Origin of the sequence: Sphingobium sp. YR768 (assembly GCF_900111125.1) — a bacterium.
Classification (GTDB): Bacteria; Pseudomonadota; Alphaproteobacteria; order Sphingomonadales; family Sphingomonadaceae; genus Sphingobium.
This window is the reverse complement of record NZ_FOGE01000027.1, coordinates 1-57,671: the sequence shown is the minus strand read 5'-3', so window position 1 is coordinate 57,671 and position 57,671 is coordinate 1. Positions and strand designations below refer to the sequence as shown.

The 57,671-nt window shown below is 60.7% G+C and carries 47 protein-coding genes and 1 pseudogene (1 of these 48 running past the window's edge); 27 read left to right on the top strand and 21 right to left on the bottom strand.

Features of this window, described 5'->3' with window-relative positions:
- Nucleotides 1–208, bottom strand: partial view of a FecR family protein gene (locus tag BMX92_RS21510; protein WP_177185193.1) — the 5' portion only. It extends 422 nt beyond the left edge of the window; the window shows 208 of its 630 coding nt (coding positions 1–208); its start codon is at nucleotides 206–208; its stop codon lies off the left edge, out of view.
- A gap of 594 nt (nucleotides 209–802) precedes the next feature.
- Between BMX92_RS21510 and BMX92_RS27495 the strand changes: the two genes are divergently transcribed.
- From BMX92_RS27495 to BMX92_RS27485, 8 genes are all read left to right on the top strand, one after another.
- Nucleotides 803–979 carry a hypothetical protein gene (locus BMX92_RS27495; RefSeq protein ID WP_177185192.1) on the top strand — a complete coding sequence of 59 codons (177 nt, stop codon included), beginning with the start codon at nucleotides 803–805 and terminating at the stop codon, nucleotides 977–979.
- Between the two features lie 118 nt (nucleotides 980–1,097).
- Complete coding sequence (locus BMX92_RS21500) at nucleotides 1,098–1,313, top strand: hypothetical protein (RefSeq protein WP_093020363.1); 216 nt, start codon at nucleotides 1,098–1,100, stop codon at nucleotides 1,311–1,313.
- An 11-nt stretch (nucleotides 1,314–1,324) separates the two neighbouring features.
- Nucleotides 1,325–1,522 carry a hypothetical protein gene (locus tag BMX92_RS21495; protein ID WP_093020361.1) on the top strand — a complete coding sequence of 66 codons (198 nt, stop codon included), beginning with the start codon at nucleotides 1,325–1,327 and terminating at the stop codon, nucleotides 1,520–1,522.
- Between the two features lie 176 nt (nucleotides 1,523–1,698).
- On the top strand, nucleotides 1,699–2,508 hold the full coding sequence (locus BMX92_RS21490) for an extracellular catalytic domain type 1 short-chain-length polyhydroxyalkanoate depolymerase (RefSeq protein WP_256213540.1): 810 nt from the start codon (nucleotides 1,699–1,701) through the stop codon (nucleotides 2,506–2,508).
- Between the two features lie 356 nt (nucleotides 2,509–2,864).
- Complete coding sequence (locus BMX92_RS21485) at nucleotides 2,865–3,959, top strand: glycosyltransferase family 4 protein (protein ID WP_093020357.1); 1,095 nt, start codon at nucleotides 2,865–2,867, stop codon at nucleotides 3,957–3,959.
- An 8-nt stretch (nucleotides 3,960–3,967) separates the two neighbouring features.
- Nucleotides 3,968–6,184, top strand: coding sequence for an amylo-alpha-1,6-glucosidase (locus BMX92_RS21480; RefSeq protein ID WP_093020354.1), 2,217 nt, complete (start codon nucleotides 3,968–3,970; stop codon nucleotides 6,182–6,184).
- A 336-nt stretch (nucleotides 6,185–6,520) separates the two neighbouring features.
- Nucleotides 6,521–6,895, top strand: coding sequence for a hypothetical protein (locus tag BMX92_RS27490; protein ID WP_177185191.1), 375 nt, complete (start codon nucleotides 6,521–6,523; stop codon nucleotides 6,893–6,895).
- On the top strand, nucleotides 6,895–7,218 hold the full coding sequence (locus BMX92_RS27485) for a hypothetical protein (RefSeq protein ID WP_177185190.1): 324 nt from the start codon (nucleotides 6,895–6,897) through the stop codon (nucleotides 7,216–7,218). The genes BMX92_RS27490 and BMX92_RS27485 overlap by 1 nt, the downstream gene beginning before the upstream one ends.
- A 102-nt stretch (nucleotides 7,219–7,320) precedes the next feature.
- Here BMX92_RS27485 and BMX92_RS27480 read toward each other — a convergent pair whose 3' ends face one another.
- Nucleotides 7,321–7,476, bottom strand: a complete 156-nt coding sequence (locus BMX92_RS27480; protein WP_177185189.1) for a hypothetical protein — start codon at nucleotides 7,474–7,476, stop codon at nucleotides 7,321–7,323.
- Here BMX92_RS27480 and BMX92_RS21465 point away from each other — a divergent pair.
- A complete protein-coding gene (locus tag BMX92_RS21465; protein WP_143066841.1) occupies nucleotides 7,475–7,831 on the top strand; it encodes a hypothetical protein in 357 nt (118 codons plus the stop codon). The two genes, BMX92_RS27480 and BMX92_RS21465, sit on opposite strands and share 2 nt — an antisense overlap.
- On the opposite strand, the gene BMX92_RS28450 is transcribed toward BMX92_RS21465, so the two are convergent.
- The 7 genes from BMX92_RS28450 to BMX92_RS21440 form a co-directional block, all read right to left on the bottom strand.
- Nucleotides 7,824–8,024: a hypothetical protein gene (locus BMX92_RS28450; protein ID WP_371262498.1), complete on the bottom strand. Its 201-nt coding sequence runs from the start codon at nucleotides 8,022–8,024 to the stop codon at nucleotides 7,824–7,826. The two genes, BMX92_RS21465 and BMX92_RS28450, sit on opposite strands and share 8 nt — an antisense overlap.
- A 315-nt stretch (nucleotides 8,025–8,339) precedes the next feature.
- The gene (locus tag BMX92_RS21460; RefSeq protein WP_143066840.1) at nucleotides 8,340–9,290 is read right to left on the bottom strand and encodes a hypothetical protein; all 951 of its coding nucleotides are present in this window, start codon (nucleotides 9,288–9,290) and stop codon (nucleotides 8,340–8,342) included.
- 7 nt (nucleotides 9,291–9,297) lie between these two features.
- Nucleotides 9,298–10,347: a DegT/DnrJ/EryC1/StrS family aminotransferase gene (locus BMX92_RS21455; protein ID WP_305728191.1), complete on the bottom strand. Its 1,050-nt coding sequence runs from the start codon at nucleotides 10,345–10,347 to the stop codon at nucleotides 9,298–9,300.
- A gap of 270 nt (nucleotides 10,348–10,617) precedes the next feature.
- A complete protein-coding gene (locus tag BMX92_RS21450; RefSeq protein ID WP_177185187.1) occupies nucleotides 10,618–11,367 on the bottom strand; it encodes a CpsD/CapB family tyrosine-protein kinase in 750 nt (249 codons plus the stop codon).
- Nucleotides 11,367–12,857: a GumC family protein gene (locus tag BMX92_RS21445; RefSeq protein ID WP_177185186.1), complete on the bottom strand. Its 1,491-nt coding sequence runs from the start codon at nucleotides 12,855–12,857 to the stop codon at nucleotides 11,367–11,369. Before BMX92_RS21445 ends, BMX92_RS21450 begins: the two co-directional genes overlap by 1 nt.
- Nucleotides 12,854–14,062 carry a hypothetical protein gene (locus BMX92_RS27475; RefSeq protein WP_177185185.1) on the bottom strand — a complete coding sequence of 403 codons (1,209 nt, stop codon included), beginning with the start codon at nucleotides 14,060–14,062 and terminating at the stop codon, nucleotides 12,854–12,856. Before BMX92_RS27475 ends, BMX92_RS21445 begins: the two co-directional genes overlap by 4 nt.
- Nucleotides 14,043–14,648, bottom strand: a complete 606-nt coding sequence (locus BMX92_RS21440; protein WP_093020381.1) for a polysaccharide biosynthesis/export family protein — start codon at nucleotides 14,646–14,648, stop codon at nucleotides 14,043–14,045. The genes BMX92_RS27475 and BMX92_RS21440 overlap by 20 nt, the downstream gene beginning before the upstream one ends.
- Nucleotides 14,649–14,943: 295 nt before the next feature.
- On the opposite strand from BMX92_RS21440, the gene BMX92_RS21435 reads away from it, so the two are divergent.
- Nucleotides 14,944–15,777, top strand: coding sequence for a WecB/TagA/CpsF family glycosyltransferase (locus BMX92_RS21435; protein WP_093020379.1), 834 nt, complete (start codon nucleotides 14,944–14,946; stop codon nucleotides 15,775–15,777).
- Between the two features lie 58 nt (nucleotides 15,778–15,835).
- Nucleotides 15,836–16,963 (top strand): hypothetical protein, encoded by a 1,128-nt coding sequence (locus BMX92_RS21430; RefSeq protein ID WP_143066839.1) that lies wholly within the window; start codon nucleotides 15,836–15,838, stop codon nucleotides 16,961–16,963.
- On the opposite strand, the gene BMX92_RS21425 is transcribed toward BMX92_RS21430, so the two are convergent.
- A complete protein-coding gene (locus BMX92_RS21425; RefSeq protein ID WP_093020341.1) occupies nucleotides 16,886–18,964 on the bottom strand; it encodes a hypothetical protein in 2,079 nt (692 codons plus the stop codon). The genes BMX92_RS21430 and BMX92_RS21425 overlap by 78 nt on opposite strands.
- Before the next feature lie 243 nt (nucleotides 18,965–19,207).
- On the opposite strand from BMX92_RS21425, the gene BMX92_RS21420 reads away from it, so the two are divergent.
- Nucleotides 19,208–20,545 (top strand): glycosyltransferase family 4 protein, encoded by a 1,338-nt coding sequence (locus BMX92_RS21420; protein ID WP_093020339.1) that lies wholly within the window; start codon nucleotides 19,208–19,210, stop codon nucleotides 20,543–20,545.
- 3 nt (nucleotides 20,546–20,548) lie between these two features.
- Complete coding sequence (locus tag BMX92_RS21415; RefSeq protein WP_143066838.1) at nucleotides 20,549–22,075, top strand: O-antigen ligase family protein; 1,527 nt, start codon at nucleotides 20,549–20,551, stop codon at nucleotides 22,073–22,075.
- Here BMX92_RS21415 and BMX92_RS21410 read toward each other — a convergent pair.
- From BMX92_RS21410 to BMX92_RS21395, 4 genes are read right to left on the bottom strand one after another with little or no spacing between them, the layout of a single operon-like run.
- Nucleotides 22,056–23,363, bottom strand: a complete 1,308-nt coding sequence (locus BMX92_RS21410) for an oligosaccharide flippase family protein (RefSeq protein WP_093020335.1) — start codon at nucleotides 23,361–23,363, stop codon at nucleotides 22,056–22,058. The genes BMX92_RS21415 and BMX92_RS21410 overlap by 20 nt on opposite strands.
- A 23-nt stretch (nucleotides 23,364–23,386) precedes the next feature.
- Nucleotides 23,387–24,505: an acyltransferase family protein gene (locus BMX92_RS21405; RefSeq protein WP_093020333.1), complete on the bottom strand. Its 1,119-nt coding sequence runs from the start codon at nucleotides 24,503–24,505 to the stop codon at nucleotides 23,387–23,389.
- A gap of 3 nt (nucleotides 24,506–24,508) precedes the next feature.
- Entirely contained in the window at nucleotides 24,509–25,645 is a 1,137-nt protein-coding gene (locus BMX92_RS21400; RefSeq protein ID WP_177185183.1) for a glycosyltransferase, read from the bottom strand.
- 1 nt (nucleotide 25,646) lies between these two features.
- Nucleotides 25,647–26,978, bottom strand: a complete 1,332-nt coding sequence (locus BMX92_RS21395; protein ID WP_093020377.1) for a glycosyltransferase family 4 protein — start codon at nucleotides 26,976–26,978, stop codon at nucleotides 25,647–25,649.
- A gap of 283 nt (nucleotides 26,979–27,261) precedes the next feature.
- On the opposite strand from BMX92_RS21395, the gene BMX92_RS21390 reads away from it, so the two are divergent.
- The 8 genes from BMX92_RS21390 to BMX92_RS21355 all read left to right on the top strand — a co-directional run bounded on the left by BMX92_RS21390 (nucleotide 27,262) and on the right by BMX92_RS21355 (nucleotide 44,005).
- Nucleotides 27,262–28,530: a glycosyltransferase gene (locus tag BMX92_RS21390; protein WP_177185182.1), complete on the top strand. Its 1,269-nt coding sequence runs from the start codon at nucleotides 27,262–27,264 to the stop codon at nucleotides 28,528–28,530.
- Between the two features lie 3 nt (nucleotides 28,531–28,533).
- Nucleotides 28,534–29,706 (top strand): glycosyltransferase family 2 protein, encoded by a 1,173-nt coding sequence (locus BMX92_RS21385; RefSeq protein ID WP_093020327.1) that lies wholly within the window; start codon nucleotides 28,534–28,536, stop codon nucleotides 29,704–29,706.
- Nucleotides 29,707–29,719: 13 nt separating this feature from the next.
- Complete coding sequence (locus tag BMX92_RS21380; protein WP_093020375.1) at nucleotides 29,720–30,631, top strand: glycosyltransferase family 2 protein; 912 nt, start codon at nucleotides 29,720–29,722, stop codon at nucleotides 30,629–30,631.
- A 132-nt stretch (nucleotides 30,632–30,763) separates the two neighbouring features.
- Nucleotides 30,764–31,069, top strand: coding sequence for a hypothetical protein (locus tag BMX92_RS21375; RefSeq protein WP_143066837.1), 306 nt, complete (start codon nucleotides 30,764–30,766; stop codon nucleotides 31,067–31,069).
- Nucleotides 31,066–35,766 (top strand): MupA/Atu3671 family FMN-dependent luciferase-like monooxygenase, encoded by a 4,701-nt coding sequence (locus BMX92_RS21370; protein ID WP_093020323.1) that lies wholly within the window; start codon nucleotides 31,066–31,068, stop codon nucleotides 35,764–35,766. Before BMX92_RS21375 ends, BMX92_RS21370 begins: the two co-directional genes overlap by 4 nt.
- Nucleotides 35,767–35,778: 12 nt before the next feature.
- On the top strand, nucleotides 35,779–42,276 hold the full coding sequence (locus BMX92_RS21365; RefSeq protein ID WP_093020321.1) for a type I polyketide synthase: 6,498 nt from the start codon (nucleotides 35,779–35,781) through the stop codon (nucleotides 42,274–42,276).
- A 41-nt stretch (nucleotides 42,277–42,317) separates the two neighbouring features.
- Complete coding sequence (locus BMX92_RS21360) at nucleotides 42,318–43,271, top strand: glycosyltransferase family 2 protein (RefSeq protein ID WP_177185181.1); 954 nt, start codon at nucleotides 42,318–42,320, stop codon at nucleotides 43,269–43,271.
- A gap of 26 nt (nucleotides 43,272–43,297) precedes the next feature.
- Nucleotides 43,298–44,005 carry a 4'-phosphopantetheinyl transferase family protein gene (locus BMX92_RS21355; protein ID WP_177185180.1) on the top strand — a complete coding sequence of 236 codons (708 nt, stop codon included), beginning with the start codon at nucleotides 43,298–43,300 and terminating at the stop codon, nucleotides 44,003–44,005.
- On the opposite strand, the gene BMX92_RS21350 is transcribed toward BMX92_RS21355, so the two are convergent.
- Both BMX92_RS21350 and BMX92_RS21345 read right to left on the bottom strand, forming a co-directional pair.
- Nucleotides 43,999–45,486, bottom strand: coding sequence for an undecaprenyl-phosphate glucose phosphotransferase (locus BMX92_RS21350; RefSeq protein WP_093020317.1), 1,488 nt, complete (start codon nucleotides 45,484–45,486; stop codon nucleotides 43,999–44,001). The two genes, BMX92_RS21355 and BMX92_RS21350, sit on opposite strands and share 7 nt — an antisense overlap.
- Nucleotides 45,487–45,501: 15 nt before the next feature.
- Nucleotides 45,502–45,747 (bottom strand): response regulator transcription factor, encoded by a 246-nt coding sequence (locus BMX92_RS21345; RefSeq protein WP_056690170.1) that lies wholly within the window; start codon nucleotides 45,745–45,747, stop codon nucleotides 45,502–45,504.
- 284 nt (nucleotides 45,748–46,031) lie between these two features.
- Between BMX92_RS21345 and BMX92_RS21340 the strand changes: the two genes are divergently transcribed.
- Complete coding sequence (locus tag BMX92_RS21340) at nucleotides 46,032–46,250, top strand: response regulator transcription factor (RefSeq protein WP_093020371.1); 219 nt, start codon at nucleotides 46,032–46,034, stop codon at nucleotides 46,248–46,250.
- A gap of 73 nt (nucleotides 46,251–46,323) precedes the next feature.
- Here the strand turns inward: BMX92_RS21340 and BMX92_RS21335 are convergent, their stop codons facing one another.
- Nucleotides 46,324–46,704: a response regulator gene (locus BMX92_RS21335; protein WP_218145818.1), complete on the bottom strand. Its 381-nt coding sequence runs from the start codon at nucleotides 46,702–46,704 to the stop codon at nucleotides 46,324–46,326.
- A 220-nt stretch (nucleotides 46,705–46,924) separates the two neighbouring features.
- Between BMX92_RS21335 and BMX92_RS21330 the strand changes: the two genes are divergently transcribed.
- The gene (locus BMX92_RS21330) at nucleotides 46,925–47,644 is read left to right on the top strand and encodes a Crp/Fnr family transcriptional regulator (protein ID WP_093020315.1); all 720 of its coding nucleotides are present in this window, start codon (nucleotides 46,925–46,927) and stop codon (nucleotides 47,642–47,644) included.
- 111 nt (nucleotides 47,645–47,755) lie between these two features.
- On the opposite strand, the pseudogene BMX92_RS21325 reads toward BMX92_RS21330, so the two are convergent.
- From BMX92_RS21325 to secA, 3 genes and pseudogenes are all read right to left on the bottom strand, one after another.
- Nucleotides 47,756–48,855 (bottom strand): annotated as a pseudogene (locus BMX92_RS21325) (IS3 family transposase).
- A 136-nt stretch (nucleotides 48,856–48,991) separates the two neighbouring features.
- On the bottom strand, nucleotides 48,992–49,348 hold the full coding sequence (locus BMX92_RS21320; RefSeq protein ID WP_093020369.1) for a PilZ domain-containing protein: 357 nt from the start codon (nucleotides 49,346–49,348) through the stop codon (nucleotides 48,992–48,994).
- A 123-nt stretch (nucleotides 49,349–49,471) separates the two neighbouring features.
- Nucleotides 49,472–52,207, bottom strand: a complete 2,736-nt coding sequence (secA, locus tag BMX92_RS21315) for a preprotein translocase subunit SecA (RefSeq protein WP_093020313.1) — start codon at nucleotides 52,205–52,207, stop codon at nucleotides 49,472–49,474.
- Between the two features lie 279 nt (nucleotides 52,208–52,486).
- On the opposite strand from secA, the gene BMX92_RS21310 reads away from it, so the two are divergent.
- Together BMX92_RS21310 and pth are read left to right on the top strand one after the other, a co-directional pair.
- Entirely contained in the window at nucleotides 52,487–53,095 is a 609-nt protein-coding gene (locus tag BMX92_RS21310) for a 50S ribosomal protein L25/general stress protein Ctc (RefSeq protein ID WP_093020311.1), read from the top strand.
- A 184-nt stretch (nucleotides 53,096–53,279) separates the two neighbouring features.
- Entirely contained in the window at nucleotides 53,280–53,849 is a 570-nt protein-coding gene (pth, locus tag BMX92_RS21305) for an aminoacyl-tRNA hydrolase (protein WP_093020309.1), read from the top strand.
- Between the two features lie 4 nt (nucleotides 53,850–53,853).
- Here the strand turns inward: pth and BMX92_RS21300 are convergent, their stop codons facing one another.
- Nucleotides 53,854–54,852, bottom strand: coding sequence for a hypothetical protein (locus BMX92_RS21300; protein WP_093020307.1), 999 nt, complete (start codon nucleotides 54,850–54,852; stop codon nucleotides 53,854–53,856).
- 268 nt (nucleotides 54,853–55,120) lie between these two features.
- Here BMX92_RS21300 and BMX92_RS21295 point away from each other — a divergent pair, with 268 nt between their 5' ends.
- The gene (locus tag BMX92_RS21295; RefSeq protein ID WP_093020305.1) at nucleotides 55,121–56,749 is read left to right on the top strand and encodes an alpha-D-glucose phosphate-specific phosphoglucomutase; all 1,629 of its coding nucleotides are present in this window, start codon (nucleotides 55,121–55,123) and stop codon (nucleotides 56,747–56,749) included.
- 125 nt (nucleotides 56,750–56,874) lie between these two features.
- Complete coding sequence (locus BMX92_RS21290; protein WP_093020303.1) at nucleotides 56,875–57,558, top strand: DUF2490 domain-containing protein; 684 nt, start codon at nucleotides 56,875–56,877, stop codon at nucleotides 57,556–57,558.
- The last annotated feature ends 113 nt before the right edge of the window (nucleotides 57,559–57,671 follow it).

Below are 57,671 nucleotides of genomic sequence, written 5' to 3'. Positions count from 1 at the left end.
CGGCGCCTGCCGTCACGGTAAAGGGGCGCCTTTTGTTATGAGCCACGGTGAACAGGGCCTCTCCGCCTTGCAGCACCAGCTTTCGCGCCTTGCTGCTGTAATCGACGCTCACGGCCGTTTCCACGTTGAGATTACAGGAATTTTCGATCGCGCTCTGATCGGCTCGATGAATCGCCTCGGGCTCCACCGAGCCGTCGAGCAGAGCCACACTGTGAGATCGTCCGGTCCCTCGCGGAACCTCATGAACTCGGTGGTGGCGGCGCCGTCTGCTCCAGTCGCCGCCTTGCCCGTATCCGAGACGCAGACAGACAGATACTGTCCTTCCGGCAAGCCGCGTCGCTGCTCGCACGCGGATCGAGCCATTTAGTAGCGATCTCGATGGTGATCCAGCCGCCGCGAGAAGGCCAGCAGGCGGTGCGTCAACGCTGCCGCCCGGCGGGACGCCCCTTGCGCGACTTTCATATATTTCTCCAGCTCCGCCAAGAGAAATGCGCCTTTCGACGCGATCGCTCAATCGCGACCTCGACGCGCTCCGCAATGACGGCGTTCGGATCAAAGGCAACGGCAGAAATCAGCCGATGGCAACTGATATTCAACCCAGACCAGCCTTTAACTGTGGCCTATTACGTCATCCTCGTCGCAGGAACCGACTCATTTCAATGGAGCTTTCGAACTTATAATTACACGGGCGGGTTTAATTTCGACAACAGCCACCCCATATCAAGATGATCGATGGCCTGACAACCGTAGGCGCCATCTACTGATGAGACATGTGCTCCCGCTTACAATGCAGGGCATAGTCATGGATCTCAACCAGCTTATTTTCCTTCATCAGGCATCTTTGATGCGTTCAGACGCTGCGCGAGGCGGCAAGGATTTCGACAAACATCGGACAGAGGCGAACCATTGCGCTGCCCGCATCCACGCGCTTCGCAACATGGTGGGCGCGACCGGTCGGATGACGTTTGCCGTCGCTTGAGACCTGCTAATATTCGCAATCAGCACAGGAGGCGACTATCGCGAAACCGACCATAGACGACCCGCAAGCGGCACATGCGGCATATCCGAAACGGAAACAATTCACCTCCAGCTAAAAATTGTCAAAGCTGCCCGCCGACCAGGCGCAGCGGCAGGGACGCATCACCCTCAGCGCCTGGGATGCGCTCGGACGAGAAGCCGCGCTGCAATTTCTCAACAGTCATGACGATGCGCTGGACGGCAGGCCACTCGACGTCGCGACGGCATCCGCGGATGGCTTTGAGGCGATCCAACTCGCCATCACCGCGCGGACGCCCATGACGCCTTCTGCATAAGGAAAAATACTATGGCCAAGGGCCAGAAGAAGTCCAATCCTGAACTCAGGAAGCCCAAGGCTGAAAAGCCGAAAAAGCAGAATGCATCCAACCCCACGCAAAAGCCCGGCGCCGTCAATATCGTGACGCTGAAGAGCCAGGGCTCACCAGCCCTCGGACGGCCCATCGCCTGTCGCTGCCAAATGCCTGCCTTGCGGGGCAGGACATAGAAAAGGACCTGCAATGCTCATCCGCGCCGGCTATAATATCGCATTCACGACCGAGCGCCCTACCCCGATGCTCGCCGCGTTGAGCATCCATCCAACGCGCAACCGCGACCTGCGGACGGCACAGCGGAGTCCATCCAGCAAGGCCGAAAATCCCGGCAAGGACCAGCAGGATCGCCGTGCTGGTCGCCAGCAGGGCAAGCCGTGCATCGTCCCGCCGCGCCGGATTGCGCCACCCCACCGCCAGCCCGACCGGCATCAGGCGGCGCAACGCCGGTTTCGCCACTGGCACCGGCATGAACCGACTCGCCGACGAACTGGGCTTTCTCATTCTCTATCCGCAGCAATCAAAGGATGCGAACCTTGCCCGCTGCTGGAATTGGCACAATCCTGCGCATCAGGGGCGCGGCGGGGAGCCTGCGGTCATCGCCGCCCTCACCCGCCACGCCATCATGCTTGGCCGCGTTAATCCGGCACGGGTCTATATCGCCGGACTGTCCGCGGGGGGAGCGGCGGCGGCCATCGTCGGCGCGGCCTATACCGGCATCTTCACCGCGGTAGGTGTCCATTCCGGCATTTTACACGGCAATGTCCAGTCAATGAGCACAGCATTGTCTGCCATGCGTGGCGATGCGCGGCCTCACCTGGGCGAGAAGCTGCGGCGTCCTCTGCCTAGCATTGTCTTTCATCGAGATCGGGACCGGGTCGTTCATCCGTCCAATGCAAGTGCATTCCTTCACCATCTGGAGCAGGCGCACCCCGGTCCGCTCGTTGCTCGATCCGTAACCGCACGTTCGGATAATGGGCGGGATTTCACCCGAAGGATTTACAAATCAAAGTCCGGTAACCTGCTGTTGGAAGATTGGACCATAGATGGGAGCGGCCATGGCTGGTCCGGCGGCCAAGGCGGTTCCTATACTGGCCCGACGGGGCCAGATGCATCGCGTGCAATGATGGAGTTTTTTCTTTCGCTGTCCAAACGACCATAACCTGATCCGCCTCTTGCCGGTCGTTCAGCAGCTGACTATTGTCCTCCAGGTACGAACCGTCTGGTAATCGACGGCTTCCATCAGATGGTCTTGAAGCTAGGTTTGCCGAGCAAAAAGGCCATGATGAGAGGCGTGACCTGAAGCACTCGCTTTGAGGTTGGCCACGTTGGATGGGAATTTCTCCCGCCGATCGCCTGCTGGACTTTTACGGCTAAATGACGGGACTGAAATAGCCTGAATATTTGCGACCAATCGCTTTCGTTCATGCAACCAGCAATGATCTGAAACGCTTGTATGGATGCAGCCAGCCGCGGGTCGGGGAACGGTCGGTGTCGCCCCGTGAGAGGAATGTCTGCATGAAAATCGCGCAAATCGCCCCGCTGGCTGAAAGCGTGCCGCCCAAATTCTATGGCGGCACAGAGCGTATCGTATCCTATCTGACCGAAGAGTTGGTCCGTCAGGGCCATGACGTCACTCTGTTTGCCAGCGGAGACTCCCAGACCAACGCAGAACTGGTCCCGATCACTGATATGGCCCTTCGACTCAATCCTGGCGTGGTCGATACCATCCCCTATCATATGATGATGCTGGAACAGGTTCGCCGCCGCGCCGACGAATTCGATGCCCTGCATTTCCATATCGACCTGCTGCATCTGCCGATGGTGCAAGATTTCATCGGTCGGACCGTCACCACCCTGCACGGCCGGCTCGACCTTCCCGACCTGCCCCCTTTCTACCGCGCCTTTCCCGAACACAGCCTCGTGTCCATTTCCGATCATCAGCGATTGCCAATGCCGCCGGTGAACTGGGGCGGCACCATCTATCATGGCTTGCCCGCTGACCTGCTAACACCGCGTCTCGATACAGGTGACGGCTATCTGGCCTTCCTTGGCCGGATTTCGCCTGAAAAGCGCCCGGACCGGGCGATCCGCATCGCTGCGCGCTCGGGCAGGACGCTCAGGATCGCAGCCAAGATCGACGCCGTCGACCGTGGCTATTGGGAAAGCGAGATCGCTCCATTGGTCGATCGCTACCCGAATGTGGAGTATATCGGCGAAATCAACGAGCAGCAGAAGGCGCATTTTCTGGGACAGGCCAGCGCCCTGCTCTTCCCGATCGACTGGCCCGAACCCTTCGGCCTCGTTATGATCGAGGCGATGGCCTGCGCCACCCCGGTGATCGCCTTTCGCTGCGGATCAGTGCCCGAAGTCATCGAGCATGGCGTGTCCGGCTTCATCGTGGACAGCGAGGATGATGCGGTCGCGGCGGTCGCCTCCCTGTCACATTTCGACCGGTCCGGCGTGCGCGCCGCGTTCGACGCACGCTTCACGGCGCAACGGATGGCGAGCGACTATGTCGAGCTGTATCGCGGTCTGCCCGGGGCCCGCACGGATGCCGCAAGACTGCGGCGCCTGCGCGGTGAAGAAGCCGAATTGCAAATCGTGGCATAGGAGACAGCATGACCCTCGCCCAGCCCCAAGCCGAAGTCGCAGGCATCGCCGAGGGGCAGGCGCTGTCTCAGGCGCAGACGCAGTTCTTCATTCCCGCGACTGCTTCGCTGCACGAACGCCGTCCCCGCACCCTCAAGCATGGCGACAGCTTCGCCGTGTTCGATCATAGCGGGGACGCGATTTCGGGTCCCGGCAGCCCGGAAGGCCTTTATCATCGCGATACCCGGCATCTTTCGCATCTCTACCTGACCATCAATGGCCTGCGGCCGATGCTGCTCAGTTCCGCGCTGCGCGACGATAATGCGATGCTGACCTGCGACCTCACCAATCCCGACTTCATGGGCGAGGATGGACGGGTCGCGGTGGAGCATGATCTCATCCATCTGCGCCGCACCCGCTTCCTGTGGAAAGACGCGCTGTACGAGCGCGTCACGATCCGAAATTTCGACAGCGAGACACGCACGATCAGCATCGATTTGGCCTTCGCCGCCGATTTCGCCGACCTGTTCGAAATCCGCGGCATGACCCGCCTGCGGCGCGGCACCCTGAACGAGGCGAAGGTCGGACCGGCCGACGTCCTGCTTTCCTATCTGGGCCGGGACGATCGGGCGCGCGAAACGCATTTCCATTTCGATCCCGTGCCCACCGAACTGTCCGACAGCCATGCGCGGTTCGAGGTGACGGTGCCGCCGGGCCAACGCTGCGCCCTCTTCACGCGCATCTGTTGCGAACGGGCGGAAACCGAAGAGGCCCTGCCCAAGCACTTCCTGCGCTCCCTGCGCGAAGCGATGCAGGCCCTGCGGCAGGCACGCAAGCGCGGCGCCACGATCCGTTCCTCCAACGACCTGTTCAATGAAGTGTCGCGCCGGTCGGTCGCCGACATATCGATGCTGTCGACGACAACCGAATATGGCCCCTACCCTTATGCGGGCATTCCCTGGTTCAGCACCGTGTTCGGGCGTGATGCGATCATCACCGCGCTGGAGACACTGTGGATGGACCCGGCGATCAGTCGGGGCGTGCTGGGCTATCTGGCCGCGCATCAGGCGGTCGATTTCGATCCTGCCGCCGATGCGGAGCCGGGCAAGATCCTGCACGAGGTACGCCATGGCGAGATGGCGGAACTGGGTGAAGTCCCTTTCCGCCACTATTATGGCAGCATTGATTCCACCCCGCTGTTCGTAATGCTGGCTGGCCGCTACCTGGAACGAACGGGCGACGCGGCTTTCCTCAGGACGATCCTGCCGCATATCGAAGCCGCGCTGGCGTGGATCGATACCCATGGCGACCGGGATGGCGACGGCTTCGTCGAATATGGCCGACTGACCGATCAGGGCTTGCAGAACCAGGGCTGGAAGGACAGCCATGACTCCATCTTTCATGCCGACGGCAGCATCGCACGCGGGCCCATAGCCCTCGCCGAAGTCCAGGCCTATGTCTACGGCGCGTGGAAGGCTGCGGCAGATCTCTATTCTGCGATCGGCGATCCTGTCCGTTCCGCCGATTATCAGGATCGCGCTGTGCAGTTGCGTAACCGGTTCGATGCAGCCTTCTTCGACGAAGCGCTGGGCACCTATGTCCTTGCCCTTGATGGAGACAAGCGCCCTTGCCGGGTTCGCTCGTCCAATGCCGGTCATGTCCTCTATACCGGCCTCGCGCGCGAGGAGCGGGCCGAAGCGGTCGTCCGCACGCTGATGGCGCCCGCATCCTTCTCGGGCTGGGGCGTACGGACAATCGCCTCGACCGAAAGCCGGTACAATCCTATGAGCTATCATAATGGCTCGATCTGGCCGCATGACAATGCGCTGATCGCAGGCGGCTTTTCCCGCTACGGCTATCAGCGCGAGGCCGCACAGATTTTCGAAGGGCTGTTCGCGGCGGCGACCTATGTCGACATGATGCGCCTGCCCGAGCTGTTCTGCGGCTTTCCGCGCCGCCGCTCTCAAGGGCCGACCTTCTATCCCGTTGCCTGTAGTCCACAAGCCTGGTCGGCTGCGGCGCCGCTGGCGCTCATTCAATCCAGTCTCGGTCTGGCGTTCGATGTGACGAAGCTGCAGATTTCCTTCCACAATCCTGCGTTGCCGCACTTCATCCAAAATCTGAGTATATCCGACTTGGTCATTGGACAGACAAAGGTGGATATCGCATTCGACCGGCTGGGCGATCAGGTCGTCGTCAAACCCATGGCTCGCAATCATGAGGCAAGGATCGTAACCATCGCATAATGATGCTGGTCGTGACCGTCCTGCTGTCGAAGCAGCAGTTCCAGCAACGCGGATAATCCCAAAGCAGGGATGAGCGGCTTATGGCAGCCAATGAGGCACCGCAGGCGACCAGCGGCGTGACATCGACGTCATCCGGCGGGCGATAGCCGCCTTCAAGCGTTAAAGCCGAATAGAGGCGAAAGTACCCGCGCTTCGTGCTATCATGCGTTATCACCCGAATTGTGCCGCAGGCATTTCGTGACAGAGAGACCATCGTGCTCCCGCCTGCAACCGGGAGAGAATGATGATCTACAGACAACGACACAGGCCCCCAGTCCGATCCTGGCGGCCACAGCGATGACGGCTCGCACGACCCGCACCTCCGTGACGTTCAAGGCGCCTTTCCAGTTGCCGGGTTTCGAGGAACTGCCAGCTGGAACATATGCTGTGGATACTGACGAGGAAGCGTTCGAAGGCAATGTGCGAACTTTCTATCATCGGATCGCTACGACGCTGCGCGTTCCCACAGGCTCCGGCTTCGAAAGCCGTTCCGTTCACCCCCAGGATCTGGAGCAGGCGCTCCGGCATGACGAGATGACGTCGGTCAAGCAAGCCGCCGACAATGTCGGCGGTGGTCATGGCGATGCCCTTATCCCAAATCCCTCAACGAACCTCTGGCGTTGGGTGCCGCTATGGGTGCGCAATAGCCGCCCGGATGGAAGGTCATCATAATGACAGCGAACAGCGCAGCGATGTGCAGACAGCAGGAGGCGCTCCACAGGCAGACCGCCGCCGAGACACCGTTCGCCAACGTCCGCAAGATTGCGCTGCGGGCAGCATCAGCGTGGCAGCTTCAGGCGATGGAAGCGGCGCAGAGGGAAGCAGGCGGGGCCCCCGCGCTGAGCGCCGAAGACGCGGCAATTGCGCTTGAGTTCCTTTTGGACGACGACATCGAGGAGGCTCCCGTCGAAGACGATATCGCGGAGGAAAATAGAGCCTCACGCGTCACGGCCGCACGTCTCGCGCCGAAGGATGACGCCGGGATGCCTTCATGATCCTGCACAATCTTTTGGGGCGACATCGGCCGGACCCATCCGAACAGCGCTGGGACAACGGGCTGTTCGTTAGCGCTTGCATCTTGTGCGGCCGCATGATGGTCAAACCTGCAAGCCATGAATGGCAACTGGCTGCGGAACTGAAAAGGCGTTGACGTACAGCAATCTTGAGACGCCGGATGCAAAACCGGATGTCGCTTTTTCTATGCTCTGACGCTGCGCGACGCAGCGATCGACCTTGAGCGGAATGCCGCGCATGCGGCTGCTGGCCGACCTTGAATTCGATACGATCCAATCGACGGAGGCGCGGATCGGCAAAGCGGTGGGCGCCAAGGGAACGGGCCGTATTCGGCAATCCCCTTTCCGCCTCACCGCACAATTGCTCTCGCCCGATGAAACCGCCAATCGCGGGCGTAATCAGCTATCGCTCCGGGCCTGGGCGGCGAACAACGTCATTGATGTGAAGGGCACGCTGCCTTCCGTCGCGGATATCGAGAATGTCCCTTTGCAGACGCAGGCCAGTGGCCGCGACATGTCGGAACTGCTGGCGATCATTGGCGTGGCCATTCCGCAAACCCGATCCTATCGACTGAAGGGCCAGCTCATCAAGTGATCTGCCCCCCCCACTGAGTGGCCCAGAGACTATGATAGTCTTGACCACGATGAGCCTGCCCGGCGGCGGCGCGGCAATGATCGCCAAACTTCTCGCCATGGAAAAGATTATCTCCCAAAATCAGTGCGCTTGGCCCACCCGCGACATGATCAGCACCGATAATGAACGCTTCCGCTAGCCCGTTGGGCTGCACCTGCTGGGCGTAGGAAAGAGAAATTCCAGAATGCGAGCCATCACCAGGCAAAATTTGAAAAATGGAAATATCACGCAGTGTTCATATAATAATGCTTCTAATTCCTGACGGCACCAATACCGAAATTTGATATAATATCATTTTCTTTATCGTATACAGGCGTATTTTTTACTGAAAATATTTTATTGATGCAGGCTTTAGCCGCTTATACCGGAGAATATTATTAATTTTTTGTATCTTAATATTAATTATTTACATTGATTTAATTTATAATATTAAGCAACATTTTCCCATATCCGCTTTTATTTTACGATATCAAATCCTCGCCGGCGGGATGAGCCGGACGAGCCAAGGCAAATCTCGCCGCCAACATGCGCTTGCACGCTGACGAAGATTGAGTGTTTCAACGAGGTTAGAAATCTGCCTCCGGCTCAACCCCGACCGCTCGCAAAGAAACGGGTGACGCGGTATTCGCGCAAAATAGCTGTGAAACAATGCTTGGCGATCTGCGTGGACAGCCGGCTCGCCTCGATGGAAATGCAGCGCCGTCTCGCAGAAGAAGACGGTTCCTGCCGGGCCTTCGCAACTGACGATATCCTGACCATAGTCCGCGCCGAGTTTTTCCGTCAGCATATTGTTGTCAGCCAAGCTGTAATGATAGCCATGAGGTCCGCCTTGTGTGGGGTCGCGGCGGCGTATGAGCTGGAACGGGCCGCCACCCGCCGCCACATCGTTGCAATAGATGCCGATCTTTATGGTGCGTCGGTCTTCCCAGTCCCGATGCCAGCGACGCGGCCCCGCTTCCTGGCCGCCAGATACCGTGTAGATCAAATTGACGCCGTCATAGCCGACTGGAACGCCAAGATAGGCCTCGACGATATCCAGCAGGCGCTCATGCAATCCCCATGCGAATATCGCTGGCCGCGACGCGACCGAAGCGGGCGGGGCAATCGTCAACATAGCCCCATCGGCGGACTGCCGCCGCGCTTCCACCGAGAAGGCATCCCCGACCATCCGCGCTGCGGCCAGCATTGCGTCCGAACCGGGCAATCCCAACGCCGTCAGATTTGTCACGAAAATACCGTCCCGCCGGAGGCCTTCCACGATCTCCAGATCGATCCCCGACAGCTTGGGCGCTTTCCCCTCATGCCGGGCGAGAGACTTGGCATGACCACTTTCCAGGCGCCGATTGATTATCCGCATATTGGTGCAACGCAGCGCCATACGGGCAGGGAGATCGCGCATCCACCTGATCGCCCCGCGCATATTCACCTCAGGCACGAGCCAATATTCCAACGGCCCGGTCGACCTGCTCATCACTTAAATTGCCATGGATCGGTAGGCACAATATCTCCCGCGCAATGCGGCGCGCGACCGGAAGGCCCTGACGTGCCGACGGCAGATCCCGATAGCCGGGCATGTCGCAGATCAGGGGATGAAAATAGCGCCGGGCCATGATGCCCACAGATTGCAGTTCGCGGCACAATGTATCGCTGCTGACCGCATATTCCTCTGTCACGCGCACGGGGAAATAGGCGTGATTGAGCGTAGTCGCGCCAATGGCGTGGAACGGCATGATACCCTTCATGCCTGCCAGCGCATCATGATAACGCGCGCTGATCGCGGCCCGCCGCGCAATGATGTCGTCGATATAGCGCAGCTGCAACAGGCCAAAGGCCGCCTGGAGTTCATTCAGCTTGCCATTGATGGAGGCCCCCGCAAGCGTCATGTCGCCGACGAACCCGAAGTTGCGCAGCCGGTCGATCTTCGCCTTTGTCTTCGCGTCAGGCGATATGATCGCTCCCCCTTCTATCGTGCTGAAAACCTTGGTGGCATGGAAACTGACAGTCGACAGGTCGCCATGTCGCAGGATGCTTGCCCCATCAGCCTGCACACCAAAGGCGTGGGCAGCGTCATAGATCACCTTCAGGTCATAGATGTCGGCGACCTCGCCGATTGCTCTGACATCGCAGGGATGGCCAAAACAATGCACCGGCAGGATGGCGCTGGTCCTCTCAGTGATGGCCGCCTCTATGCCTTGCGGTGCGAGGTTGCAATCAGCCTCATCAATATCGACGAAGACCGGCGTCGCGCCGACAAGGCGCAGTGCATGCGCGGTCGCGACGAAGGAGAATGGTGTTGTTATGACTTCTCCACCGACCTTGAGCGCCTGCAAGGCTATCCATAGAGCTGTGGTTCCATTGGATATCAGGGAGAGATGCGGCACACCAAGATGCTGCTCCAAAGCACGTTCCAGTTCCTGGTGAAACGGCCCGGAGTTGGTCAGCCACCGATTGGCCCAGATGGTCTGAAGATAAGGCATATATTCAGCCAATGGCGGCATGAAAGGCTGAGTAACGGGTGTCGGCCATTGTTCCTGCACCAAAGCAAGGGGGGGAGACACAGGGGGGATCGCAGCAAGCAGTTCACGAGGAGTCATGCGTCCATCTCCACCTTGTCAGGCAAGGGTCTACGACATTGCAAAGGCGCATGCCGGTCCTGCCATCTGCTATAGAGGATCGCCATACGCCCGCAGAGACAGCGGAATGCGTGGGGGAATTCCAGACCTTCATCCCACAGGCCGTGATGGCGATCAGGGTGCGTCATAATAATCATATCCATAACGATCCCGCCTGGCGGTTATGGACTTGTTCAGCACCGCTCCGACAATCCGCGTCGGACTGAGCAACCGCAAGACCTGCTTCACATCCCTCGCCGTGGTGCGCCCTTCCTCTATCACCATCACGATACCGTCGGCATTGCGCCCGATCAGCATGATGTCGTCCAGAACAAGGGCAGGTGGCGTGTCGATAATGCAGATGGGTTGATGGGATGCCGACTGAATCGCCCGTATCGCGCCGACCATTCGCCCCGACGCAAGAAGGGTTGAGGAATCCTGCCGAGGCAGCCGAACCGGAAATAATGTCAGATCCAATCCTCTCGCTTTTTGCCCGACATCCTCCCATTCACAGTCGCCTAGCAGATAATCGTCTACGCCGACCTTCACCGTCAGCCCGAAGCGATCCGCCATGGTCGGCCGACGCAGGTCGAAATCTATCAATATCGTCGGTTGAATCAGGCAGAGCGCCGTCGCAAGATTTGTGGTGACGAACGTCTTTCCGTTGCCCGCCTGGGTCGACGTAATCGCCAAGATCCTGCCGCCATCGGCATGAAAGCCGTTCATGATCTGGGACCGCAGCAGGATGAAGCTGCGCGCGCGCTGATCCATATGTTCCAGCCCGAATATACCATTATCGAGCAGCAGCGACCGGTCGAGAATGATATCCTGTCTTCCGGCTGCGTGCGCGACCATGATCGCGGTGCCCTTGGATATAGTCGCCATCATTCCACTCCCGGTCGAAGGGGGCCGGATCGCTTAGACGGCAACCGCAAGAAGCGGCGCGCGCGCTCCAATATCGGCACTGCCATGCCGGGCGCCAATATCGGGATGATGGCAAGAGGCGGACAGTCCATCAGCCGCGCTACCGCGCCCTCGCCATGGATCGGGCCGGCGATGAACTCCCAAAGTATGACCAATATCAATCCGAAGACAAACCCGCCCAGAAGGCCGCTGAACAGCAGTTGCATTCTTTTGGGGCGAATAGGGTCGAGCGGCGCACTCGCCGCGTTCACGACCGAAAACCGCTCGCCCTTGTCCTCTGCCTGAAGGCTGGCGGCGACCTGCGCCTCCATCTGCGTGTCGCGCACATCCTGATATTGGCGTTTCAGATTGTCGTAATCGCGTTCCAGATTGTTCAGCTCGTAGGTCGCCTGAGGCGCAAGCGCCGTCACACGCTCCATCTGCGCGATGGTTCCGACCAGTTCATTCCGGCGTGCGGCCAGCATAGCGATGCGCGCGCGTGCGGCCCCCATCTCAGACGCAACTGCACCGCTGCCGGGCATTGGCCCCGCCGACCGCTGAGCGACGCGCCGCTGCCGGTCGACGGCAATTTGCGCAGCGATCACATCAGGATGCGTATCTGAATAGGTGGCGCCCAATTGTGCGACACGCTCTTCGGCCCTGCGCAACGCGTCCAATTCCGGCCGAGGCGCGGCTGCGATTTCCTCGCTCCGCGTCGCAAGCAGGCTGTTCTGCTGCACAAGACCCTGCGTTTCGGCATCCAGCCGGGATACTTCGGACCGGAGCGACGACCCCGATTGTGCACTCAACGCCACCTGATTTGGCAGAGCGCCCGCATAGCGACTTTCGACCTCCCGGCGCTTTCCTTCCAGCGCGACCATCTGATTACGTAAATCATCGACGCGCCGCCCCAGAAAGGCAGCGGTGCCCACGGCCTGCTCGGTCCGTAGCCTTTTGTCCTCGGTCATGAACATCGCGACGAGTTTCTCGGCGACGGCATGGGTGGCGGCAGGATCGAGATAGGTGAAGGACAGGTCGAATGCGATCGTGTCGGTCGCAGCGCCCGGACGCTGGTTCCCGCTGGCGCTTACCAGATCGACGGCGATGGCGCTGCGCATGACCCCGAGCAGGTCGTCGAACGACATCGAACGCTGCTCCCTTTCGTAAAGCCCCCCTTCCCGGATCAATCTGGTCAGGTTGGACCGGCTCATGATCTGCTGACGGATTTTTGCCACACGTTCATTGGCGTAATTGGCGGTACGCACCGGGGCGAAGCTGGTCGGGATCTGCGGCGAATCGATCAGCAGCGTAGCTTGCGAACGGTAGGTGGGCGTCATCACCAGCGCGATCGCCAGCGCCGCCAATATCCCGATCAGCGTCGGCACCATGATCCACCACCGCCGCCTGTACAAAATGGCGAAGAGTTCCGGCAGGCTGATCACGCTGCCATTCTGGCTGATGTCGTCGTTCACTTGCGCTGTCCGAAATAGTAGCGCAGTTGCAGGCCGATAAAGGCCGATCCGATACGCTTTCCCGTGACGAGCTGACGGCGAAGATATTGGGCGCTGCCGGTCAATGTGACATTCGGGCGCAACTTCCAGTCCAGCATCACGATGTTGCGCACCGCATCCGTCGTACTGGTGCGCATGCCTTGGGCAGGCGCGGTCACGAGCGATCCGCCGATCAGCGAGGAATGGCGATATTCGCTGACACCGCGCAGCTTGAAATGCTCGCCCAGCGCCTTGCTGAGCGATATCGACACCGTCGCGTCACGACGCAGGCCGCCAAAGCCGCTGACTTCCGAATTCAGCGTGGCGGAGAGGCAACCGGTCAACGCATGGTCGCCTTCCTCCGCCTCCCGGCACAGGTCGACCCGGCCTGCAAGCAGGGTGCGGCCTGGCCGACGCATTTTGACGTCCTCCAGCCATTCGATCTGACGCCCTGCCTGTTCCACGCCTAGTTCCGCCAGCAGGCGTGCGCGCGGCCCCAGTTGGCGATTGAGCGTGGCATAAACTGCCACACTGTTCATGCCGGCCATGCCGGTCACGGAATTCATGGTATCGCGGATGCGTAGCCCGATACTGGTGCGAGGGCCGACACGGCGAGCGTAAGCCAGGCTGAAGGTCAAGGCGTTTGCGTTGCGCAGAAGATCGCTATCCGCATAGACGGCTCGTTCAAATCTTATGTCCGGCGTGATGAGCGTATAGATATTGGGGCGCCACGCCGCATCGACGCCGCCATACCAACTGTTGCGAATGCCGCGCGGATCGCCGGCCGCATCATCGCTGGACGCAAGCAGGTCGATCGCCAGCGCCCGACTATACCCCGCCCATCCACCGACGGTGAGATATTCGCTATCGCGATAGCGCCCCTCGACACGGAAATCGCCCAGCAGATAATGGCCATATCGCCGTGTATAGTTGCGATATCTGATCGTGCCGCCAGCATCCAGGGTCGATCCACCTGGCGAGGTGATGGTGATGCCGGGCGATGCCGCCACTTCGAGCGAGGTCGCGCCTCTGCGTTCGCCTTGCAGCAACAGGGGATTGGGAGATGCCAGAACCGACATATCGACGTCCAGCCGCGGTTCGGTGCGGCCATTGGCCGGCACGACAATCATCGCCGGGATGACCATGGCAGCGGCCCATGCCTGACGATCATGGAATGAGAAGGACATCGCCCGCCTCCAGCAGAGGAAGAGGCGCGGCGAGCCGCCCCGGATCAATGCCGCGCGCGCCCTTCAGCAAGGCAGAAAGGCGCACCCGCTCTACCGTCTGCCCTTGCGCCGTATGTCTGAGGATGATGGCGTTCTTTACGTCCGCAAACTCCGCCAACCCGCCGGCCATACTAAGAGCCTGGATCACGTTGACCGCCTTGCCGGACGAAAATCCGCCCGGCGTGCGCACCTTGCCCATCACATAGAAGCGCATGCCTGTGGCCTCTCTCACCGCAACGGTGATGTCCGGCGCACCTTCCCGGTAATTGGGCGCGATATTGGCGCGGATCTGGTTGGCGATTTCCGTCACCGTGCGGTCGGCAGCCGCGATCCGTCCCGCCAAAGGGAAGGTGAAGGTACCATCGGGCAGGACGCGCACGACGCGCTGCAACCGCTCTTCCCCCCAAATCAATATGTCGAGTTCGTCACCCGGATTGATGCGATATTCAGGGTCCGCACCGCTTGGTGGAGCCGGGGGCGTTACGGGCTGTGCAATTGCAGCAAAGGGGCTGGCAAAAAGCAGTAATAGCAAGAAAAAAAGCAGCATATTGCGAAAATAAATGTCGGATCGCGCGCCAAGTATCATGACAGCCCCCAGCAGTTGAGCGCTGAGTCTAGTTTGATCGACAGGTGTCTGTCAGTCGTTCGAGGATGGTCCTATTTCTGACCACCTGAAATGCGGAATAGGCACCCGCCTTTTTACCCGTAGATAGAATATACGGGTACATAATGACCCCGTATATTAAACCGTCCAAGATGTTTCGGCGCGGATGTATAGCAATTTCAAATCTGCTCAGTGCGGATCCAATATCACCTCACGCCTGCCGAATATGGAAGATTTCATGTCCCTGACATTGTCTTTTCCCACACACCCAACCCCTGTGAACATTGGTGACGAATCCATTGTTCCACAATATTCGCAGCATCGTTCATCGGCGCAGACATTCGAATTTTTCGACTTTGCGTTCAGTCTGCGCGATCAGGCTCAATTGCTGGTCGATATCAAACGGCGACCGACAGATGCGGCTTTTGCCTATATCGTCACGCCCAATGTCGATCATGTCGTCCGCATCCAGTGCAAGCGATCCGATCTGTGGCCCATATATCGCAATGCCTGGATCACGCTATGCGACAGCCGAATATTGGGAAAGCTGGCGCGGCGTGCAGGTGTGCCGTTGCCGGTCGTGCCGGGTAGCGACCTTACCGTCGCGCTTCTGCGAGACATCGTACAGGCTGACGATCGTATCGCCATAATTGGCGGGAATCCTGCCATGGTCGACATATTGCGACAGCGCTTCGGCCTATCCCAACTGATCCATCATGATCCGCCAATGGGTTTCATTCACGATGCCGATGCGACGCAAAATGCCGTACGCTTCGCGATCGCAGCGCAGGCCCGCTATGTCTTTATCGCCCTAGGGTCCCCACAGCAGGAAATGCTCGCTTACCGCATCAGCCGGACCGGCCAGGCTGTAGGCGTCGGGCTTTGCATAGGGGCCAGCTTGCAATTCCTTACCGAGGAACAGGCTCGGGCACCCAAAATCCTGCAACGTCTTTGCCTGGAATGGCTTTTTCGACTGACGCATGACCCCAGGCGATTGTGGCGTCGCTATCTGGTGGACGGTCCCCTCATCTTCCATATCTTTCGCCAATGGCAACGCCGACGGGCGGGGTGATCCGCCGTCGAACGACATGAGGCATCGGCATGGACGCAAAGGCTTATGGATCGCGGCTGTGGCCCTGTCGCAAGTCGGTCCGACGACACCCGTCGTGACACAGATGACCGGTATCGCCGCGCCGATGACAGCATCCCGCCAGCTTTCGCACGGTCCACGCCGCCTGTTCCTGTCGGGGCATAGCCTGATGGATCATCCCTTCCCTGAATATCTCGAACGCCTTGCCGCAAGCATAGACCAACCCCTGCTATGGGACATGCAACAGCTTGCCGGTTCGTCCATAAGGGACCGCACCATGGGACAGGGTGCAGGCCGCTGGACCGGCTATGCCGCAGGAACCAACAGGAACGACCAGCCGATAGACGTGCTGTCGGAACTTCAGCGGGCAGGGTCCTATGGAAACCAGCCTTACGACACGTTGATCATCACGGAACAGCATAGCTTGCTGGACGCTGTCGTGCGGAACGACATGATACGATATTTGCGCGATTTTCATGACCGCATGATCGAACAGAATCCGCAGGCACAAACCTATGTTTTTGAAGCATGGATGACCGTTGCCGACATGGACAATCCTGCATCATGGATCGCCTATGAGCGATCGGCTGCTCCCATATGGCGCTGCGTCGCTGATCGAATAAACCATGATCTTGCGGCATCCGGCCGCCCCGACCGCCTGATGACGATCCCGGCCGGATCGGCGCTGGCCGCGCTGGTCGAACAGGCGCTATCGCCCATGTCCGTGCCCGGTTTGAAAGGGCACAACGCGCGAGCGACAATGGCCGCACTTTTCCGGGACGACGTCCACCTTACCGAGACCGGCACATATTTCATCGCGCTGCTGACGTCCGTGACAATGTATGGGACCGCCATTCATACGCCTGAGCGCCCCTTTGGCATGCGAGAGGACACGGCGCAGAGGCTGCAACAGATTGCGTGGAACTTCACGACCGACCTTGGCGGGCCATATAGACCCATGTCCAGCGATGCCTGCCTGGCCTATCTCAGCGACGATTTTGCGCCTGCTTACCTTGCTTATCAGCGCGATCTGCAATGGCGCCGCAATCCTGGCGCCAATATCTGGCTGCGATGGGTAAGGCTGCGCCTGTTATGGCCCGGCCTGTTCAGGCGCAGGGACGCCAGCAACCCGTTTTACATCGACGAGCCGGTCGTTCCGATCCTCTGATACGAGCTTTGCAAGATCGATCAGCGTCCCATCCGAAAAGCGCACATTGGATATGCCGGTGAGGCTTTGCACGCCAGTGGGACCGATCACCTGCACCATGGCCTGCGATGGGTGCGCCTTGAAGCGATAGGATGTCCGGCGCTCCGGCAGGACAAGCACATCATGCCCCCCGCCTCCGTCGATGCGACTGCCTGCTCCCCGCCCGGCAACGAAGCGATCATTGCCGCTGCCTCCGACCAGCACATCATAGCCATGTGCGGTTCCGGTGAAGGTTTCGCCCTGCGCCCCGCCAAGTGCGATCCGTGCGTCCGCATAAGCAATGGCCGGTCCGCGTTCCGGAGAGGGCGGATGCCTGCGCAGCCATGTCATCAACGCATCATAACGCGGCGAGCCAGTCTGCCGGATCGTTTCGAGCGCGGACCAGTTCCCCCATTTGGAGGGCGTGCCGATGATGCCGAAGTTCATGAAGAGACTGCCGCCCACTTGCGCAAAGGCGCTGTAGTTGGCGGTTTCCAGCGTCTTGAATTCGGGCCTGCGCTGCAATTTGGCCAGAAAATCGGTATAAGGCTGATTAGCATGCTGGGATATGGGCGTATATTCGCCGAAACCGCTTTCATAGCTGACGAGGCGAAGGCCATGGGCTCGCGCGCGTCCTGCATGATATTGATAGAGTGGCGCGTTAAAATCCGAAATCCGCTTGTTGAGGACAGCGATCGCACGAGCGTAGCCACCATCGCCATCCTTCCACCAGCTTTGGACGACGGGCACGGCGTCATCGACGTTCATCGTCCCATCATAATAGCCGGTGATGGCATATTCGTCGAAATAGTCGGCGGCACGCATCCGCCGTCCATCGCCGTCGCGCCAATGCTGGGTTTCAAGGCCGGTCGCTTCCAGCCCGCGCCAGCCGAACTGGGTGCCGAACACCATCGCCACCCTGCCCGGTCGCAGCCCGCGCTTCTCCGCCTCGCCGAACGCCCGCTTCCAGATCATGCCCACCTGCGCCGCGCGCATGCCATACCATTCCAGCCCGTCGCCATCGGGACCGAAAACGGCGCGGGCGCGAGCGCGCGCATAGCGTGCCTGCGGGAATATCCAGTTCCAGACTTCATTGGAAAGTTCGATATGGACCCTGAGGTCGGGACGCAGATGCGTGTGGACATAGGAGGCAAAGCCCCGGACATAATCGTCGCTTGCGTTGACGGGCATGGTGAACCACGGCTCGGCACCCGTACGATTGGCGAGTTCAACCATGGCCTCGACCGGCACCCCGCGACTGCCGTCGCCCCAACGCATGGACGTGAGCTTGGGCCGATCCGCCCAGTCCAGTTGCGGCGCACGCTCGATCGCGGCCTCGTCCGTCAACGGGCCACCTATGGGCGTGAACAACGCATTGCTGTTCATCCAGTCCATGAAACGCAGCGCATGGAAGGGTTTGATCCGTTCTAGAAACTCCGGATCGAATGTCAGCCCGGCCTTGTAAAGCGGCAGATAATCTTCCCTGACGACGCGTATATTGCGTATCGGGTCACGCCCGTCTCCATTGGCGTCGATACGTAAGTAAAGGCTTCCACCCCGGCCAGCGCTTACATGCAACTCCCCATCGATCCGGGATAAGACCCGCGCTCCATCAACATCGATGGCCGTGATCGCACCATGGCCTTCATAGAGGACGACATAGCGTTCGGCAGGCAGCGCAGCGGGATTGTCATGCAGGATGTTGACGAGCAGCGTGCGGTAACGGCGCATGCCGGCGTCCCCCGGCGCCAGAGGCCAACCGTCGCGGTCCTGCGCTATGGCTTCTCCCGTGTCATAGACCCCTTCGGCCTGGGGCAGCCAGACGCTCGCGGATTTCATCAGGTCCAGCACCGGCATGGCGCTGCTCCAATAGGCAAGGCCGTCCAGATTGGTGCCCATCGCCATGCCGCCCGGAGCCGGTCCCGACACGGAGCGGGAAACCGGCGTCGCCGCCGCGCGATCTTTATCCGTCGCGGCGGCCACGCCACCTTCCCCGCACCCAACCAGACACAACATCGCGAACAAAGCGGCGGGTTTCCGACACAGAACATCCATGCGCGTGATGCCTGAAATTGCCGGAGATTTCCCCACGCACTTCTCCCCTCCCAATGGACATGATCGGATGTTGCGGGCCGCGTCCATATACTGACCGGACACAGGGTTCGAGGAGGCATGCTCCTGCCGCCATTCTAGCCCCCCGCCCCCGATGCGACAGGTAGCGATATTATGGTGGTTGAATTGACCGGGAAGAAATCCGCACCGGCTGCGGAAAAGCGTCACCATGTTCTGTTGCTGGCGGAGGTCGCCAATCCCGATATGGTGAGCGTGCCTTTGATCGGGTGGTGCATTGCCGAAGCGCTGGCCCGGCAGGCGAACGTGCATCTGGTGACCCATATCCGCAATCGTCCGGCCATCATCGCCATGGACTGGCAGGAAGGCCGCGATTTTTCGACCATCAACACCGAAGCCGTGGTGCGCACGATCTTTCGCGTCGCACGATTTCTGGGCGCGAGCGACAATCGTGGCTGGACGATCTATCAGGCATTGGCGCCGATCGGATGCTATGCATTTGAGAAAGCGGTCTGGGATAAGTTTCGGCCTGCTTTGAAGGCCGGTGCCTATGACATCGTACATCGCCTGACGCCGATGAGCCCGACGACGCCCTCCTATCTTGCCGTTCGGCTCAAGCGGCTGGGCGTGCCGCTGGTGGTCGGGCCGCTCAATGGCGGGCTGCCATGGCCGGACGGCTTTGCGGATCGCCGAACGCGCGAACGGGAATGGCTGTCGCGACTGCGCGGCGCCTATAAATGGCTGCCTGGCTATAGGGCGACCCGCCGCGACGCCGCAGCGATATTGGCAGGATCGCTCCATAGTCTTTCGGAATTACCGGAGCAGGCGCGGCCGCGCAGCTTCCACCTTCCCGAAAATGGCATCGACCCCGCCCGCTTCGCCTTGCGCCGGACGAGACGCGCGCAGGCACCGCTGCGTGGCGCCTTTGTCGGGCGGCTGGTTCCGTATAAATGCGCCGACGTGCTGATCCGCGCGGCACAGGATATGTTGCGGGCGGATGCCCTGCATCTCGACATCATCGGCGATGGGCCGGAACGCGATGCCATTGCCGCGCTGGTCAGAGAACTGCACGTCGATAAAGCGGTCACGCTGCATGGCGCAGTAGAGCATCGGCAGGTGCAGACCCTGCTGGTCGATTGCGATTTTCTCGCCTGCCCCAGCATAAGGGAATTTGGCGGGGGCGTGGTGCTGGAGGCGATGGCGCTGGGCGTGGCCCCGATCGTAGCCGATTATGGCGGCCCCATAGAATTGATGGACGATCAGACCGGCATTCGCGTGCCTTTTTCAAGTGCGGAAACGCTGCAAGAGGGATTTCGCGCCGTCATATCCGCTTTGCTGGACGATCCCGCACGCCTGGACCTGCTGGGCGATGCGGCCGTCGAACGCGTCCGGACGCTATTCACCTGGGACCGCAAGGCCGAGCAGATCGTGCAGCTTTACGACTGGGTGCGCGACGGCGGATCGCGCCCTTCATTGATGCCCAGAGCCAATTGATCCGTGGCGTTAGTCGTCATCCTGATGCTGACCGCCATGGTGCTGACAGGCGCCAGACACTTGCCCGGCCGACTTGGCGCGCTGGCTGGACCGCATCAGATGACCGTTGCGCTCACCTTGCCGCTGATCGGCACCTTCGGCCTTCACTATGCGATATTCGCGGCCGGTGTCATCGGCCTGATGCTGCTGGCGCCGGGGTTTGGCCGTTCAGGGCTGGTCCTGCCCGGTCCCGGCGCCCTGGACCTGCGCTGTCGGCTGTTCCTGCTGTGCCTGCCGCTGATGCCGATAATGGTCTACACTATTGCCGTCGGCGGCCTGACCTTTGCCCAGTTCACCTATGTCCATCTGCTCAGCATGGGCCTGTTACTGGCGATGCTGATGGCGGGCGAGCGCATCTACCACCCAAGCCTGTTGCAATGGGATATTCTGCTGATACTGATGCTGATCGTACAGGCTTTCATGGACTGCCGCGGGAACGACCTGACCTATTCGGTTCGCGCCTGCAATCAGGTGATCCTGAACCTTGGCCTGCCCTATCTTGCCATCAGCCGGGCGTTCATCCGATCCAGATCACCCGATGACCTGATGCTGTCGGTCGTCCTGGGCGGCTGCATATTGGCCATGATCGTGACGTTCGAGGCACCCCGGCATTGGCTGCTGTACGACACCATGCCGCAGGCTATCGGCGCCGATCCGGAATTGAGTTCGGGCTATGCCAAGCAACGGGGCGGCTTGCTGCGCGGCCGCGCCAGTTTTCCCGAATCCACAGGGCTGTCGCTGCTGCTGGGTTTGGAGGTCGTGATACTCGTCGCGCTGCGGCGGCATATGGGTTCGCGGCTAACCTTCTTCGCAACGCTCGCGCTGCTGGCGTCTGGTGTGTTCTTCACCCTCGCGCGCATCGGCTATATCGTCATCGTCGCCGGCCTGATCGCCTGCATGGTGCAGGAACGCCGATGGGTTGGATTGTTCAAGATGCTGCTGGCGATGCCCGTATGCGCCGGCATATTGTTGCTGCTCTCACGCGTCATCCCCACGCTTGCGGCGTCGATCGGTACGGGAGAGGACGCGGCCGGCTCGGTCGATTACCGATCCGAACTTCTGTCTTCCGGGATAGCGCTGGTGCGTGAAAACTGGGCAACCGGCCTCAGCATGCCGGACTTGCTGGAACGGCTTGAGCATCTGCGCCAGGGCGAAGGGATCATAGATCTGGTCGATCAGCCGCTGACCATATTGATGCGCGGCGGCATGATCGGTGCGGCCGTCTATTATGCGATATTGCTTGCTGTCCTGGCCCGTTTGTTCGTGCGCGGCCATGCTTTGGGGCAGGAGTCGGCCATGTCGGCAACGGCATGCTTCGCCGGTTTGGTGGGATTGATGGCCAGCCTGACCACGACCAGCTATGGCCGCAACGAAACAACCTATGTGATGTTGCTGGCGGCAGGCGCGGGATTGCTCGCGCGGCGCCGAGCAAGCGTCGGAGCGGTTGCTAGTGTCCGCCCGCTTCCCGCCCTTATGGCGCCTTCAGCATGAAATATAGCACATTGCCCATCAACCCGAACGCCATGCCCGACAACAGAGCGGCAAATATGAGCGTCTCCTCCCCCATTCTCAGCAGTCCAGCGCGTCGCAATTCATACCAGCAATAGCATTGCACGGGCAGTTCGATACCGCCCACCGCAGCAACCAGCCCTATGGGGCCGAACGATAGGAAGCCCACGCTTCCTGCGCTCAGCAGCCATCCAAGCCGCACCAGATTCGCATAGAGCAGCGCCTGAACCCGGCCGACCACGATCAATATCTCGCGCGCGGCATAATTGTTCATGGCGATGGCCGGAGCGAGCGCGAGAAGCTGTAGATAGGTGGCGGCAGCCTGATAACGGGGATCATAGAGCAGATCGACGACCGCCGGTCCCATGCTGATGAAACCGCCCATCGCGACCATGTATAAAAGGGTCAGCTTGCGGCGACTGGCATAATAGATCAGCGCCAGATTGACGGGTTCATCCCGTAACGCGCGCGCGAAAGCAGGCAAAAGGATACGATTGGGATAGAGGGTCGTGAAGCCGGAAGCCGCGCCCGAAAGGTTGGACGCCAGCGAATAGAGGCCGAACAGGGACAGCGGGAACATGCGCGAGAGAGCGATCTTGTCGACATTGGACAGCACAACCTGGATCGTGTGGGCGCTCGCGATCGTGCGACCAAAATGCCAGAGATCGCGGATTTCCTGCCCGTCATAGGCGAAGCGCCGTCCAGCGCCGGGAAAAAGCAGGTAGCTGAGCAGCGATTTGAGCGCAGTCCCGACCAGTCCGGCCAGTATGATCGCCCAATAGCTGTGCAAGAGCAGCGCCAGCGCGATGCCGGCCACCGTCTGGCTTACGGCGCTGACGATGTCGAGCAGGCTGAGCATCAGCAATCTTTCCTGCCGTATCGTCGTGAAGGGCGCCAGCGAGGAACAGCCGTCGATCAGGAAGTGCAAGGCGGTAACGGCAATGGCGACCTGCAACGCGGGCTTGCCCAGCGCCTGAGCGATCGGACCGGCGCAGACGGCAAGCAGCAGGGTAAGGGCCAGCCCACGCGCCAGCCGGACCGTCCAGATGATGTCGAGCAGATGCGGGTCGTCGCCGCGGGCATGGCGGATGATATACACGCCAAAGCCGACGTCGGAGATCATGAGGAGAATGTTGAGGATCGCCCCGGTCAGCCCGGCGACGCCGAAATCGGCAGGCGACAACACTCTGGTCAATATGATGGTGCTGACGATCCGCAGCAGGTTCGATGCGATGATCGTGATGGCGACCAGACTGACCCCGCTGGACATCGCCCTGTGCCATTTTGGTCGCTCTATGACGGTCGCCACGCCTTTATCCCGCCCCTCTTGCGATCATGCGACAATGCCGCGTATCGCAGGCGACCCATCATTGGCCGTTCCACGAAAAGGAAGATCACAAGGGACACGCCCACGCAAAACGGCGGGAGAGACAGCGACATGGACAGATAATGCGCCGGATTTCCACCCCACAGCCGGTAGGCCAGCGTGATAATTGGCCGATGGGTCAGATACAGCGCAAAGGACGCCTGCCCCAACAGGATCATCCAGGGATGGCGCAAGGCGCGCGACACGCCACCTTGCCCATAAGCGAAGATCAGCACCGCCATCGCCATGATCGGCAGATAGGCCAGTTGCCAGCGCAGCGGCATTGGCAAGGGCATGAGCGAAAAGCCGATCATCGCCAATGGCACTGCGATAGCGACTGCGACCTCCGCGCCCGTGCCGGCCAGCGCGTTGCCATGCCCCGACCGCCAGGCGCGATACAGCAGCATGCCGACGATGAAGTCGATCAGGCGCACTGGCGGGAAGACATAGAAGACCCATTCCTCGGTGGCCGAATAGCCGCCCTGCCGGGCCATGATTATTGCCGCAACCGCGACAAGCAGCAGCCCGCCGGCCAGGCACAGTCCAAGCGATCGGGTCGGCATCCGGCAAAGCCACGGAAATGCCGCATAGAAGGCGAGTTCGTCGGACAGGCTCCAGGACGGACCATTGAGCGCATAGTGAACGGTCGGATCCGGCGCCCAGGCTTGCATCAGGCCCAGATTGAGAAGGATCGTACCGGGGCCGGGCACCTCCCCCGCCAGCGCCAGCCAGCCGATGAAGAGCAGCGCCATGAGCCAGTGCAACGGCGCGATGCGACAGATGCGCGACATCATGTAGGATCGCAGGGTAACCGAGCCTTGCTTCAGCCGGTCGCCATAGGCGTAGGACAGGATGAAGCCAGACAGGATGTAGAAAAAGGACACGCCGCAATAGCCCTGCCGCAGCAGCGTTTCGTACAGCCAGCCGCTCCCCTGTTCCGAACCGTCGCCCAGGAAATCGAGATGGGACAGGAGCACGGCAAAGGCCGCCACGAAGCGCAACGCCGTCAGTTGGGAAAGGGAGGAAGACCCGTCCGGCGCAGCCACGCATCACCCTGCATCCGGCGCGAGCAAGGCGAGATAACGGTCCGCCACCTGTCGCGTGCTGAACTGGTCGAGCCAGCTCCGCGCGACGGGCGCAGGCTTTTGCCGCAGCACGGCCAATATCGCCGCGCTCATCCCCTCCAGGTCGCCGACCCGGACCAGCGTGCCGCATTGTCCCCGGTTGAGCGCCTCGGCCGGCCCGGACGGACAGTCGGTCGCGATCACCGGCGTACCGACCGCCATTGCCTCTATTACGACATTGGCGAGGCTTTCGAAATCGGACGACAGGACCATCAAAGTCGCCTTGGCCACATAGGCGTGGGGATTGGGGACGAAGCCCAGCAGGGCGACATCGTCTTCCAACCCCATCTGCGCCACCAGCGCGACGAGCATGTCACGCTCCCCACCATCCCCCAGAATGACCAGCCGGGCCGGCATCTGCGCCCGCACACGGGCAAAGGCGCGGATCAGTAGAGAGAAATTCTTCTGCGGTTCCAGCCGTCCCACGGCAATGATGACGGGACATCCACCAGCGGCAAACCAGGGATGATCCACAGATTGTTGCGACTGGGCGATCATCGCATCGTTGACGATCGGATTATAGATGCAGGCGATGCTTTTCGGGTCGATCCGGATCACCTTTGCCAAATCAAGCGCCGTACCCCGCGACACAGCAACGATCCGATCGGCAAAGGGGTAGAGATAATGCGCCAGCGGGAAGAACCAGTAGCGTGATTGCCATGGCCGAGGGCCAGCCCGATCGACGGACGGAAAACAATGTTCGGTCAGCATCAGGCGAAACGGCACGCCCGCTATCCATCGCACGACGACGGCGTACAGATTGGGGAAACCGAAGCTGGTGCACATTAGCGCTGCCGGGCGATTTCCCCGCATGTAACGCCGCAGCTTGAACAGACGGGCGAGCGGGCCCTTTGCATTGAGCACATCATATCCCACGCCGGGGGGAATGAGTGTTCGGAACGGGGAATGGGGATTGTCGATGTCGACCAGGATCGAACAGCGGATGCCGCGGCGCAGAAATTCCTCGGCCAGATTGAATACCACCCGGTCGACACCGCCATTGTGCAATTGACGGGTGTAGAAAATAATGTCGACCCGACTGCCGGATGCGCTCGATTCCATCTCAGTTCGCCGCGCGCAGGAATATGGACGGGATGGGCAGAATGGCCGGCGATGGCTCCATGGGGGCCGCGACAGGAGCCGGGCTCCTCTTCTTTTTCGCGACCTCCGCCAGGATGTCGAGCATGTCGTCAGCCTTGTCGGCCCAGCCATGCCGCGCCTGTTCAAGATGGCGCCGCGCCGCCGTTCCCATCGACTGGCGCAACAGCGGAGACTGAACCATGCGGCGCATGGCGCTGGTCAGCCCCCTCACGACAGCCTCTTTGGAGGTCGGATCGACCAGCAGCGCGCAATCGGCCGAAGCATATTGCGCCACGCCACCCCAATTGATGCCGATGACCGGAAGGCCCACGGCCATCGCCTCCATCATGGCCATGCCGCCACATTCCCGCAACGATGGCGTCACATAGACATCCGTTTCGCGCAGCAAAGCCTGATAATGATCCCGGCCCAGGCGTCCGTGCAGCGTGATATGCTGGGTCAATTCCTCCCGCCTTACCTGCGCCTTTATCTCCTCCAGCAATTCGCCGTCGCCGACCAGATGCAGCATGGCGCCGCCTGATCGGGCCAATGGGGCGAAAGCCCGGACCAGAAGTCCTATCCCCTTCCAATCGACGAACCGCGCGCAGAAAATGAAGGTCACCGGCGCATCGGCAGGGCGCACCAGCGGCGGACGCACCTGCCACCGGTCCAGATCGACTGCGCTTTCCATAAGCTGGAAAACCTTGCCACGCACACCGGGCGGCAAAGCCTCACGGGTCTGGTCATTGGCAACGACCAGCGCTGTCGCCCGCAATTTTCCCGGAAAAAGGCGGTGCAGCAACGCCGAGCCCCAGCGGGATGCAGCGATCGCTGCACGGACGATCGCGCTATCCATCTGGCGAAAGGCCGGCGGCAGGTTCATGCCGCCGCTCATCGGACCAATGACGACCGGTGCGCCCACACCCAGCATGAAACTGAGCGCCTTCGCCGCGATCGGCGTGGGCTGGAACACGACATCGATATTCAGCGCTTTCACCATGGCGCGCGCGATATGGCGCATGCGCCATTGCGTGACCAGCTGGATCAGCTGGTTGAAGATCAAATCCTCGACCCGGTAGGGCAAGTGCCGACCAATGCGGAAAAGCAGGCGTTGCAATGCGGAATCCGTGACGAACCGAACGCGATCAAATTCGTCCGGCGACAGGTCGGCGCGCAAATCCTCCCGCACCCGTTCATGGCACAACATATATACATCTTCGCCATTGGCGACGAACTGCTCGAAATAGCAGCAGGGTAGCAACGTCTCGCCGCTCATGCGCAGCGATATGTTTTCAGCCACCAGCAATATCCGCATGCCCGTGTTCCCCAGCCGGTACCGGCGTCATCGAGGACGCCATGGCATGCTACTCCCCCGTCGGGCGTCGCCACAGCCTGCGATCTACGTTGGGCAATATCGGAAGGCGCTGGCCACCACGGTGTTTCGAGGGGCGTTAAGCGGGGATGGGCATGGCCCTGACACAAGACCATGGTGCCCGCCACGACAGGTCAGCGCCGCTCCACAGATAGAGGATGAGCATGTCCATGCCTATTCATGTCCGCCCTGTTTCATGCAGCGGATCGCAGGAAGCTTATCCGAAATGACCCGTACTGCGGGCCAGGCACATCGCCACTTTTCCCAGACCATGCCCGAGCCAGGGCTGGTCCGGGTCGCCTATCTGACGAATGTCTATCCCAAGATCAGTCACAGCTTCATCCGCAACGAAATATTGGCGCTGGAACGGCTGGATTTTTCGGTCACCCGGCTGACGATCCGCCAATCGGCAGACATTTTTTACGATGCGACCGACCAGGACGAGCAGGACAACACCATCACATTGCTCGACGGCCATATCGTCACCATGCTGTGGTCTGCCCTCAGCCGGATGGTGCGACGCCCACGCGCCTTTGCCAGAGCATTGGGCGTCACCCGTTCGACCTTTCTGCACGGCGCCAAGGGACTGGTGCGCTGCACCGCCTATTTTCTGGAAGCATGCCGCCTTGCCGACCGGATGGAGCGGGCGGGCATCCGGCACGTCCATGTGCATTTCGGCACCAACCCGGCGACCGTTGCCCGTATTGCCAGCCGCTTGGGGCCGCTCAGCTATAGCCTGACCATGCACGGCCCCGACGAATTCGACGCACCCGAACAGCTCCAGATTTGCGAGAAGGTGGCCGATGCGCGCTTCGTGATCGCGATCAGTGCGTTTGGCCGAAGCCAGATCATGCGCTGGTCCGCACCGCAGGACTGGCGCAAGGTCGCCATCGTCCGGTGCGGCAGCGATCCGCTGTTCATGCACCACGTCACCCCGATCACCGACAACGGCCTGCACGGCAACACGCTGATTTGCGTGGCGCGGCTTAGCCCCCAGAAAGGCATTGCGCTTTTGATAGCCGCTGCGGCGATCGTCGCGCAAACCCATGACTTTCATCTCAACATCGTCGGCGATGGTCCGATGCGCGAGGAACTGGAAGCCCAGATCGCAGCGTCGGATCTGGAGGAAATAGTCACGCTGTGCGGATGGCGCGATCCCCAGAGCGTCTGGCGAGAAATGCTCGGCGCGCGCGCGCTGGTGCTGCCCAGTTTCGCGGAAGGCCTGCCCGTCGTCATCATGGAGGCGCTGGCGCTCGGGCGGCCGGTTATCGCGACATCGATTAGCGGCATACCGGAACTGGTCGATCGGGAAACAGGCTGGATCATTCCGGCCGGGTCGGTGACCGCCCTTGCCGATGCCATGATCGCCGTGCTCGAAACGCCGACAGAGCAGTTACGGGCCATGGGTGATGTCGGGCGTGAGCGTGTAAGGGCGGGCCATGATATCGACGACAATGTCGCCGATCTGGCCGACCTTCTGCGTCCGTTGGCCTGACCGATGCTGCTCATCCTCTGCTGGGCGATCGCTGCATGCGCCGGGATACCTCTGCTGATGCTGGCGGCCGAAGCTTTTGTCGGCGCCTTTCCTGAAGCCAGGCAGAGCCACATTCCCGCGCCACCCTTCGTCGTGCTGATCCCGGCCCATGACGAAGCCCATGGCATCGATGCGGTCATTCGCGCCGTACGCAACCAGCTACGCAGGTGCGACCGACTGCTGGTCGTTGCGGATAATTGCACGGACAGCAGCGCCGCCATTGCGCGTGCGGCCGGCGCGGACGTGGTGGAGCGCGACGATCCCGATCGGCGTGGAAAAGCCTATGCATTGGCTTATGGCAGGGCCGCGCTGCGCCAGGACGCTCCGCCATCCATCGTCATCATCGTGGATGCCGATTGCCTGCCGGGACCGGGCGCATTGCCGCGTCTGGCCGCCCATGCCGCTCGATATGAGAGCGTCGTGCAAGGATGCTATCTGCTGACCATATCGCCCCATGCCACGCCACTGGTGCGGGTATCCTGCCTGGCCTTCATGGTGAAGAACATGGTGCGGCAACGCGGGCTTGCGCGTTTGAGCGGCGGCCACGCCCTGTTGCAAGGGACGGGCATGGCATTTCCCTGGCGGATTTTTGACACCGCGCCTCTGGAAACCAGCTCTCTTGTCGAGGATCTGAAGCTCGGCCTGGACCTGACTCTGGCCGGCTCGCCGGTCCGGTTCGATTCCCATGCCCTCTTCACCAGCCATGCCAGCGCGCAGGCCGCCACACAGGGGCAGCGCACCCGATGGGAGCATGGGTCGATCGTCACCGCCCTGCATTATATACCCCGGCTGCTGTCTGCTGGCATGACGGGGCGACCCGCATTGCTGCCGATCGCGATGGACCTGACCATTGCCCCACTGGCGCTGCTGGCACTTGGCGCGATGGCGATCCTTGCCCTGTTGGCTGGCGTCGCGACGCTCGGAGGGCCGGTCGCCCCTTTGGTGGCGCTGCTGGCCGCTGGAGTCATGGCCGCCTGTGCGCTCCTGTTCATATGGCTGCTTGGGGGCCGCAAGATCCTGCCTGGCGCAATGATCGTCCAGTTGCCGCGCTATCTGTTCTGGAAACTCCCGATTTACCGCCGCCTGATGGGGGGCAGACAGAAATCCTGGGTCCGAACCAGCCGTGAACCTGACTGAAAAGGTGCGCACAATGTCATATCCCCCCCCTATTGTGGGCGCCGTGATCATCGGACGCAATGAAGCAAAACGGCTGCCCGTGTGCATCGCCAGCATCCAGGATAAGGTCGTTGTGACCATTTATGTCGATTCCGGCTCGACGGACGAAAGCGTCACCCTGGCCCGCGACATGGGATGTACCATCGTCGAACTGGACCCTGCCGATGGCTTTACCGCCGCGCGGGCCCGCAATGCCGGGTTCGCCAGATTGATGGAAATCCAACCCACCACCCAACTGGTCCAGTTTATCGATGGCGACTGCGAACTGGCCGGAGGATGGCTGAACGCAGCCGTCCCCGCTATATCGAAGGCGCCCGGCCTGGGTGCGGTCTGCGGTCGACGGCGCGAACGGTATCCCCATGCCAGCCGCTACAATCAGCTGTGCGACATCGAATGGAATACGCCCGTTGGCGAAACGCACAGTTGCGGCGGAGACGTGCTGATGCGCGCCGACGCCTTTGCCGCCGTGGGTGGGTTCAAGCCCTCGCTGATCGCAGGTGAAGAGCCGGAACTTTGCTATCGCCTGCGCCGGGCGGGCTGGACGGTCCACCGCATTGCGGCGGAAATGACGCTGCATGATGCGGCCATCACACGCTTTGGCCAATGGTGGCAACGCAACCGCCGCAATGGTCACGCGATCGCCGAAGCCTTTGCCGACGCTGGACGAGACGATCCGGGGCTGAAGCGAACCTTCTTCAGCAATGTCCTGTGGGCGCTGCCCATGGCCTGGCCACTATGGCCGCTGCTCTGGTGGCGGGTATCGCGCCGCCATGATGCGCAGGTGGCTAATTTGATCGTTCTGGCAAAGCTGCCGCATTTTCAGGGGCAGGTTGAATATTTGATAAATAGCATGAACAACAGGTATAAAATAATAGAATATAAATAACATCCATTTCAATGTGGTGATTAATCACAACGTAATATGTGAAATTACTCATATCATATAAATACAATATGAATTTCTTCATGAAATTTACATGCGATGCCATTGGCATTCATGTGGAAAATGGAGACAGATATGCGCTTTCCAGCCATCGCCTTGATTGCGTTAATGGGATTGCACACGACCAGTCCGGCAGCTTCCGTTCGGCAGCCTGACGCCGAAATAGGGTGCGCGCCCACCGCCAAGACCGAACATGCACAATCCGGCGCCGGCTCACCGCAGTCCGCGGCGGCGGCCAGCACGCAAGAGCGGATCGCATGCGATATAGGAGACGGCCCAGCACAGGCAGACCTTCAGATATACGGCCTGTTCCTGCTTGGCATGCTCATCATCGGAATACCTGCAATCCGTCGGCGGCAGGCACGGGTCGTATTCTCATGACATTTGCCGGCAGCAAGCCCGCACAGGCAGACCGGTGGCGTTGCGTACTCGTCGGATCGGAACGTCTGCTGATCGAGTGCGCAACCCGGTTGCAGCATCACGGTCATGACATCATCGCCATCGTCAGCGATCAGCCAGTCATTCTGGAGTGGGCAAGCAAGGAACGCATCTTTGCCCTGGAGCATGTCGCATCCTTGATTGACGCGCAGCTGCCCACCTTCGATTATCTGTTCAGTATCACCAATTTGCAGATGCTTCCGCCCGATATCCTGATATTGCCCCGGCGGGCTGCGATCAATTTCCATGACGGCCTGCTGCCGGCCTATGCCGGTCTGAACACGCCCATATGGGCAATGCTGAACGGGGAAGCCCATCACGGCATCAGCTGGCACCTGATGACCGCGCATGTCGATGCCGGCGACATATTGCTGACCCGATCATTCGATCTGGCCGCCGACGAAACCGCATTTTCGGCGAACACGAAATGTTTCGCCGCGGCGCTTGAAAGTTTCGACACCCTGATAGGCGGGCTGGCTATGGGCGATATCGTCCCCCAGCCGCAAGACGACGCGCCTGGCGAATTCTACGGCCTGAGCCATCGCCTTCCCGGCGCTGGCATGATCGACTGGAATTGTTCGGCCCAGAACATCGCCGATCATGTGCGGACGCTCGACCATGGCGGCTATGCCAACAGCCTGGGATCGCCCAAAATCAGCATGAACGGACAGACATTGCTGATCGGCACGGCCATAGCGCAGCACGGCCGATCTGGGCTGGCGGCCGGCACAATCCTGACCGCCGATATGGACGGTCTGCTGATCGCCACCGTGACCGAGGATATCCTGCTTTCAGGCCTTACGACAAATGGCGGCATGCCGGTCCAGACGGCCGCCGAACTTGGCGATCGTGGCTTCGTCGTCGGCGCGAAGGTCGATATTCTCACCGCGCAACAGCGTGAAAGCCTCTCGATCCTTGCCAATGCGAGCGGGCGTTTCGAACCTTGGTGGCGCAAAAGGCTGGCGCAACGGCAACCACTACTTCTGCCCCAGATAGATTGTGGCACCCGCTCGGTCGAGCCTGGATTGAGCCATATCGACCAGTGCGGGCTGCGACCGGAAGACGCGCCGGCCGGCCATGATCGCACCATATTGTCGGCGCTGGTCGCCTATCTGGCGCGCATCGCCGACAAGGCGCGTTTCGACATAGGCTATGCCGACCCCATTTCGCGCAGCCCATATGACGGAATGGAAATCTGGTTCGCAGACCAGCTGCCTCTAGGCGTCGCCGTCGATTTCACACGCAACTTGTCCCACCTGTGCCAGTGTCTTAGCGCCGACATACGACAGATTCGGCGCAAGGTCGGCCATAGTGCAGACCTGTTTGCCCGCAGTCCCGAATTACGATGCCGGGATGCCCGCGATCCGGCCACTTTGCCGATCGCCCTATTGGTGGTGGATGCACTGGAGCAGGCCAGCCCACGCCCGGATGCGGATCTGACGATCGCCTTGCGCTCCGACGGCCAAGCATGCCGATGGTTCCATGACCCCAGCCGTCTGAGCGCGCAGGCAATCCTGGCCATGCAGGCCGGCTTCCTGGCATTGTTGACCGCTGCCCAGGCTGATCCGGCACAGGCCATAGGCACTCTGCCGCTGATCGCACCCGATGAACGGCGCCGGATCGTGGAGGAATGGAATGACACGGACGCTCCCGTTCGGCGGGATATGTGCATCCATCAGCTTTTTACAGAGCAGGTGCAACGAACCCCGGACAGCATAGCTATAACCTGTCGCGAAAAGGCGCTGAGCTACGCACGGCTGGATGCCCGTTCCAACCAGTTGGCGCGCCATTTGCGCATATTGGGTGTCGGGCCGGATATTCTGGTCGGCCTGAATGCCGCTCGATCGGTCGACCTTCTGGTCGCGATGATCGCCATACACAAGGCAGGCGGCGCCTATGTCCCGATCGACCCGACATATCCGCCCGATCGCATCGCCCACATGATCGGGGATTCGCGGACCGCCATCATCCTCACTGACAGCGATCTTGTCGTTTCGTTACCGCCGACCGACGCGACGATCTTCTGCCTGGACAGCGATTGGCCGGTAATAGCGTCCCTCTCCTCAGACCCCGTCCCGTCCACGGTTCAGCCCGAAAATCTCGCCTATGTCATCTACACATCCGGTTCCACCGGCAAACCCAAGGGCGTAATGGTCGAACATCGCAATGCCGTAAATTTCTTTGCGGGCATGGACCGTGAGATTGAGGCACCGGGCACATGGCTGGCGGTGACGAGCCTGAGCTTCGACATTTCAGTGCTGGAACTTTACTGGACGCTCACGCGCGGCTTCCACGTCGTGCTCGCGACCAACGACGCGATGACGGGCGGCCCTGCGATGGAAAAGCCGTCTACACCGGTCCAGTTCAGCCTCTTCTATTTTCCAAGTGCCGATAGCGGGAGCGCGGCCGACCAATATCGTCTGCTGATCGAAGGCGCGAAATTCGCCGACACCCATGATTTCACCGCTATCTGGACGCCCGAGCGGCATTTCCATGCCTTTGGCGGCCTCTATCCCAATCCATCGGTGGCCAGCGCAGCGATCGCCACCATCACCGAGCGGGTCCAGATCCGGGGCGGCAGCGTCGTGCTGCCGCTGCACCATCCGATCCGCGTGGCGGAAGAATGGTCGCTGGTCGACAATCTGTCGCATGGCCGGGTCGGCATATCCTTTGCTTCGGGCTGGCAGCCCAATGATTTCGTGCTGCGGCCCGATGCCTTTGCCGATCGCAGCGCCGTCATGATGGCGGGCATAGACACGGTGCGCGCGCTGTGGCGTGGCGAGACGCGCGCCTTCACCGGCCCTCTCGGCAAGCCTGTCGATACCGCCATCTACCCGCGCCCGGTTCAACCCGAACTGCCGGTATGGATCACGTCGGCCGGCAACGCCGATACCTTCGCTGCGGCCGGTACGGCAGGCACGTTCATCCTCACCCATCTGCTGGGCCAGACGGTCGATGAACTGGCGATCAAGATCGCGCGCTATCAGGCGACATGGAAGGCGGCAGGCCATGTTGGCGAGGGCCATGTCACCCTAATGCTGCACAGTTTCGTCGGTGATGATGCGATAGCAGTACGGGAAGCTGTGCGCGGACCGATGATCGCCTATCTGCGCAGCTCTACCGATCTGGTGAAGACATTCGCCTGGTCCTTCCCCGCGTTCAAGCGTCGCCCCGGCATGGAGCAATCGAGCGCGCAGACCGATCTGAGCAGCATCACGGACGCGGAAATGGACGCGCTGCTGGAGCATGCGTTCGACCGTTATTATGCGACCGGCGGCCTGTTCGGGACGCCGGACGATTGCCTGGCAATGGTGGACCGCGTGCGGGAGGCCGGGGTCGATGAGATTGGCTGTCTGATCGATTTCGGCCTGCCGGTGCAGCAGGTGATCGACCATCTGCCCGTGCTCGATCGATTGCGGCAACTGGCCAATCCGGCGCAACTCTCGCCGGCCGAAACGCTGCCTGCGCTGATGGCGCGCCATCACGTCAGCCATCTCCAATGCACGCCGTCCATGGCGCATATGCTGGCAGCCGACGAGAGCGCCCGTTCTCAACTGGCGAAGCTGACCCGGCTGATGATCGGCGGGGAAGCCTTTCCGCCGGCGTTGGCGCAGGATCTCCATAGCCTTGTCGGCGGCACGGTGATGAACATGTATGGCCCGACGGAAACCACCATCTGGTCCGCCATCCACCGATTGGACGATGCGCGGGGGACCGTTCCGCTGGGCAGGCCGCTTGCAAACCAGCAAATCTTCATCCTCGACAGTCGGCAGCAACTGTTGCCGCCGGGTATTCCGGGCGAACTGGTCATCGGGGGCGAAGGCGTGGTGCGGGGCTATCTGCACCGGCCCGAACTGACGACGGAACGGTTCATTCCGCATCCGTTCCGCAATGATGCCCGCGCCTATCGCACGGGCGACCTGGCGCGCCAGCGCCCGGACGGCACGCTCGAATTTCTCGGGCGGCTGGACCATCAGGTCAAGATACGGGGCTACCGCATCGAATTGGGCGAAATCGAAGCGGTCCTCAGCAGTCACCCCGGTGTAGAGCAAGCGATTGTCTCTGCCCGGGAAGACACTCCGGGAGATGTCCGCCTGGTCGGCTATTATGTGCCAGCAGACGTTTCTTGCCCCCCGCGAGACGTGCTGCGTGATCTCATGCGCGCGCATCTTCCGGAGTTTATGGTGCCATCGATCCTGATGGAGATGCGCGCGCTGCCGCGAACCCCGAATGGCAAGGTGGACCGCAAGGCCCTGCCCGCTCCGAAAAGCGACATCGTTGCATCTTCCACCGCTGTTCACACCGCCCCGGTCGACGCGCTGGAAAAGAAGGTCGCGGCGATCTGGCGCGAGGTGCTCAAGCTCGATATCGTGGGAACGCACGACAATTTCTTCGACATCGGCGGACATTCGCTGCTGGCGGTTCAGGTCCATCGTCATTTGCGCGCAGCATTTGACCGTCCGCTGGCCCTGACCGACATTTTTCGCTTTCCGACCATCCAAATGCTCAGCGCCCATCTTTCCGACGGCGACGGGAGCGATGCGGCGGCCGTATCGCAGGGGCAGATCCGCGCAGCCGGAAGACGCGCCGCACTCAGTCGACGCAGGCCTTCAAAAACGCCCGTCATCGCACAGGAATAAGGGAAAGCCTCCATGTACCGCGCCGAAGATTTTGGGGAAAGCCGTGCGACCGGCGGGGGGGCCGGCATCGACAATGCGGTGGCGATCATTGGCATGTCCTGCCGCTTTGCGGGCGCCCGGGGAACAGATGCCTATTGGGAGGCGCTGCGCGATGGGAAGGAGGGCATCGAACATTATACCCAGGATGCGCTGCTCGCCGCCGGGGTAGACCCCCGCACGCTTGCCCTTCCGGGCTATGTGCGTTCCGGCGCGCCATTGTCCGACATGGACTGTTTCGATGCAGGCCTGTTCGGCCTCAGCCCGCGTGACGCGGCAATCATGGACCCCCAGCACCGCCAGTTTCTGGAATGTGCGTGGGAAGCCATGGAAAATGCTGGCCATGTTGCCGATCGTGTAACAGGCGCGATCGGTGTGTTCGGCGGAACCGGGCACAATGCCTATCTGGCGGCGAACCTGCTGACCAATCCCAAACTGGTGCGCGATGTCGGCCTGTTCCTGCTGCGCCATACCGGCAACGACAAGGATTTCCTGACTACCCGCCTGTCCTATCTGCTCAACCTCAAAGGGCCGAGCGTGAATGTGCAGACCGCCTGCTCGACATCGCTGGTGGCGATCCACAGTGCGGTGCAAAGCCTGCTTAACGGCGAATGCGACATGGCACTGGCTGGCGCGGCCTCGATCGAACTGCCTCATGGCCATGGCTATCTGTACGAGGAGGGCGGCATAGCCAGTGTCGATGGCCATTGCCGTCCGTTCGATGCGGATTCGACAGGCACGGTGTTCGCCAGCGGGGTCGGCGTCGTTCTTCTGCGGCGGCTGGAAGATGCGGTTGCGGACAATGACCATATCTATGCGGTCATTCGCGGATCGGCGGTCAATAATGACGGATCGGGCAAGGTCAGCTATCTCAGCCCCAGCGTCGATGGTCATGCCAACGTCGTCAGCGAGGCGCTGGACGTAGCGCAGATCGACTCCCGCAGCATTGACTATGTCGAAGCGCATGGCACCGGTACGCGGGTCGGCGATCCGATCGAAATCGCGGCACTGACGCAGGCCTATCGGCGCGGTACGCGCGATATCGGCTTTTGCGGCATCGGGTCGGTGAAAAGCAATATCGGCCATACCGATACGGCGGCCGGGGTGGCGAGCGTCATCAAGGTCGCCCTGTCCCTGCATCATGGCGCAATCCCGCCGACGCTCCATTATCGCAGTCCCAATCCCGGTTGCGCGTTCGAAGCCAGCCCCTTCAAGGTCGTATCGGCCTTGCAGCCCTGGCCCGGCAAGGCCGGAAAGCCACGGCGCGCCGGTGTCAGTTCACTCGGCGTAGGCGGCACCAACGCCCACCTGATCCTGGAAGAAGCACCCGGCCGGGCATCGGGCGGCGCCAGCCAGCCATGGCAGCTGCTGATGCTGTCGGCACAAAGCGAGACGGCGCTCGATGCCAATTGCGCCGCGCTGGCCGATCATCTTTCGCGCGAACGCGACATCGATCTGGCGGATGTCGCCTACACGCTCGGCACCGGCCGTCGGCACCTGTCCCACCGCCGCATTCTGGTCGCGCGTGACAGCGCCGACGCCGCTACGGCTCTGACGTCGCCGGGCGTGCCTCGCGTCCATGGCGCGATCGCCGGCAGGGCCGGCCGCCCGGTCGCCTTCCTCTTCTGTGGCGCAGGCGCGCAATATGCCGGGATGGGCGCCGACCTTTATGCCACCCAACCGCTATTTCGCGCCGTGATCGACGAATGCCTTGCCCATCTGGGGCTGGATGACGGCGACGCTCTGAGGCGCTGGCTACACCCCGGCGCGCACGACGCCGAACTGGCGGATGAAGCGTTGCAACGTCCCTCGATCGCCCTGCCCCTTCTCTTTGCCGTTCAGGTGGCGTTGGCGCGCCTGTGGATGTCGTGGGGCGTCGCGCCGGGCGCCATGATCGGCCATAGCTCCGGCGAATATGCCGCTGCCCATCTGGCGGGCGTACTCAGCCTGGCCGATGCGCTGACGATCGTCCGCGCGCGCGGACGGTTGTTCGAAACGGTTCCGGGCGGCAGCATGCTGAGCGTTCCGATGTCCGAAGCGGATCTGCTGCCTTTGCTGTCGTCCAGCCTGTCGATCGCAGCGGTCAATGGTCCCCAATTGGTCGTCGTATCGGGACCGACGCCGCAGATCCTGGCTTTCGATGAAACACTGAAGGCATTGGAGGTGGAAACCCAGCGCGTAGGCATATCCGTCGCCGCGCATTCCAAAATGCTCGACCCCATATTGGACGATTTCCGGCGCGTGCTTGGGTCGGTCACGCTCAATCCGCCGACGCTGCCATTCGTGTCCAACCTGACCGGGGACTGGATTACGCCGAATGAAGCGACAGACCCCGAATATTGGGTACGGCATCTGCGCCAGACCGTAAGATTTACAGATGGGCTTTCGCGACTGATGGCCGACCCGGATCGCGTGCTGCTGGAAGTCGGACCGGGCAGGGTCATGTCGAGCCTTGCGCGCCAGCATCCCGATCGTTCGCCCAACCAGCCCATATTCCATTGCATGCGGCATAAGGACGATAATAAGACGACGGACCTTGCCCATCTGCTCGAAACGTTGGGCCGAGTATGGGCGTCGGGCGTAATGCCGGACTGGGACGGGTTCTGGACGCAGGAGCGGCGCTGCCGCATTCCGTTGCCGACCTATCAATTCGATCGTACCAGACATTGGTTCGCGCCGGGCCTGGCGGCGCCATCCGGAAACACTCCGGCGCAGGATGTCACACCCGACGACGAGCCATTGCCCAGGAGGGACGATATGGCCGACTGGCTGTATGAACCGATTTGGCGCCGCACCCCGCAAAAATCGGCCGTACCGGCCGATGGCGACGTCCTGCTGTTCGCCGATCATGCAGGCATGGGCACAGCGCTGGCCGCAGCTCTGCGCGCGCAGGGTCGCCATGTCGTGACCGTGCGACCGGGGCGTCGCTTCAAGCAGCTGGACGACGACAATTTCGAAGTCGATGTCCGCGCGGCGGAGGATTATGGTCGCCTGATCGGCCTGTTGGCGGACCGCAGCAGGATGCCGAGCCATATCTATCATGGCTGGCTGGTAACCGGCGGCCAAGGGCAAGATGTGACAGGCTTGCAGGATCGGGGCATGTTCAGCCTGATTTTCCTGGCGCAGTCGTTGGGTGAAAGGGTCAATGACCCCATTGCCATCGCGGTTCTTTCCGACGGGATACAGCGCGTGTCAGATGAGGACGGATTGTCCCCGGCCAAGGCGACCATATTGGGACCGATCCGTGTCATCCCGCGCGAATATCCCAATATCAATCTGCGCAATATCGACCTCCGCCTGCCGCCGCGCCATGATCCGGGCTGGGCATCGCTGGTCAACATGCTGATCGCGGAGCTGGCCGATCCGGACGATGCAGAGGTCGTCGCCTATCGCGCATCGGAGCGCTGGGTCGGCGATTTTGCGAACGCGCACATCCCGGCGGCGCTACCATCAGCCGGCAACGCTCTGAAACAAGGCGGCGTTTACCTCATCACCGGCGGACTGGGGGGGCTCGGGCTGTTGCTGGCAGACCATCTGGCGCAGACCTGCAAGGCACGGCTGGTGCTGTTGACGCGAAGGGGCTTGCCGCCACGCGCGCAATGGCAGGATGTCATGGCGCGGGCAGGCGCTGACCCGCATGCGCAGATCATCCGGCAAATCCGTGCGATCGAAGCTGCCGGTGGCGACGTCATGCCGATCGCAGCGGATGTGTGCGACGTGGGCGCCATGCGGCGCGCCGTTCGACAGGTCCGCAAAATATGGGGCAAGATAGACGGCGTCTTTCACGCCGCAGGCATCCTTGACGACGAGCTGCTCCAGCTCAAGACCCGCGCGTCGATGGATCGCGTGCTGGCCGCCAAGCTGCATGGCACTTTGGCGCTCCACGATGCCCTGTCCGGCCAACAGCCCGATTTCATGATGCTCTTCTCCTCGATCAGCGCCTTTGCAGGCCTGGCGGGGCAAGCCGACTATGCCGCCGGCAACGCATTCCTCGATGCCTATGCACAGAGCCGCAGACAGGACGTTACCCGCGTAATGTCCGTCGCATGGAGCCGCTGGCAGGATGTCGGCATGGCATCCCTGCTGTCCGAACAGGCGGCGCGTGATCGCGCCACCGCACCGTTCGGTACGGGAGACGCGATCGACCATCCCTTCCTCAACAGCGTGCATCGTCTCTCGCCGTCCGAGCTGGTGGTGGAGGGCACGCTGTCCCCCGACGCGCATTGGTTGCTGGACGAACATAGGATGGCCGACGGCAGCGCCCTCATCCCCGGCACCGGCTTTCTGGAACTGATCAGGGCAGCCTTCGCCCATGTCGAACCCGGCCCCGCAGAATTACGCGACATCCTGTTCCTGACTCCCTTCATGGTCGCGGACGGCCATAGAAGGGATCTGCGCGTCCATCTGCATCAGCGTGGCGAAGGCCATTGGCACTGCGCCATATTGGGCCGCCCGACCGATGCTTTGCCCGAACAGGGCTGGACCGAACATGTCCGGGGCATGATCCAGCCCCTTCCCCTGCCCGCTCCCTTGTCCATCGATATCGATGCACTCATCATGGGGTGCGCCGGCACCGGCGATATCGCCGCGCTCACCGATGCGTCGTCCATGATGCAGTTCGGACCGCGTTGGCAAAACGCCCGGCACTTGCGCGTCGGACCGAACGAAGCCCTGCTGGAGCTGGCGATCGCCCCGCAGTTCGAGCCGGATCTGGAACGGATCGCGCTGCATCCGGCCCTGCTCGATTTTGCAACTGCCGGTGCGCAATGCCTGATCGCAGCGCGGCGCCCCGGCCATGATTTTTTTGCGCCAGCATCCTACGGATCCGTCAAACTGCACGGCGCGCTGCCTGCCAGACTGTATAGTCATGTCAGTCATCGCCCCGCCACAAGCGACTCTATCGCCCAGTTCGACGTCCTTCTGGCGGATGGGGAAGGCAAGGTGGTCGTGGAAATCTCCGAATTCACGATGCTCAAAATGGCCGCCGGATCGGGATTGTCCATCTCCGACGCCGCGCCACCATCGACAACAGCCAGACCCGTCCCACTGGAGCAAATTGACCAGGATATGCGCCCCGCCGAAGGACTGTGCATCATCGACGCGCTTCTTTCGGGCGGACGCGCAGCCCACCTCATCATCTCGCCATTCGATCTGCATCAGGCCGTCGCTCGTCTGCGTTCACCCTATCAGCCCGAACGCGCCATGGTCCGGGACGATCGGCAGACCGGCGGCAATCCGCCCGCCACCGCCGCAGAACGGATCATCGCGGAGATATGGAGCGACATGCTGGGTGTCGGAGACATTCAGCGCGACGATGATTTTTTCGACCTTGGCGGCCATTCCCTGCTGGGCGTGCAATTCATGAATCGCCTGCGCAAAAGAACCGGCAGGCAATTGCCGCTCGCAACATTGTTGGAAACATCAACCGTAGAAAGGCTGGGCGCACTGATCGACCCGGACAGTGCGGTTACACCGACATCAGGGAGCGACGCCGGCGCGCCGGAAGCGAGTCGGTCCGTCATTACCATTCGGCCGGGCATGACCGACAAGACGCCGCTTTTCATGATCCACGACGGACTGGGCGAAACATTGCTCTATCGCGCGCTGGCGATGCGAATGGAGCCGGGGCGCCCGATCTTGGGCATCGAACCAGACCGTCATGTGGGCGGCACCCATGTCCACACCTGTATCGCGGAGATGGCAGCGTCCTACGTTGCGCGCATGCGAACCGTACAACCCAATGGTCCTTATCTGCTGGCCGGATTGTGCGCCGGCGGCGTGATCGCGTTCGAGATGGCGCGGCAGTTGCAGGACATGGGTGAAAGGACAGCCTTCGTCGGCATCATCGATGCGGCCGATGTCGAAGCGAACAGACGATCTTTCTATATTACCCGCACACGCATCCAACGCATGCGCGCGCTTTTGCGTAATCGCACATCAGGAGAAGGCACGCGCCTCACCTTGCTGGCACGCCGCGCCGCAAATGCCGTGACTTACGACGTCAGGACACGTCTGGAATGGATGCGACGCACGCGCACCGTCGCCAGAATGGCAGATGCCGACAACGCACAAGGCACCGCGCCCGACCTGTCCTTTCTGCACTTGTACGAAGTCGCCCACCGCGCCCATCGCCCGCACGGGCTATTCGACGGTGGCCAGATCGTCCTCTTCAAAGCCACGCGCGGCACCGGTGCCGCCGACGACGTCCCCTATGTCGAATTATATACCGACTCTATATTCGGCTGGGGCAAGCGGGTCGCCGGGGACGTATCCCTTGTCAACGTTCCCGGCGGCCATAGCAGCATATTGCAGGAACCCAATGTAGACATATTGGCCGACGCCATGCGTGCCGCGATCGACCGCGCCTGTGCCGGAGAGATTGCGCCGTCCATCGAAACCCGGCCGCACCCTGACAGCGCAGTATCAAGCGTCAGGCAGGCATTGGATGACGTCGTCGAAATGTCATCCCGTTGATCGAGCACGCACCGTCCGTGAACAGGCAAGGCGCGCCCAAATTGACGATCGTCATCGTCAACTATTGCACCGCCGAGCTCTTGGTCGACTGCCTTGCCAGCCTTGTCGATGAAATCGCCGCTTTCCCTGCGACCAAAGTGCTGGTGATCGACAACGCCTCCGTGGACAATTCCGCGCATGTCATCGCCACCGCCATCGCGGAGCGCCATTGGTCGGATTGGGCACAGTTGATCCCGTCCGGCTTCAACGGAGGCTTCGCCTTCGGAAACAATATCGCTTTGCGCGCGGCTATGGCGGACGAAACGCCGCCTGATCTGTTCTGGATGCTCAATCCTGACACCCGGGTCTTTCCGGGCACGCTGGGCGCACTGCTGGACTTTTTCCACTCCCGCCCAGACGTGGGTATCGTCGGCAGCATGTTATTCGATGGCGATGAACACCCCTGGCCTTTTGCCTTCCGCTTTCCATCATTTCTCAGCGAACTGGAACGCGGCGCCTGCATCGGCATCATCAGCCGGTTGCTTCGCGACCATCGCGTACCTCGATCCATGGGGAATGTTCCCGAACAGGTGGACTGGGTGTCGGGCGCCAGCCTGGTCGTGCGTCGCGAAACGCTGGAGGCCACCGGCCTGATGGATGAAGGCTATTTCCTCTATTATGAGGAAACCGATCTATGCCTGAAGGCGCGGCATCATGGATGGACATGCTGGTATCTGCCATCTGCCGTCGTGTTGCATATCGCCGGCCAGAGCACGGGCCTGACCGAAACAGCCGTCAGGCGTATCCCCGGCTACTGGTTCGACGCCCGGCGCCGCTATTTCATCATGAACCATGGTCGACGCTATGCGCTATTGGCCGACATAAGCTGGATGGCCGGACATATGCTCTGGCGCGCACTCCGACGCTTTCGATCGCGCAAGGGCAGGATTGTTCCCTCCCTTTTTCGCGATTTCGTCAAAGGGTCTGCCTTCTTCCATGGACCGCAAGCACGATAAAGCCTCGCAAGGCAGGAGCAGGAACGATGGCTTACATGCTGGATATCGCGCGCCTGGCTCGTCCGCTCGCCATAGATGCGCCGCTGTCCCTCTGGCTGGTCGACCTATCCGCTCCACCGGACGCCCAAGCCGTCAGTTGTTTGTCCGACATGGAATGCGAACGCGCCGCCCGTTTTGCTTCCCCGCGCCATAGAAATCGTTATCTCAACGCGCACATCGCAGTGCGGGTTCTTATGGAGGAACATTGTGGCGTCGCCGCGCATCGTCAGCGCTTCGTTCTGCAAGCCGATGGGAAACCGCAACTTGCAAACTTCCCCAACTGGCAATTCAGCCTGAGCTACGCCGACGATGTCGCCCTTATGGGGATCGACTTCGACAATCGGGTCGGTGTGGATATCGAAGCCGACCGCAATCTGGCGGATGCCGACGAACTCAGCGCATTGCATTTCCACCCGAGGGAAAGGGACGCACTGGCGCCTCTGCCGTCGACATTGCGGCAGGGTGTCGCCTTTCTTCAGGGGTGGACCCGCAAGGAAGCATGTCTGAAGGCTTTGGGATGCGGATTGTCCATGGCTACGACGGATATCCATTCAGGTATCAGTGGACAGGCGCGCGTGCACATCGCTGCACAGGTCGAAATTATGGTCGATTCCTTCACCCCATTGGTCGGCTTCACCGCCGCATGGGCGCGCGTCTCCCCGCTGCCGGACGATCCTGCCTCCCTCTTTCAATAGGCATTTTGCTGACCCAGTACAGTTGCGATCGTCCGGAACATGATGCGCAGGTCGAACCACAACGACCAATTCCGGGCATAATAAAGGTCATGTTCAAGCCGTCCGAGTAATTGCGCCTCGCTGTTCGTTTCCCCGCGCCATCCACAGACCTGCGCCCATCCGGTCATACCCGGCTTTACATTGTGACGGGACGGATAGGCTTGCGCGATCTCGCCGAACAACCGGCCTGCGGCCCGGGTGGACGGCGCATGGGGCCTTGGGCCGACGAGCGACATGTCGCCGATCAGAACATTGAGCAGTTGCGGCAGTTCGTCCAGACTGGTGCGGCGCAGGATGGCGCCGAGGCGGGTCACGCGCGGATCATGCCGCTGCGCCTGACGCACGCCATCGACCGATTCTTTCGCCTGATACATGGTCCGGAATTTCAGAATCGCGAAGTTCCGGCAATTATAACCTTGGCGCTGCTGACGAAACAAAGCAGGTCCGGGCGATTCCAGCCTTATGGCCAGGGCGATCATCCCCATAAGAGGCATCAGCAGCAACAGCGCGACAAAAGCCAGCAACCGATCTTCCAGAGCCTTGAGCAGGCGCTGCCGACGCGACAAGGGCCAGTCCAGAAGGGTAAAGACCGGTATCTCCCCCAGCATCACGACAGGATTATCCATCCAGGAGAAGCTGTCGTTGGCGGGCAGCAGTCGAATTTCAACCGGGGTTTCCGACAGGCGGGCGACAATAGTCCTTACCCGGCTTTCCTGATCGGATGGCAAGGCGATAATCACTCTGTCGACCGTTCCGGCGCGTATCGCACAAAGCAGCGCGGTCAGATCGCCCAGATAGGGCAGACCGGCCTGGTCCTGATCGGGAAGGTCCGCTGCGTCACCGAAGACGCCGATCAATGACAGGGTCAATATCTTATGCTGCGAGATATAGCGCACCAGTCGGGCAGCGGAGCTACCCGTGCCGATCATCGCGCTGCGCTGATTGAAAAGCCCGCGCCGCCGCAAGACGCGTGTGCCTGCGACCATGATTACACGGCCTGAAAGAAGCGCAAGCGCGCACGCACCGGCCCATAGCAAGACCGTTGGTGCAACCGTCCCGGAAAAATCCAACAGGGCGGTGCTCAGACCGAAAACGAACAACAGCACGCCCACCCACGCATTGGCGGCACGCAGCAAAGACTGCCGGACCGAAAAATGGACCGGCAGTTCATAAGCACCGACCAGATGAGCGATGATGGCGAACAGCCCGGCGGCCAGCACGCCGATCCGGTCAAACCGCATCATGTCATCGCCATCAAAAGGAAACGATATTTTCTCCACGATCAGGCTGACGAAAAAAATAAGCCCGATATCTGCGGCCACAACCACGCAATGCACGCATTGGACAGGTATCGATCGCAATTGCCCTACGGTGTAGGCGCCTTGCGGCGCCAGAATGCTCTCCGCACCGTCAAGATGCAGATTGGAAAGATGAACCGGCATAATGCGCTCCTGCAATTAGGCAGCGTTCACCACATATCCCGTTTTGTCCGCCAGCATCCCGTTACGGATCACGTACGCAATCATATGTACCCGGTTTCGGGTCCGAGTCTTCAGACGCACATTCTCAACATGGCGCTCTACGGTACAGGGCGCGATTGCGAGCATCAACGCCACCTCCTTTGCAGACATGCCACGTGCGACCAGACAAACAACCTCAGTCTCTCGCACTGTTAACTGCAAATTGCATGATATATCGAGCATATTTCCCCTATCTGCACAAAAGTATGTGGCATGATGATTGCCGCCACTAATATGCAACGAATTTAAATGCCGAAATCTGCTGGCGCGTTTACCAGATTTTTTTCATAACAATTATTCATAACATAGATTGAAAATATCTCGCACGATTCTTGCTACAGGGGGTTTTTACGTACAGCCATTGCCGTTGTACAACCAATGATTTCGCATCAATATCAATGGCATTCCGTTTTTACGCAGGATAACGGAAGAGTGGTATTAATTGATATCGATCAATGGAAATTCACATGGATGACCCGTCGCATGATCCGATTAATCAACTGACCCCCAGGGAACTAGAAACTCTGCGCGCCATCGCGCTTGGCCTGTCCGCCAAGGAAGTTGCCAAACTGCTCAACATCGCGCCTCGTACGGTGGAGCGTCATATCGATCATATTCGGTTAAAAACGCGCACCCGAAATCGCTCCCATATGGTGGCTTTCGCCATCGCCAACGGATTGGTGTGACGACGTCGTCAATCGCGCAATCACTGCGCAGGCAATGAGCATGTAACCGGCAGCGACCGGCATGAAAGCACAATCAGTTCTCAAACATGCTACGATCGGGCGATAGCTGCTGAAGCAGGGCGGCAAGAACGAAGGTCGATCGCGCAGGTTTGACGATGACGGGCAGGTCCGGATATTGCCGGGCCAACTCCTCCGGCAATCCGGTTCCGGTATGAATGACGAAGGGTATGAGCCGTTCGATCAATGCCAGGGCAAGCGGCGTCACGTCACGGTCCAGCAGGTGGGCATCCAATATGGCAGCAACTATCTTTTGAGTTTCGACCAGCGCCAATGCTTCGGCGACCGTCGAGACCGGACCGATTGCCAGTCCGTCATTGTCCTCGATAGCCATGACCAGATTGAGCGCCAGAAAAGGCTCATCTTCCACGACCAATATCGGCAATCCGTTGAGCATATCACCTCCCTGTGAGCGGGAGCATGACATCTCTCAGCCGCAGGTGCTCATATCGAAACCAGCGATGGCCTCCAAACTATATTATCCCAGATTAGTTTCATGGATTAATAACGCAGAGACAAGACTGAAGTTTTTATATAGGGTAACGGCATCATTGGCCCTGTTTTGGCCGCCAATGACTGAGAGATGCGATGCGCTCCCGTCAAATCACGGAGCGCCCATGCCTGTTTCGCCTATCTCTCCCATGGTTGATAAACTCAGACTCTGGCTGCCGCTGACACCGTCGGACGAAGCGGCGATATTGTCGCTTCCGCACATAATTCGGTCGTTACGGGCATCCGAATTCATCGTCCGGGAGGATGACAGACCGACCCATAGCTGCCTGCTGCTTTCCGGTTATGCCATTCGCCATAAAGTCGCTGGAAATGGCGGCCGACAGATATTTTCCATCCATATGAAGGGCGACGTTGTCGATCTGCACAATTCGATTCTTCGCCGTGCCGATCATAACATTCAGGCACTGACCGCAGTCGAGGTTGCGGTGATACCGGTTGCCGCTATCCGGGAAATCATCACCGCATATCCTCAAGTCGGAGAGGCAATGTGGTATGAAACATTAGTCGATGCGGCCATATTCCGCGAATGGACGCTTAATGTTGGACGCAGGGATGCCCGCGCGCGAACCGCACATCTACTATGTGAATTTTCCGTTCGTCTGGAGGTTGCAGGTCTTGGCAAGAAGGATCATTACGAACTGCCGATGACGCAGGAACAATTGGCAGACGCTCTGGCCCTAACCAATGTTCATATCAGCAGGACACTCAAAGGCCTTGCAAATGAAGGGTATATCGAAAGAAGCAAACGATCGGTCCGCATTCTCGATTTCCACCAGCTTGCCAGAGTCGCGGATTTCGACACGAGATATCTGCATCTCGACTGAACTTTGATCTGCTCCCACTGAGTGGCCCAGAGACTATGATAGTCTTGACCACGATTGAGCCTGCCCCGCTCTCTGGTCCGGCCATTGTGAGAAACGCCGGCACTTTTTGCATCAGGGCAGGCATGCCTGCCCTGATGCAAAAGCGCGCTCCATCGGGGTTTGGTTGCCGATGGAACTGTGTGGACGAACCTCGTTGTAATCGATCCGCCACGCCTCACATTTTACCCGGGCGTCGTCCAGGCTCAAGAACCAAAATGCATTGAGGCATTCGGCACGGACTCTCCCGTTGAAAGATTCAGCAAAGGCATTGTCCGTCGGCTTGCCTGGGCGAATGAAATCCAGGATTACGTCATGCGTCCATGCCCATAGATCGACATCCTTCGATATAAATTCGGGCCCATTGTCCAGGCGGATACGCTTCGGCCGGCCATGGATGGCAGCGACCCGCTCCAGGGTCTGGACGACATCGGCACCACGGTAACTCATTCGCACATCGAGCGCCGGTAGCACCCGGCTGAAGTTGTCGATGATGGAAAGCACACGGATTTTACGACCGTCGAAAAGCTGGTCCGACAGAAAATCCATCGACCAGCATTCATTGGGGGCTGACGCTGGCGCCCTGTCGTCACGCAGCTTCGCCTTCACCTTCCGCTTGGGCGTCTTGTTGCGTAATTGCAGGCCCATCTCTTGGTAGAGTCGATGTGTGCGCTTGTGATTGATCTCCCAGCCCTCTCTCCGCAATAGGGCGTGGATCCGACGATACCCGTAGCGAACACGGGTCGCGGCAAGTTCCCTGATTTTCATCTTCAAACCGGCCTGATCGAGGCAGCGAGACTGGTAGCGTTGGGTCGATCGATTGATCGAAAATACGCCACAAATCCGCCGTTCGCTCACCTGGTAGCTCGCCCGCAAATAGCCGACGATCTCCCGTGCTCGATCAGGTCTTACATTTTTCGGCGGATAACATCCTGCAGCATCTCCTTGTCCAGGCTCAGGTTGGCCACCAGCCGCTTGAGCCGGACATTCTCCTCTTCGAGTTGCTTCAGCCGCTTCATCTCTGACGGCATCAAGCCCCCTTACTTGCTCCGCCATCGATAGTATGTCTGGATTGAGATGCCAGCCTTCCGGCACACCTCCTCAACCGTCGTCCCATCCTCCGCCTGCTTGAGAATGAACGCTATCTGCTGCTCACTAAATCTCGACGTCTTCATTTACAGATTCCCTTGTCCAGCATGGCCAAACCTAACCGGGAATTTCTCAACAATTTCGGACCAGTTTTCGGGGAGCAGGTCAATATGACGGGCACCGCTTCCGCCACCATTTTTCAGATATAACTACGCTGCCCCGTCAGGCGTAACGCCCCGGTTCAACCTGATGCAGCGTAATGGTTGGCCGTTCCTCCGACCGTCCACCAGCTTTTCCGATGATCGCCAGCGGATCGACTTCGCTGCTCAGCAACAGGCCGCATCGGTCCGCACCTTCCCAGATCACGGTGCCCCACACTTCCAAGCCTTCGGCGATCAGCGTCACCCGCTGCCCGACCGGGGGGAGCCAGCCTCCTAGGATCAGCGCGCCGTAGATGGAAATATTGCGGATGACGACCGGCTGGCTGACGCCGTCCCAGCAGAGGATGGCGTCAATGTCCGCAGCGAAACGGCTTTCCCGTCGCTGCTCCACTCTCGCCTGATATGAAAAGCTATCCATGGTCCGCTCCGGTTTGCCCCCGGTGACCATGCCACCCTCCGCGCTATTCCTTGCTGAAAGGCTAAGCGAAGCGGTTAATCAGATATTGACGGTGCGCCGATCGGGTCGGCGCACCGGAGCATGTCAGGCCAGCGCGCCGTGACAATGTTTATACTTCTGGCCCGAACCGCAGGGGCAGAGCGCGTTGCGGCTGATGTCCAGATTGGCGAACTCACCTGCCGGCACGTTGCCGACCGGCGTGCGCGGAATGGTGGTGGTGACGCCACCAAAGCTGCCGGCATCGATATCCGCGCTATTATCCTCGCCCGAAAAGGGGTCGATATGCGTAGTGATGAAGTCGGGCAGCACCGGCAGGCCATAATCTTCGAGCGGCGGCTGTTCCATGCGGAACTGCACCCGTGCGATCGATCCGGTCACATCCTCGCGGATATTCTCCAGCATCCGCTCGAACAGGGCGAAGGCTTCCTGCTTATATTCGTTGATCGGCGTCTTCTGCGCATAGGCGCGCAGATGCACGACCTGACGCAGCGCGTCGAGCGTCGACAGATGTTCCTTCCAGTGATGGTCGAGGCTCTGGAGCAGGATCGACTTTTCGATCATGTGCCAGTCGGTCGCTTCGACCTCCTTGGTCTTTTCCGCCACAGATGCATCAGCTAGCGCCGACAGCCGTTCTTCGATCATTTCCGGATCGACGGCATCCTCGGCCAGCCAGGCGTCGAAGTCCGGTTCCAGACCCAGGATTTCAGCGGTGCGCAGCTTCAGCCGCTCCATGTCCCACTGTTCGGGATAGCTACCCGGCGGGCAGGAGGCGCCGACCAGATCATTGACCGTCTCATGGCGCATGTCGGCGACGACATCGTCCACCGTGTCGGCATCCATGATGTCGCTGCGCTGTTCGTAGATGACCTTGCGCTGGTCGTTCATCACGTCGTCATATTCGACGACCTGCTTGCGGATGTCGTAGTTGCGCGCTTCGACCTTCTTCTGCGCCGTCTCGATCGCTTTGCTCAGCCACTTTGACGGGGGCAGCGCCTCGCCATCTTCCAGGTTCGACCGGATCATCTTGGCGAACATCGTGTCCGGGCCGAAGATGCGCATCAGATCATCATCAAGGCTGAGGTAGAAGCGCGACAGGCCGGGGTCGCCCTGACGACCCGAACGGCCACGCAACTGGTTGTCGATACGGCGGCTTTCATGACGCTCGGTGGCGAGGACGAACAGACCACCGGCGGCCAGCACTTCCTGCTTTTCGACTTCGATTTCGGCCTCGATCCGGGCGATCGCGGCTTCGCGCTCCGGCCCTTCGGGCATGTCGCGCAGTTCGTCCTCGACCCGCATCTCCAGATTGCCGCCCAGCTTGATGTCGGTGCCACGGCCCGCCATGTTGGTGGCGATGGTCACGGCGCCCTTGCGGCCTGCCTGTGCGACGATATGCGCTTCGCTGTCGTGGAAGCGGGCGTTCAGCACCGCGTGCGGCACGCCCTCCTGCGTCAGGAATTCCGACAACATTTCCGACTTCTCGATCGACACCGTGCCGACCAGCACCGGCTGCCCCTTTTCGGCATGGACCTTGATGGTCTTGGCGATGCCGCGGAACTTGTCGTCCAGGCTCTTGTAGAAGCTGTCTTCCTCGTCGATGCGCTGCACCGCCCGGTTGGTCGGGATGGTGACGACGTTCATCTTATAGATTTCGTAGAATTCAGCCGCTTCGGTCGCGGCCGTGCCGGTCATGCCGCCCAGCTTGGGGTACATGCGGAAATAATTCTGGAAGGTGATGGAGGCCAGCGTCTGGTTCTCCGGCTCGATATTGACGCCTTCCTTGGCTTCCACCGCCTGGTGCAGGCCATCGGACCAGCGACGCCCATCCATCATACGGCCGGTAAATTCGTCGATGATGACGACCTTGCCGTCCTTAACGATATAGTCGATGTCGCGGCGGAACATCACGACGGCGCGCAGCGCCTGATTGACGTGATGAACGACCTGCGTATTCTCGAAATCGTAGAGATTGTCGCCCTGAAGCAGACCGGCGGACTCCAGCAGGCGCTCGATCTTCTCGGTGCCGTCCTCGGTCAGCGTGACGCTGCGCTGCTTCTCGTCCTTCTCATAATCCTCTTCGGTGATCTGCTTCACGATCGCATCGACCGCGACATAAAGCTCCGACTTGTCGTCGGTCGGACCGGAGATGATCAGCGGCGTACGCGCTTCGTCGATCAGGATCGAATCGACTTCGTCGACGATGGCATAGTTGAAAGGCCGCTGGACCATCGATCCGCGATCATATTTCATATTGTCGCGCAGATAATCGAAGCCAAGTTCGTTGTTCGTCGCATAGGTGACGTCAGCGGCATAGGCTTCGCGACGCTGATCCTCGCTGATGTTCGGCACGATGACGCCCGTGGTCAGACCCAGGAAACGATAGACCTGGCCCATCCATTCGCAGTCGCGGGTAGCCAGATAATCGTTCACGGTAACGACGTGGACGCCCTTGCCCTCCAGCGCATTGAGGTAGGTCGCGACGGTCGCGACCAGCGTCTTGCCCTCACCGGTGCGCATTTCGGCGATCTCGCCGCGATGCAGGACGATGCCGCCCACCATCTGCACGTCGAAATGGCGCATGCCCAGCACGCGGACCGATGCTTCGCGCACAGTCGCGAAGGCTTCGGGCAGGAGATCGTCCAGCGTCTCGCCCGCAGCCAGCCGTTCCCGGAAGCGGACGGTCTGTGCGACCAGCTCCTCATCGGACAGCGCCTGGATAGCCGGCTCGAACGAGGCGATCTTGTCGACGATCTTGCCCAGCGACTTCACATAGCGTTCGTTGGACGATCCGAAAATGGACTTGGCAAGTGCGCCGAACATGAGCTCTCCCTGAGCGAAAAACTGACGGCGTAAGCACCGACGCCGGATAAAGATTGAGCGGCAAATAGGGATCGCTCAGCCGCACGTCAATTCGGCGTTCGCCTCCCCCCGCAGCAATAATGCCGCCCGAACGCGGTTGCGTCGCCCGATTTCGCCCGCCAAAAGCCGCCTTGCACCCTTGCCTTTCCGCCTTTTCCTGCTAAAGGGCCGCCTTCCCGTGATGGTCATCCCTGGAGGCGTGGCGGGAAACTTGTATCAATTAGCTTTTGGAGACACGCAATGAGCGAGCAGCTTACGCTGTCGGCCGAGGCACGCGATCGGGCAGGCAAGGGAGCCTCCCGCGCCCTCCGCCGTGAGGGCCGCGTACCCGCCGTCATCTATGGAATGAACGAAGAACCCCAGTCGATCCACGTTGAGGAAAAGCTCCTCAACAAGCAGCTCGGCACCGGTCACTTTTTCAATTCGGTCATCATGGTCGAAATCGGCGGCAAGTCCGTCCGTACCCTCGCCAAGGACGTGGCTTTCCACCCCGTCACCGATCGTCCGCTGCACGCCGATTTCCTGCGCGTTTCGGAACATGCCACTGTCCACGTCCATGTGCCGGTGCGCTTCGCGAATGAAGACGCCTCGCCGGGCCTGAAGAAGGGCGGCGTGCTGAACATCGTGGCGCATGACATCGAACTGATCGTCGACGCCGCCAACATTCCTGACGAGGTCGTTGTCGACCTGACCGGTCTGGAAGTCGGCGAATCGCTGCACATCAGCGCCGTGACCCTGCCCAAGGGCACGACGGCCCTGCATGCGGACACCGATTTCTCGATCGCGACCGTCGTTGCTCCTTCGGCTCTGAAGAGCGCCGAGGGTGAAGCCGAAGCGGAAGCCGAGTAAGCCTTTTCCGGCTAAGCCCCTTGGGGCTGGAAATTAGGATCCCGCCGGAGGGCGGTTCACCTCATGTCGAGGTGGACCGCCCTCCTGTCATTTTTGGCGCATTTTCCGAGCCGTCGGGCGAACCGCCCGACTTGAAAATGCTATGCCTACCCGGCGGGCGGGATTTTTCTTTGGAGCATCAATCATGCAAATCTGGGCCGGCCTGGGCAATCCGGGGCAGCAATATGCGATGCACCGGCATAATGTCGGCTTCATGGTCGCGGACCTGATTGCGGACATATATCGCTTCTCCCCGCCCAAGAAGCAGTTTCAGGGCTGGGTACAGGAAGGGCGCATCGGCACGGAAAAGATCCTGCTGCTCAAGCCCGCCACCTTCATGAACGAAAGCGGCCGCTCTGTCGGTGAGGCGATGCGCTTCTATAAGCTGACGCCGCAGGACGTGACCGTATTCCATGACGAACTCGATCTGGCGCCGATGAAGGTCAAGGTGAAGCGCGGCGGCGGCAATGCCGGGCATAATGGACTGCGCTCTACCGACGCGCATATCGGCGCGGACTTCCGCCGGGTCCGGATCGGCATCGGCCATCCGGGCCACAAGGACCGGGTGCATGGCTATGTGCTGGGCAATTACGCCAAGAGCGAGTTGGACGCCCTGACCGACATGCTGGCAGCCATCAGCGCCGAAGCCGAATGGCTGGCGAAGAATGACGACGTCCGTTTCATGAATGAGGTGGCCCGCCGGCTGGCGGACTGATCACTCAGTTCGCCAGAGCCGCCTGCGTCAACGGGCCTGCCTGCATGGCGGGCGGCAACATCGGATTGGTGCTGTGCCAGGTCGGCACCCATTCGTCCGGCTGGTTGCCCCACATGTTGAGCTGCCCCAGCGCATCGAACAGCCCCAGATATTGGTGAAACTTCACCCCGTCGACATTCTCCGCGATCGGGCAGCCCAGCGTCACCACATCCAGCCCATGCACCCGGTCCGCCGGCAGCGACTGGATCGCATTGCCGATTTGAAGCGCGCCCTTGCTATGGCCGATCAGCAGTTTCAGCGGCCGATCGCGATGCTCCAATATCGCATGCAACACATCCGCCGATCCCGATCCGTGGCGGAAAACCGGCCCGCCATGCACCGTCTTGGCGTCGGGCGTCGACGCGGCCAGTTCGCGGCCGATGCCGGCCGTCTGCGGCGCGACATTGGCCAGGCCGTTCTGGACCAGGCTCTTGGCCTGCAACCAGTCATACATGCCATAGCCGAACCATCCGCCCAGCGACTGAAGCAGCACATCCGCCACGCCATAGCCCGGCACGATCGCCAGCACCGGCTGCTGCAAGGCCACCGAAATGTCCCAGGCCAGCGCCGCACTGCCCAGCGCGGAACTGCCGACGCCGGTGATGGTGGCGATCATCACCTGCCGCGTTTCCTCATAGGGAGAGGACAGGAACAGGCCGACATCCTTATATTTATGGACATAGGGCGCTGTCCCCGCATCGATCAGCAGCAATGATCCTTCCGGATCAGTCAGCGCATCGAAATCGACGATGCGGGACGGCGCCTTTTCGCCCAGCCCCTTCGTCACCCGATCCTTTTCAGCCAATTCGCGTTGCAGGCCGGGCACGTCATAGAAAACCCCGTCCAACATCGTGTTGAACAGACGACAGGCGCGCACCGATGGCCGGATCAGCCATTCGGGCATTTCGAAGATGTTGAGCGGCAACGTGTCGGCAGATGAGGGTAGATTGTCTCCGGTCGGCATGACGAATCTCCTGATCGATACAGGATCATAACAACATGGCACCGCAATGCAGCATAGAAGAAATGGCTGTTAAGACTGCATTTACCGATGAAAATTGCGTAATTCCGAAAATATTACGCAACTGCAAGAAGATGGGTCGTCGCAATTGCGAATGATCACAAGCCGACTGGTTGCCTGAGCACGACCAGTTGAAACTCACGCATTGCCCCGCGTCGCATTGCCGGGGCATAGAGGGCGCGGCATTCCTGCCGAACAGGGGAAATATCGGGTGATCCAGACCGTTACGACGCAACCCTTTACCGACCAGAAGCCGGGCACATCAGGCCTGCGCAAGAAGGTGCGCGTCTTTCAGCAACCCCATTATGCCGAAAATTTCATCCAGTCGGTGTTCGATAGCCTGGAGGGCTATGAAGGACAGACGCTGGTCGTGGGCGGCGATGGCCGTTACCTGAACCGCGAAGTTATTCAGACCGTGCTGAAAATGGCGGCCGCCAACGGCTTTGGCCGCGTGCTTGTCGGTCGCGGCGGCATACTGTCCACGCCGGCCGCGTCGCATCTGATCCGCTCGTCCGGCGCCTTCGGTGGCCTCGTCCTGTCCGCCAGCCACAATCCCGGTGGTCCGGACGAAGATTTCGGCATCAAATATAATATTGGCAATGGTGGCCCCGCGCCTGAAAAGGTGACCGACGCCATCGCCGCCCGATCGCTGGTGATCGACAGCTACAAGCTGCTGAACGCGGCCGATGTCGACATCGACACGCTGGGAAGCAGCCTGCTGGGCGATATGACGGTCGACGTGGTCGATCCGGTCGCCGCCTATGCCGACCTGATGGAAAGCCTGTTCGATTTCGCTGCCATCCGCACGATGATCTCAAACGGCTTCTCTCTTGCCTTCGACAGCATGAGCGCCGTCACCGGCCCCTATGCCGTCGAGATTCTCGAAAAGCGTCTGGGCGCGCCGGCCGGCACGGTGATGAACGGCACCCCTCTCCCCGATTTCGGCCATCATCATCCCGATCCCAATCTGGTGCATGCCAAGGAACTGTACGACCGGATGATGGCCACGGATGCGCCCGATTTCGGCGCGGCATCGGATGGGGACGGCGACCGCAACCTCATCATCGGTCGCCATTGCTATGTGACGCCGTCGGATTCGCTCGCCGTGCTGGCCGCCAACGCGCACCTGGCGCCGGGCTATGCGGCGGGCCTCAAGGGCATCGCCCGCTCCATGCCGACCAGCGGCGCCGCCGATTGCGTGGCGGAAAAGCTCGGCCTGCCGCTATATGAAACGCCCACCGGCTGGAAATTCTTCGGCAACCTGCTCGATGCGGGCATGGCCACTATCTGCGGGGAGGAAAGCGCCGGCACCGGCTCCGACCATGTCCGCGAAAAGGACGGCATCTGGGCGGTACTGCTCTGGCTCAACATATTGGCCGCCCGCAAGCAGAGCGTCGCCACCATCATGGCCGACCATTGGGCCACCTATGGCCGGAATTATTATGCCCGGCACGATTATGAAGCGATCGCCAAGGACAAGGCCGATGCGCTGATGGCGGCGCTGCGCGCCAGCCTGAGCAGCCTGCCCGGCACGATCAACAGCGGCGGCACGGTGAAGAGCGCCGACGATTTCGCCTATACCGATCCCACGGACCAGTCGGTCAGCGGCAATCAGGGCGTGCGCATCCTGTTCGCGGACGGATCGCGGGTCGTTTTCCGCCTGTCCGGCACCGGCACCGAAGGCGCCACCCTGCGCGTCTATATCGAACGCTATGTCGGGTCGGATGGCGATCTGGGGCTGGAAACGGCCGACGCCCTCGCCCCGCTAATCGCCGCCGCGCAGGAAGTCGCCGATATCAGCGGCTATACCGGCATGGACAAGCCCAGCGTCATCACCTGACGCAAGCCTTGCTTGTCGTGGACACAAACTCACAGGCCAGCAACAAGGTGGAAACGCACTGACGATAGAGAGGACAGGCAGCCGTATCGCACGGCCGCCTGTCCTTTTCTGTTTTCGGGAACCTCATGCGTCGCCTCGCCCTCAGCCTGTCCGCCTGCCTTGCCCTCTTCGCTGCTCCGACGCACGCCGCCACCAGCGAAGATGAGCAATTCTGGCTGAACCTGACGGCGATGGGATCGATAAAGGACGAAATCGTCTATTTCGCGGAAGTCCAGCCGCGCGTCGGCGATAGCGTGTCGCGCGTCGACCAGGCTCTGTTCCGCGGCGCGCTGGGCTGGAAATTCTCGCCCTCACTCACCCTCTATCAGGGGTTCGCCCATGTCGTCGTGCCCGTCGAAGGCGGCAAGGACGTCAATGAGGAACGCAGCTTCCAGCAAGTCAGTTGGATCATGGGCAAGCCCTGGGACGGCGAATTGTCATCGCGCACGCGACTGGAACAACGCTGGCGCTCCAATGGCGCCGATATGGGATGGCGCCTGCGCGAAATGCTCCGCTACGAAAAGCCGCTAAAGGCCAACAGCGACGCGGTGAACGCGCTGGTCTATGCGGAAGGCTTTGTTGCCTTGAACGACACCGACTGGGGCGCCCGCAGCGGCTTCGATCAGTTGCGCAGCTTTGTCGGCGCCGAACTGGGCCTGCCCGGCGCTTCCACGCTGGAAGTCGGCTATCTCAACCAGCTTATCAATCAACGCGCCGGCGACATCCGCGTCAATCATGTGGCGTCGGTAACACTCTTCTTCCGCCATTGAGCGCGCGGACGGCCTGTCCTAGGGCTTGTGGGGATTCATCGTGAGTTGATGACGGCTGCGGCGATGTAGATCATGGCTTCGAAGCTCCTGTCTGTTTTGCAAGCACGCATGGC

Excerpts from the sequence above, each read along its gene's own strand:
- BMX92_RS21335 (WP_218145818.1), bottom strand. The coding sequence starts at position 46,704 with ATGCTCAACGGATTGCCGATATTGGTCGTGGAAGATGAGCCTTTTCTG.
- BMX92_RS21310 (WP_093020311.1), top strand. The coding sequence starts at position 52,487 with ATGAGCGAGCAGCTTACGCTGTCGGCCGAGGCACGCGATCGGGCAGGC.
- BMX92_RS21420 (WP_093020339.1), top strand. The coding sequence starts at position 19,208 with ATGGTGGTTGAATTGACCGGGAAGAAATCCGCACCGGCTGCGGAAAAG.
- BMX92_RS21395 (WP_093020377.1), bottom strand. The coding sequence starts at position 26,978 with ATGCGGATATTGCTGGTGGCTGAAAACATATCGCTGCGCATGAGCGGC.
- BMX92_RS21385 (WP_093020327.1), top strand. The coding sequence starts at position 28,534 with ATGCTGCTCATCCTCTGCTGGGCGATCGCTGCATGCGCCGGGATACCT.
- BMX92_RS21455 (WP_305728191.1), bottom strand. The coding sequence starts at position 10,347 with ATGCCTTATCTTCAGACCATCTGGGCCAATCGGTGGCTGACCAACTCC.
- BMX92_RS21375 (WP_143066837.1), top strand. The coding sequence starts at position 30,764 with ATGCGCTTTCCAGCCATCGCCTTGATTGCGTTAATGGGATTGCACACG.
- BMX92_RS27480 (WP_177185189.1), bottom strand. The coding sequence starts at position 7,476 with ATGCGCGGCATTCCGCTCAAGGTCGATCGCTGCGTCGCGCAGCGTCAG.
- BMX92_RS21345 (WP_056690170.1), bottom strand. The coding sequence starts at position 45,747 with ATGCTCGATATATCATGCAATTTGCAGTTAACAGTGCGAGAGACTGAG.
- BMX92_RS21410 (WP_093020335.1), bottom strand. The coding sequence starts at position 23,363 with ATGTCCAGCGGGGTCAGTCTGGTCGCCATCACGATCATCGCATCGAAC.
- BMX92_RS21400 (WP_177185183.1), bottom strand. The coding sequence starts at position 25,645 with ATGGAATCGAGCGCATCCGGCAGTCGGGTCGACATTATTTTCTACACC.
- BMX92_RS21340 (WP_093020371.1), top strand. The coding sequence starts at position 46,032 with ATGGATGACCCGTCGCATGATCCGATTAATCAACTGACCCCCAGGGAA.
- BMX92_RS21495 (WP_093020361.1), top strand. The coding sequence starts at position 1,325 with ATGGCCAAGGGCCAGAAGAAGTCCAATCCTGAACTCAGGAAGCCCAAG.
- BMX92_RS21390 (WP_177185182.1), top strand. The coding sequence starts at position 27,262 with ATGACCCGTACTGCGGGCCAGGCACATCGCCACTTTTCCCAGACCATG.
- BMX92_RS21380 (WP_093020375.1), top strand. The coding sequence starts at position 29,720 with ATGTCATATCCCCCCCCTATTGTGGGCGCCGTGATCATCGGACGCAAT.
- BMX92_RS21465 (WP_143066841.1), top strand. The coding sequence starts at position 7,475 with ATGCGGCTGCTGGCCGACCTTGAATTCGATACGATCCAATCGACGGAG.
- BMX92_RS21350 (WP_093020317.1), bottom strand. The coding sequence starts at position 45,486 with ATGCCGGTTCATCTTTCCAATCTGCATCTTGACGGTGCGGAGAGCATT.
- pth (WP_093020309.1), top strand. The coding sequence starts at position 53,280 with ATGCAAATCTGGGCCGGCCTGGGCAATCCGGGGCAGCAATATGCGATG.
- BMX92_RS21435 (WP_093020379.1), top strand. The coding sequence starts at position 14,944 with ATGTCCCTGACATTGTCTTTTCCCACACACCCAACCCCTGTGAACATT.
- BMX92_RS21330 (WP_093020315.1), top strand. The coding sequence starts at position 46,925 with ATGCCTGTTTCGCCTATCTCTCCCATGGTTGATAAACTCAGACTCTGG.
- BMX92_RS21370 (WP_093020323.1), top strand. The coding sequence starts at position 31,066 with ATGACATTTGCCGGCAGCAAGCCCGCACAGGCAGACCGGTGGCGTTGC.
- BMX92_RS27490 (WP_177185191.1), top strand. The coding sequence starts at position 6,521 with ATGACGGCTCGCACGACCCGCACCTCCGTGACGTTCAAGGCGCCTTTC.
- BMX92_RS21365 (WP_093020321.1), top strand. The coding sequence starts at position 35,779 with ATGTACCGCGCCGAAGATTTTGGGGAAAGCCGTGCGACCGGCGGGGGG.
- BMX92_RS21480 (WP_093020354.1), top strand. The coding sequence starts at position 3,968 with ATGACCCTCGCCCAGCCCCAAGCCGAAGTCGCAGGCATCGCCGAGGGG.
- BMX92_RS21355 (WP_177185180.1), top strand. The coding sequence starts at position 43,298 with ATGGCTTACATGCTGGATATCGCGCGCCTGGCTCGTCCGCTCGCCATA.
- secA (WP_093020313.1), bottom strand. The coding sequence starts at position 52,207 with ATGTTCGGCGCACTTGCCAAGTCCATTTTCGGATCGTCCAACGAACGC.
- BMX92_RS21320 (WP_093020369.1), bottom strand. The coding sequence starts at position 49,348 with ATGGATAGCTTTTCATATCAGGCGAGAGTGGAGCAGCGACGGGAAAGC.
- BMX92_RS27475 (WP_177185185.1), bottom strand. The coding sequence starts at position 14,062 with ATGTCCTTCTCATTCCATGATCGTCAGGCATGGGCCGCTGCCATGGTC.
- BMX92_RS21460 (WP_143066840.1), bottom strand. The coding sequence starts at position 9,290 with ATGCGCGGGGCGATCAGGTGGATGCGCGATCTCCCTGCCCGTATGGCG.
- BMX92_RS21485 (WP_093020357.1), top strand. The coding sequence starts at position 2,865 with ATGAAAATCGCGCAAATCGCCCCGCTGGCTGAAAGCGTGCCGCCCAAA.
- BMX92_RS21290 (WP_093020303.1), top strand. The coding sequence starts at position 56,875 with ATGCGTCGCCTCGCCCTCAGCCTGTCCGCCTGCCTTGCCCTCTTCGCT.
- BMX92_RS21450 (WP_177185187.1), bottom strand. The coding sequence starts at position 11,367 with ATGGCGACTATATCCAAGGGCACCGCGATCATGGTCGCGCACGCAGCC.
- BMX92_RS21300 (WP_093020307.1), bottom strand. The coding sequence starts at position 54,852 with ATGCCGACCGGAGACAATCTACCCTCATCTGCCGACACGTTGCCGCTC.
- BMX92_RS27485 (WP_177185190.1), top strand. The coding sequence starts at position 6,895 with ATGACAGCGAACAGCGCAGCGATGTGCAGACAGCAGGAGGCGCTCCAC.
- BMX92_RS21440 (WP_093020381.1), bottom strand. The coding sequence starts at position 14,648 with ATGCTGCTTTTTTTCTTGCTATTACTGCTTTTTGCCAGCCCCTTTGCT.
- BMX92_RS27495 (WP_177185192.1), top strand. The coding sequence starts at position 803 with ATGGATCTCAACCAGCTTATTTTCCTTCATCAGGCATCTTTGATGCGT.